57 protein-coding genes and 1 other RNA gene (2 of these 58 only partly in view) are annotated in these 54602 nt (G+C 64.0%); 31 read left to right on the forward strand and 27 right to left on the reverse strand.

The genetic code is table 11. The annotated features are described in order from the left end of the window. Positions 1-192: 192 nt before the first annotated feature. Together tmpB and tmpA are read right to left on the reverse strand one after the other, a co-directional pair. Positions 193-777, reverse strand: a complete 585-nt coding sequence (gene tmpB, locus QQK95_RS10230) for a (R)-1-hydroxy-2-trimethylaminoethylphosphonate oxygenase (RefSeq protein ID WP_284271845.1) — start codon at positions 775-777, stop codon at positions 193-195. Continuing rightward, positions 774-1925, reverse strand: a complete 1152-nt coding sequence (gene tmpA / locus QQK95_RS10235) for a 2-trimethylaminoethylphosphonate dioxygenase (protein ID WP_284271847.1) — start codon at positions 1923-1925, stop codon at positions 774-776. The genes tmpB and tmpA overlap by 4 nt, the downstream gene beginning before the upstream one ends. A gap of 118 nt (positions 1926-2043) precedes the next feature. Here tmpA and QQK95_RS10240 point away from each other — a divergent pair, with 118 nt between their 5' ends. After that, positions 2044-2931: a LysR family transcriptional regulator gene (locus tag QQK95_RS10240; RefSeq protein WP_284271849.1), complete on the forward strand. Its 888-nt coding sequence runs from the start codon at positions 2044-2046 to the stop codon at positions 2929-2931. Positions 2932-3006: 75 nt separating this feature from the next. On the opposite strand, the gene QQK95_RS10245 is transcribed toward QQK95_RS10240, so the two are convergent. Together QQK95_RS10245 and QQK95_RS10250 are read right to left on the reverse strand one after the other, a co-directional pair. Further along, positions 3007-3315 carry a hypothetical protein gene (locus QQK95_RS10245; protein WP_032930759.1) on the reverse strand — a complete coding sequence of 103 codons (309 nt, stop codon included), beginning with the start codon at positions 3313-3315 and terminating at the stop codon, positions 3007-3009. 4 nt (positions 3316-3319) lie between these two features. Further along, the gene (locus tag QQK95_RS10250; RefSeq protein ID WP_284271856.1) at positions 3320-3883 is read right to left on the reverse strand and encodes an XRE family transcriptional regulator; all 564 of its coding nucleotides are present in this window, start codon (positions 3881-3883) and stop codon (positions 3320-3322) included. A 154-nt stretch (positions 3884-4037) separates the two neighbouring features. Here QQK95_RS10250 and QQK95_RS10255 point away from each other — a divergent pair, with 154 nt between their 5' ends. Continuing rightward, positions 4038-5870 carry an ATP-binding protein gene (locus QQK95_RS10255; protein ID WP_284271858.1) on the forward strand — a complete coding sequence of 611 codons (1833 nt, stop codon included), beginning with the start codon at positions 4038-4040 and terminating at the stop codon, positions 5868-5870. A 245-nt stretch (positions 5871-6115) separates the two neighbouring features. Here the strand turns inward: QQK95_RS10255 and QQK95_RS10260 are convergent, their stop codons facing one another. Both QQK95_RS10260 and miaA read right to left on the reverse strand, forming a co-directional pair. Continuing rightward, a complete protein-coding gene (locus QQK95_RS10260) occupies positions 6116-6907 on the reverse strand; it encodes a GGDEF domain-containing protein (RefSeq protein ID WP_284271859.1) in 792 nt (263 codons plus the stop codon). Positions 6908-7012: 105 nt separating this feature from the next. Then, positions 7013-7978 carry a tRNA (adenosine(37)-N6)-dimethylallyltransferase MiaA gene (gene miaA, locus QQK95_RS10265; protein WP_284272554.1) on the reverse strand — a complete coding sequence of 322 codons (966 nt, stop codon included), beginning with the start codon at positions 7976-7978 and terminating at the stop codon, positions 7013-7015. On the opposite strand from miaA, the gene serB reads away from it, so the two are divergent. Together serB and QQK95_RS10275 are read left to right on the forward strand one after the other, a co-directional pair. Further along, positions 7968-8855 carry a phosphoserine phosphatase SerB gene (gene serB / locus QQK95_RS10270; RefSeq protein WP_284271860.1) on the forward strand — a complete coding sequence of 296 codons (888 nt, stop codon included), beginning with the start codon at positions 7968-7970 and terminating at the stop codon, positions 8853-8855. The genes miaA and serB overlap by 11 nt on opposite strands. After that, on the forward strand, positions 8852-9424 hold the full coding sequence (locus QQK95_RS10275; RefSeq protein WP_284271862.1) for a GNAT family N-acetyltransferase: 573 nt from the start codon (positions 8852-8854) through the stop codon (positions 9422-9424). The genes serB and QQK95_RS10275 overlap by 4 nt, the downstream gene beginning before the upstream one ends. A gap of 32 nt (positions 9425-9456) precedes the next feature. Here the strand turns inward: QQK95_RS10275 and QQK95_RS10280 are convergent, their stop codons facing one another. The 6 genes from QQK95_RS10280 to QQK95_RS10305 all read right to left on the reverse strand — a co-directional run bounded on the left by QQK95_RS10280 (position 9457) and on the right by QQK95_RS10305 (position 15096). After that, a complete protein-coding gene (locus QQK95_RS10280; protein WP_284271864.1) occupies positions 9457-10971 on the reverse strand; it encodes a DegQ family serine endoprotease in 1515 nt (504 codons plus the stop codon). 148 nt (positions 10972-11119) lie between these two features. Then, positions 11120-11308, reverse strand: a complete 189-nt coding sequence (locus tag QQK95_RS10285) for a DUF2065 domain-containing protein (protein ID WP_284271866.1) — start codon at positions 11306-11308, stop codon at positions 11120-11122. A 3-nt stretch (positions 11309-11311) separates the two neighbouring features. Next, positions 11312-12277 (reverse strand): protease modulator HflC, encoded by a 966-nt coding sequence (gene hflC / locus QQK95_RS10290; protein WP_284271869.1) that lies wholly within the window; start codon positions 12275-12277, stop codon positions 11312-11314. Continuing rightward, a complete protein-coding gene (gene hflK / locus QQK95_RS10295; protein WP_284271871.1) occupies positions 12277-13392 on the reverse strand; it encodes an FtsH protease activity modulator HflK in 1116 nt (371 codons plus the stop codon). The genes hflC and hflK overlap by 1 nt, the downstream gene beginning before the upstream one ends. 169 nt (positions 13393-13561) lie before the next feature. Further along, entirely contained in the window at positions 13562-14080 is a 519-nt protein-coding gene (locus tag QQK95_RS10300; RefSeq protein ID WP_284271873.1) for a dihydrofolate reductase, read from the reverse strand. Then, entirely contained in the window at positions 14080-15096 is a 1017-nt protein-coding gene (locus tag QQK95_RS10305; RefSeq protein WP_284271875.1) for a DUF4424 domain-containing protein, read from the reverse strand. The genes QQK95_RS10300 and QQK95_RS10305 overlap by 1 nt, the downstream gene beginning before the upstream one ends. 194 nt (positions 15097-15290) lie before the next feature. Here QQK95_RS10305 and cobF point away from each other — a divergent pair, with 194 nt between their 5' ends. The 8 genes from cobF to QQK95_RS10345 all read left to right on the forward strand — a co-directional run bounded on the left by cobF (position 15291) and on the right by QQK95_RS10345 (position 25121). After that, positions 15291-16067 (forward strand): precorrin-6A synthase (deacetylating), encoded by a 777-nt coding sequence (cobF, locus tag QQK95_RS10310; RefSeq protein WP_284271878.1) that lies wholly within the window; start codon positions 15291-15293, stop codon positions 16065-16067. A 332-nt stretch (positions 16068-16399) separates the two neighbouring features. After that, complete coding sequence (locus QQK95_RS10315; protein WP_284271881.1) at positions 16400-17938, forward strand: FGGY-family carbohydrate kinase; 1539 nt, start codon at positions 16400-16402, stop codon at positions 17936-17938. Next, complete coding sequence (locus tag QQK95_RS10320; protein WP_284271883.1) at positions 17935-18711, forward strand: DeoR/GlpR family DNA-binding transcription regulator; 777 nt, start codon at positions 17935-17937, stop codon at positions 18709-18711. Before QQK95_RS10315 ends, QQK95_RS10320 begins: the two co-directional genes overlap by 4 nt. Beyond that, on the forward strand, positions 18708-20459 hold the full coding sequence (locus QQK95_RS10325; RefSeq protein WP_284271885.1) for a glycerol-3-phosphate dehydrogenase/oxidase: 1752 nt from the start codon (positions 18708-18710) through the stop codon (positions 20457-20459). Before QQK95_RS10320 ends, QQK95_RS10325 begins: the two co-directional genes overlap by 4 nt. A 349-nt stretch (positions 20460-20808) precedes the next feature. Then, on the forward strand, positions 20809-21441 hold the full coding sequence (locus tag QQK95_RS10330; RefSeq protein WP_284271886.1) for a DUF2291 family protein: 633 nt from the start codon (positions 20809-20811) through the stop codon (positions 21439-21441). Beyond that, a complete protein-coding gene (locus tag QQK95_RS10335) occupies positions 21438-23018 on the forward strand; it encodes a sugar ABC transporter ATP-binding protein (RefSeq protein ID WP_284271888.1) in 1581 nt (526 codons plus the stop codon). Before QQK95_RS10330 ends, QQK95_RS10335 begins: the two co-directional genes overlap by 4 nt. Further along, the gene (locus tag QQK95_RS10340) at positions 22981-24135 is read left to right on the forward strand and encodes an ABC transporter permease (protein WP_284271891.1); all 1155 of its coding nucleotides are present in this window, start codon (positions 22981-22983) and stop codon (positions 24133-24135) included. Before QQK95_RS10335 ends, QQK95_RS10340 begins: the two co-directional genes overlap by 38 nt. 32 nt (positions 24136-24167) lie before the next feature. Further along, positions 24168-25121, forward strand: coding sequence for a D-ribose ABC transporter substrate-binding protein (locus QQK95_RS10345; RefSeq protein ID WP_284271894.1), 954 nt, complete (start codon positions 24168-24170; stop codon positions 25119-25121). Between the two features lie 55 nt (positions 25122-25176). On the opposite strand, the gene QQK95_RS10350 is transcribed toward QQK95_RS10345, so the two are convergent. The 4 genes from QQK95_RS10350 to modA all read right to left on the reverse strand — a co-directional run bounded on the left by QQK95_RS10350 (position 25177) and on the right by modA (position 28238). Then, entirely contained in the window at positions 25177-25518 is a 342-nt protein-coding gene (locus tag QQK95_RS10350) for a winged helix-turn-helix domain-containing protein (RefSeq protein ID WP_010910183.1), read from the reverse strand. Positions 25519-25609: 91 nt separating this feature from the next. Further along, positions 25610-26722, reverse strand: a complete 1113-nt coding sequence (gene modC / locus QQK95_RS10355) for a molybdenum ABC transporter ATP-binding protein (protein ID WP_284271910.1) — start codon at positions 26720-26722, stop codon at positions 25610-25612. After that, on the reverse strand, positions 26719-27423 hold the full coding sequence (modB, locus tag QQK95_RS10360) for a molybdate ABC transporter permease subunit (protein ID WP_284271911.1): 705 nt from the start codon (positions 27421-27423) through the stop codon (positions 26719-26721). Before modB ends, modC begins: the two co-directional genes overlap by 4 nt. 20 nt (positions 27424-27443) lie before the next feature. Then, entirely contained in the window at positions 27444-28238 is a 795-nt protein-coding gene (gene modA, locus QQK95_RS10365) for a molybdate ABC transporter substrate-binding protein (RefSeq protein WP_284271912.1), read from the reverse strand. Between the two features lie 210 nt (positions 28239-28448). On the opposite strand from modA, the gene QQK95_RS10370 reads away from it, so the two are divergent. Further along, positions 28449-28658 carry a TOBE domain-containing protein gene (locus tag QQK95_RS10370; protein WP_284271914.1) on the forward strand — a complete coding sequence of 70 codons (210 nt, stop codon included), beginning with the start codon at positions 28449-28451 and terminating at the stop codon, positions 28656-28658. Between the two features lie 12 nt (positions 28659-28670). Here QQK95_RS10370 and QQK95_RS10375 read toward each other — a convergent pair whose 3' ends face one another. After that, positions 28671-29465 (reverse strand): thymidylate synthase, encoded by a 795-nt coding sequence (locus QQK95_RS10375; RefSeq protein ID WP_284272555.1) that lies wholly within the window; start codon positions 29463-29465, stop codon positions 28671-28673. Between the two features lie 181 nt (positions 29466-29646). After that, a complete protein-coding gene (locus QQK95_RS10380; protein WP_284271915.1) occupies positions 29647-29958 on the reverse strand; it encodes a DUF2853 family protein in 312 nt (103 codons plus the stop codon). Between the two features lie 169 nt (positions 29959-30127). On the opposite strand from QQK95_RS10380, the gene ssrA reads away from it, so the two are divergent. Next, positions 30128-30488, forward strand: a transfer-messenger RNA (tmRNA) gene (ssrA, locus tag QQK95_RS10385). 113 nt (positions 30489-30601) lie between these two features. Beyond that, on the forward strand, positions 30602-31153 hold the full coding sequence (locus QQK95_RS10390; protein ID WP_284271917.1) for an AAA family ATPase: 552 nt from the start codon (positions 30602-30604) through the stop codon (positions 31151-31153). 45 nt (positions 31154-31198) lie between these two features. Here QQK95_RS10390 and QQK95_RS10395 read toward each other — a convergent pair whose 3' ends face one another. Beyond that, the gene (locus QQK95_RS10395) at positions 31199-32404 is read right to left on the reverse strand and encodes a multidrug effflux MFS transporter (protein WP_284271922.1); all 1206 of its coding nucleotides are present in this window, start codon (positions 32402-32404) and stop codon (positions 31199-31201) included. A 188-nt stretch (positions 32405-32592) separates the two neighbouring features. Between QQK95_RS10395 and QQK95_RS10400 the strand changes: the two genes are divergently transcribed. The 4 genes from QQK95_RS10400 to QQK95_RS10415 all read left to right on the forward strand — a co-directional run bounded on the left by QQK95_RS10400 (position 32593) and on the right by QQK95_RS10415 (position 34414). Next, entirely contained in the window at positions 32593-33282 is a 690-nt protein-coding gene (locus QQK95_RS10400) for a TetR/AcrR family transcriptional regulator (protein ID WP_284271924.1), read from the forward strand. Positions 33283-33428: 146 nt separating this feature from the next. Next, complete coding sequence (locus tag QQK95_RS10405) at positions 33429-33965, forward strand: SspB family protein (protein ID WP_010910193.1); 537 nt, start codon at positions 33429-33431, stop codon at positions 33963-33965. A gap of 16 nt (positions 33966-33981) precedes the next feature. Next, positions 33982-34173: a DUF4169 family protein gene (locus QQK95_RS10410; protein ID WP_284271928.1), complete on the forward strand. Its 192-nt coding sequence runs from the start codon at positions 33982-33984 to the stop codon at positions 34171-34173. A 13-nt stretch (positions 34174-34186) separates the two neighbouring features. Continuing rightward, entirely contained in the window at positions 34187-34414 is a 228-nt protein-coding gene (locus QQK95_RS10415) for a ribbon-helix-helix domain-containing protein (protein WP_284271929.1), read from the forward strand. Positions 34415-34511: 97 nt separating this feature from the next. Here QQK95_RS10415 and QQK95_RS10420 read toward each other — a convergent pair whose 3' ends face one another. Beyond that, positions 34512-36308, reverse strand: a complete 1797-nt coding sequence (locus QQK95_RS10420) for a chloride channel protein (protein ID WP_284271931.1) — start codon at positions 36306-36308, stop codon at positions 34512-34514. Positions 36309-36448: 140 nt separating this feature from the next. Between QQK95_RS10420 and QQK95_RS10425 the strand changes: the two genes are divergently transcribed. The 3 genes from QQK95_RS10425 (at position 36449) to QQK95_RS10435 (ending at position 38246) form a co-directional block, all read left to right on the forward strand. Beyond that, a complete protein-coding gene (locus QQK95_RS10425) occupies positions 36449-36895 on the forward strand; it encodes a MarR family winged helix-turn-helix transcriptional regulator (RefSeq protein WP_409371675.1) in 447 nt (148 codons plus the stop codon). A 126-nt stretch (positions 36896-37021) separates the two neighbouring features. Then, positions 37022-37327, forward strand: coding sequence for a hypothetical protein (locus QQK95_RS10430; RefSeq protein WP_284271934.1), 306 nt, complete (start codon positions 37022-37024; stop codon positions 37325-37327). 31 nt (positions 37328-37358) lie between these two features. After that, positions 37359-38246, forward strand: coding sequence for a sigma-70 family RNA polymerase sigma factor (locus QQK95_RS10435; protein WP_284271936.1), 888 nt, complete (start codon positions 37359-37361; stop codon positions 38244-38246). A gap of 93 nt (positions 38247-38339) precedes the next feature. On the opposite strand, the gene QQK95_RS10440 is transcribed toward QQK95_RS10435, so the two are convergent. Beyond that, entirely contained in the window at positions 38340-42377 is a 4038-nt protein-coding gene (locus QQK95_RS10440) for an AsmA family protein (RefSeq protein ID WP_284271938.1), read from the reverse strand. 132 nt (positions 42378-42509) lie between these two features. On the opposite strand from QQK95_RS10440, the gene QQK95_RS10445 reads away from it, so the two are divergent. Beyond that, positions 42510-43496 carry a Dyp-type peroxidase gene (locus QQK95_RS10445; protein WP_284271941.1) on the forward strand — a complete coding sequence of 329 codons (987 nt, stop codon included), beginning with the start codon at positions 42510-42512 and terminating at the stop codon, positions 43494-43496. A gap of 30 nt (positions 43497-43526) precedes the next feature. On the opposite strand, the gene QQK95_RS10450 is transcribed toward QQK95_RS10445, so the two are convergent. The 3 genes from QQK95_RS10450 to QQK95_RS10460 all read right to left on the reverse strand — a co-directional run bounded on the left by QQK95_RS10450 (position 43527) and on the right by QQK95_RS10460 (position 46132). After that, a complete protein-coding gene (locus tag QQK95_RS10450; RefSeq protein WP_284271944.1) occupies positions 43527-44048 on the reverse strand; it encodes a hypothetical protein in 522 nt (173 codons plus the stop codon). Between the two features lie 161 nt (positions 44049-44209). Further along, the gene (locus tag QQK95_RS10455; RefSeq protein ID WP_284271947.1) at positions 44210-44713 is read right to left on the reverse strand and encodes a hypothetical protein; all 504 of its coding nucleotides are present in this window, start codon (positions 44711-44713) and stop codon (positions 44210-44212) included. Next, entirely contained in the window at positions 44714-46132 is a 1419-nt protein-coding gene (locus QQK95_RS10460) for an FAD-binding oxidoreductase (RefSeq protein ID WP_284271950.1), read from the reverse strand. It abuts the gene before it with no gap. Positions 46133-46291: 159 nt separating this feature from the next. Between QQK95_RS10460 and QQK95_RS10465 the strand changes: the two genes are divergently transcribed. Both QQK95_RS10465 and QQK95_RS10470 read left to right on the forward strand, forming a co-directional pair. Further along, positions 46292-46771, forward strand: coding sequence for a thioesterase family protein (locus QQK95_RS10465; RefSeq protein WP_284271953.1), 480 nt, complete (start codon positions 46292-46294; stop codon positions 46769-46771). 246 nt (positions 46772-47017) lie between these two features. Next, positions 47018-47215: a hypothetical protein gene (locus QQK95_RS10470; RefSeq protein WP_284271956.1), complete on the forward strand. Its 198-nt coding sequence runs from the start codon at positions 47018-47020 to the stop codon at positions 47213-47215. Positions 47216-47264: 49 nt separating this feature from the next. Here QQK95_RS10470 and QQK95_RS10475 read toward each other — a convergent pair whose 3' ends face one another. Next, complete coding sequence (locus QQK95_RS10475) at positions 47265-47744, reverse strand: Lrp/AsnC family transcriptional regulator (protein ID WP_284271958.1); 480 nt, start codon at positions 47742-47744, stop codon at positions 47265-47267. Positions 47745-47833: 89 nt separating this feature from the next. Here QQK95_RS10475 and QQK95_RS10480 point away from each other — a divergent pair, with 89 nt between their 5' ends. The 3 genes from QQK95_RS10480 to QQK95_RS10490 all read left to right on the forward strand — a co-directional run bounded on the left by QQK95_RS10480 (position 47834) and on the right by QQK95_RS10490 (position 50490). Next, positions 47834-48754 carry an EamA family transporter gene (locus QQK95_RS10480; RefSeq protein ID WP_284271959.1) on the forward strand — a complete coding sequence of 307 codons (921 nt, stop codon included), beginning with the start codon at positions 47834-47836 and terminating at the stop codon, positions 48752-48754. A 145-nt stretch (positions 48755-48899) separates the two neighbouring features. After that, positions 48900-50051, forward strand: coding sequence for a histidine kinase dimerization/phosphoacceptor domain -containing protein (locus tag QQK95_RS10485; RefSeq protein WP_284271961.1), 1152 nt, complete (start codon positions 48900-48902; stop codon positions 50049-50051). Further along, positions 50044-50490 (forward strand): response regulator, encoded by a 447-nt coding sequence (locus QQK95_RS10490; RefSeq protein ID WP_284271963.1) that lies wholly within the window; start codon positions 50044-50046, stop codon positions 50488-50490. The genes QQK95_RS10485 and QQK95_RS10490 overlap by 8 nt, the downstream gene beginning before the upstream one ends. 5 nt (positions 50491-50495) lie before the next feature. Here QQK95_RS10490 and QQK95_RS10495 read toward each other — a convergent pair whose 3' ends face one another. Beyond that, complete coding sequence (locus tag QQK95_RS10495; protein ID WP_284272557.1) at positions 50496-51344, reverse strand: dienelactone hydrolase family protein; 849 nt, start codon at positions 51342-51344, stop codon at positions 50496-50498. 281 nt (positions 51345-51625) lie between these two features. Here QQK95_RS10495 and QQK95_RS10500 point away from each other — a divergent pair, with 281 nt between their 5' ends. Together QQK95_RS10500 and QQK95_RS10505 are read left to right on the forward strand one after the other, a co-directional pair. Next, positions 51626-51781 carry a hypothetical protein gene (locus QQK95_RS10500; RefSeq protein WP_284271965.1) on the forward strand — a complete coding sequence of 52 codons (156 nt, stop codon included), beginning with the start codon at positions 51626-51628 and terminating at the stop codon, positions 51779-51781. Positions 51782-51790: 9 nt separating this feature from the next. Next, complete coding sequence (locus tag QQK95_RS10505) at positions 51791-52228, forward strand: hypothetical protein (RefSeq protein ID WP_284271967.1); 438 nt, start codon at positions 51791-51793, stop codon at positions 52226-52228. 32 nt (positions 52229-52260) lie between these two features. Here QQK95_RS10505 and QQK95_RS10510 read toward each other — a convergent pair whose 3' ends face one another. Beyond that, a protein-coding gene (locus QQK95_RS10510) for a glucose/quinate/shikimate family membrane-bound PQQ-dependent dehydrogenase (RefSeq protein ID WP_409371676.1) crosses the window boundary here: on the reverse strand, positions 52261-54602 show its 3' portion. Its footprint extends 16 nt past the window's final position; only the last 2342 of its 2358 coding nucleotides appear in the window; its start codon lies off the right edge, out of view; it ends in the stop codon at positions 52261-52263. Further along, on the forward strand, positions 54566-54602 hold the beginning of the coding sequence (locus tag QQK95_RS10515) for a DUF2059 domain-containing protein (protein WP_284271971.1). 1007 nt of this gene lie beyond the right edge of the window; 37 of the gene's 1044 nt are visible here — the first part of the coding sequence; the start codon lies at positions 54566-54568; its stop codon lies off the right edge, out of view. The two genes, QQK95_RS10510 and QQK95_RS10515, sit on opposite strands and share 53 nt — an antisense overlap.

A 54602-nucleotide genomic window follows, 5' to 3' on the forward strand; every position in this document is an offset into this window, starting at 1 on the left:
CAATGGCTGCATAATGTTCAACAGCCCGCCCGCACACGGAATTCCTGACAGTCCCACGAAAGGGCCGGGCTGCACCGGAGGAACGCCGTCGGAACGACCGCGCTCCCGGCACTTCTCGGACCTATGTGGCGTCACCGCCCCTCGCCCATCAAAGCAGAAACACATGGGCCGCCTCCTCCTCGATGGGCTGCGTCAGGGACGATTGGCGAAATCGCGCACGACGCGCTGCAGCAACGGCACGTAATCGCGAAACGCCCGCGTCTTCATATTGGCGACCTTGCCGCCCTCGTCCCAGATGCGGACCCGCACCGCTTCCTCATGGAACGGGTTCTTGCGGAACTCGGCCACCTCGTCGGCGCGCATCGGTCCGCCCTGCAGCGACAGCGTGTGGACCGAAGCCGGCGACAGTTTGGAGAAATAGGTCGGGTCGGTGGCGCAGAGATAGCGCTTGGCCGCGACATGCAGCCTTACGCATTCGACGATGACCGGCGGGAAGAACGGCGCTAAGACCTCGCCGCCGGCCTCGTCATGATGCTTGTCCTCGACATCGTCGGGCGAATAGGTGCCGAACTCGCTGGTGTAGTGGCCTATGTCGTGCAGCAGCGCCGCGGCCACCAGCACTTCGGGCGCACCATCCTGTTCCGCCAGCCAAGCCCCCTGCAGCATGTGCTCGGACATCGTCACCGGCTCGCCGAGATAGGATTCCGAACCCCGGCGCTCGAAAATGTCGGCGATGAATTCGACGATGTTGTCCGCGTTCAAATCCTGGCCGCTCATTCGGCGGCCTCCTTGAAGCTGTGCTCGATCGCGGCAAGCGTCGACAACAGGCCGTCCTTGTCGGCGTAGCAGCCCTGCAGCCAGCGCTTGCCGGTGCCCGAAAACGCCTTGCGGGCATGCATGACGCGCGTGTTGTCGACGATGAAGGCCTGGCCAGGCTGAAGCTTGAACGTCACTTCGAAGGCGGGATCCTCGATCAGTTCGGCGAACCGGCGATAGGCGGCATAGTAGGCGTCCATATCGGCGAACGGCACGTCGACGACAGGCGCCAGCGAACGGTTGTTGAAGCGGATGCAGATCAGCTCGCCATCCGGCCCGAGCTCGATCATCGGGCGTTTCGCCTGCAGCCGCACGCCGGACGAGCCGGCATATTCGAAGCGCGCCGGACAGGAGCTCAGCAGCCGGAAGCCTTCGGGGTTTTCGGCCTGCAGCGCGGCCGCCGCGGCAAAGCCGTCGACGACGCTGGACTCGCCACCCTCCACCGTATTCTCGATACAGGCCAGTATCTGCAGCGTGGGCACGGGATCGCGATAGGGATTGTCGGTGTGCGCCTGGAGGCCGAGATTGGTGTAGGCGAGATTGTTCGGATTGACCTCCGCGCGCACTTCGAACCAACGGCCGTAATTGGTCTCCCTGATATAGCCGAACAGGTCGGAGACCTTGCACAGCGCCCCGGATTCCGCCGGCAGTCCGTCCATCACCGCAAAGCCGTAGGTCCGCACCGCCGAAAGCCATTCGCGCAGGACGCCGCGACCGTGAAAGGCCGCCTTGTAGCTGGCGCGCGGCACCGAATTCTGCATCGTCGCCTTGGTCCAGCGCTGGATGATATCGCCCGTCCAGCCGGGTTCGCGAAGCTCGTCGCGGTCATAGGCGTTGGCGCTCAGCCATTGCGCTGGAAAGCTGACCGTTTTTCCTTCCGGCACGAAGCTGACTTCCAGCGCGCCGCCCTTGATCGCGGCCGCACCGATCCTCGTCTCGGCTGGAATGTCGAGGATGGTGACCAGCCGCTGGCCATTGCCGGCGCTGCGCGTCTTGTCGTCGAGCGCATTGTCGCGCAGCCACATGGCGTGAAAGCGGGTGCGCCTCCCGCCCTGCCAGCCAAGTTCGATCGTCTTGCCTTCGTCGCCAATCAGCGCGTGGGTGAGCATGGATCCGTTCCTGTCCTTTACGCCCCACGGCCGGGTCCGCAGGGTTTCGATTGCATGTTGGCCACAAGACAGGCATAACTCAAATTATCATTTTTTGGCCAAAGACCACAAATTTCTAATGCCTCGAAAATCTGCTCCCGCTCTGCCTCCCCTCGACTGGCTGCGCAGTTTCGAGGCCGCGGCGCGGCTGTCGAATTTCACGGCGGCCGCGGCCGAGCTCGGCCTGACCCAGGCCGCCGTCAGCCAACATATCCGGCTGCTCGAGGACCGGTTGAAGACGCGCCTGTTCTCGCGGCTGGCGCGCGGCGTCGCGCTGTCGCCAGAGGGTGCCGCCTACCTGCCGCACATCCAGTCGGCCTTCGCCACCATCTCCAGCAGCACGACGGAACTGTTCGAGCCACGCGCTGTCCAGACCGTCTCTATCCGGGTACCGATCTCCTTCGCCTTGCTGATACTGGTCCCGGCGCTGCCCGATCTCGCCGAGGCGCTGCCGCGCATCCAGCTCGATCTGGTGACGATCCATCGACCGACCGACTACGACTTGCCGGGCTCCGCGCTCGACATCCGTTTCGGCAACGGCTCCTTTCCCGGACGCGAGGCCGACAGGCTGACTGCCGAGCGCCTCGTGCCGGTGGCGAATCCAGCGCTCGCCGGTACTGCCGACTGGACAGCCCTGCCCCTGCTTCTGGTCGCCGGCGCGCGCGAAATGTGGGCGGAATGGTTCGCGGCCGCCGGACTGGCCGGCCACCCCCAGCGATCGCACCGCTTCGACAGTTTTGTCGCCGCGATGGAAGCGGCGAGCGCCGGCGCCGGCGTGCTTCTGGGGTCGCGGCCGCTTGTCGACGCGGCGCTCAAGAGCAAGAGCCTGACGCCGCTTTCCGATTTCGAGCTCTCCAGCAGCTCAGGCCATTTTCTGACCAGCGCATCGACCGCGCGCCTGACCAGTGCCGAACAGGATTTCCGCCAGTGGCTGCTGGGGCACCTGTCCAGAACGGCCCCGGCATGACCGGCACTGTCTAGCGCGGTGCGAGCCGATGCGCTTCCAGCAGATCAGCGTCTCGGTCAGCCCGCAATGCCGGCGTCAATCGAGATGGCGCACGCGCCGCCGCTTGCGCGCGGCCTTGATGGCGGCGATGCGCTCCGTGTCTTCTTCCCGCAGATGCCGTCCACGCTCCAGGATCTCGAGCGTGTATTCCTCATAGGTCAGGCCCAGCCGCTCGGCCTTGTCCATGCGCATCAGCATGACTTCGCGGCTCGGCGCCTTCCATGCCTTGGCGTGCGCGGCCTGCCAGGCCAGGAAAATATAGGGGTCGCCCTTGCCCCAGGGTGGCCCCTTGTACTCATCAAGAGGCGGCCCCCCATTGTGGGAGCGCTTTGGCCGTCTCGCCATGATGTCAGCCCCTGACCAGCGCGACGAGATAGTCGGCGCCCGCCTCCATGGCATGGAAGGTGCAGTCCGACGGCGCGCCGAGCGCCAGGCAGTCGCCGGGCTCCAGCCTGTGCACCACATCGCCCTCGGTGAATTCGAGCCGTCCGTAAATCAGCCAGATCTGCTGCTTGATGAAGGCATAGGAGGCCGCCGGCAAGCTGACCCTGGCGCCAGGCGGCAGATGCACCTTGATCAGTTCGAGCGGCATGTCGTTGGCCGGCGACAGGTGCCGCCTGACATAGCCTGTATCGGGATCGCGCCACACCGGCTGGTCGGCCTCGCGCAACACCCCGCCGCTCTGCAATTCCGCCCGCGCGATGAGGGTCGACAGCGTCATGCCGAAGGCCGCCGCGATACGCACCAGAAGGGCGGCCGTCGGGCTGGTCATGCCGCGCTCGATCGTGCTCAGCATCGCCTTGGAAACACCGGACCGCTCGGCGAGTTCGGCCAGCGACCAGTCCCGCATGACCCTCTCGGCGTGGATCCGCCTGCCGATGGTCGAAGAAATATCGTTCGCTATATCACCCATTCGTCCATTATAGCGAAAAACAGGAACGGATGAAGAGCCATTTCGCGACAAATTTCGCCAGGCGCTTAATCCTCTCTACACCATCCAACCTCATCCGACCTTAACCCCATTCCGCTAGGGTCTGATGTCAAGGGAAATGGGGATTGGCCTGTCCATGTTTGTCGAACGCGAAGCTTCCGTCGGAGAACCGACATCGCAGGAGCGCCGCAACGCAGAGCAGAACGACCGGCGCATCCTGGGCAATGTCGTGCAATGCGACGGCGCGCGCGCCACCATCGCCGCCTATGCCGACGACGTCGACGGCGCGGTGACCGGCCTGTGGACGGTCGGCAAGATGATCTCGATCAATCTGGGCACGACGCGAACCGTTGGCCTGGTCTACGGCATCGGCAAGTCGGACCGCGCCTGGAGCAATGAAGGCCAGAACCCCATCGAGGTCAGCATCGAGCTGATCGGCGAAGTGCGCGATGGTGCCGAGCCCGGCGCCAAGCCGGTCTTTGACCGCGGCATCACCACCTATCCGCATATCGGCGCGGTCGCGCACCGCATCCGCAGCCGCGACCTGCAGGCCGTCTACGATCTGGCCGGTCGCCATTCCATCACCATCGGCTCGCTGTCGCAGGACGAGGCGATCGCCGCCAATATCGCCATCGACGACACCCTGGCGCGCCATTTTGCCATCGTCGGCACCACCGGCGTCGGCAAGTCCACCGCCGTCTCCCTGCTGCTGCGCAAATCGATCGCGGCACGACCCGATCTGCGCATCCTGATCCTCGACCCGCACAATGAATTCGCGGCGTCACTGCCGGAATATTGCGTCAAGGTCGATTCCAAGACGCTCGACCTGCCGTTCTGGATGTTCAAGCTCGAGGAGTTCGCCGAGGTGCTGTTTCGCGGCCGTGAAACGGTGCCGGAAGAAATCGACGCCCTGCGCGACCTCATTCCGCTGGCCAAGAACCTCTACCGCAACCCGAATTCGGGCGCCTATCTCAGGCGCGGCAACGATGCGCTGACCGCCGATACGCCGGTGCCTTACCGCATCGCCGATCTCATCAAGCAGATCGACGAGCGCATGGGCATGCTCGAAAGCAAGAACGAGCGTCCGACGCTCAAATCGCTGAAGACGCGCATCGAATCGGCGTCCGCCGATCCGCGCTATCGCTTCATGTTCAGTTCGCGCCTGATCGAGGACACCATCCACGAGACGATCGGCAACATCTTCCGCGTGCCGCATCACGGCCGGCCGGTGACCTGCTTCGAGATGGCCGGCATGCCTTCCGAAGTGGTCAACTCGGTCTGTTCGGTGCTGGCGCGCCTGGCCTTCGACCTCGCTCTGTGGAGCGAGGGCAAGCTGCAGCTGCTGTTGCTGTGCGAGGAAGCGCATCGCTATATGCCGGCCGATCCGCGTCTCGGCTTCGCGCCGACCAGGCATGCGCTGTCGCGCATCGCCAAGGAGGGCCGCAAATATGGCTGCTATCTCGGCGTCGTCACCCAGCGTCCGGGCGAGCTTGACCCGACCATCCTGTCGCAGTGCTCGACCTTCTTCGCCATGCGGCTCGCCAACGAACAGGACCAGGCGATCATCCGCTCGGCCATCGCCGACTCCTCCGCCTCCACTCTTGCCTTCCTGTCGTCCATGGGCCAACGCGAAGCCATCGCCTTCGGCGAAGGCGTGGCGACGACCATGCGGCTGAAATTCGAAAGACTGCCCAGCCACCTGCTTCCCGGCGCGGCCAAGCGCGAAGAGATCGAGTCGCCAAAGGCCGGCGATGATGTCGACCTGGTGGCGATCGTCGAGCGGCTGCGCAACGTGCCGAAACCGACGCAGCAGGCGATGGCCTTCGCTGAAGTGGTCGATTCCGGCCGCCAGGCCGGCGACCCCGACTACCGCAAGCCGGCAACCGGCCGTGTGCAGTCGGACGACGATTTCGACATGCGCTACGGCCTGAAGCCCGCCACCTTCGGCCTGCGCCCCCAGAACGATTGAGCCCCGGGCGTCACGCTCATTTGCTTGGCAGAAGCAGCGCCAAGCTTCCATGGCTCTTCTTCGCTCGTAAGCTTGGGTAAATCCCGTCAGGGAATTCGTCAGGCCGAACCGGCTGATGCTGTTTTCGAGAACCGGAGCGGAGCGGACTTGTGGTCCGTGAGCTCAGTTCTACTGCGACGCAGTAGAACGGGGAAGCGCAGAAAACGGCGGCAGACGGCCGGCCTCACGAATTCAATGATGGGATTTTAGGCGCAGACGCGGTTGCGGCCCTGCCTCTTCGCTTCATAGAGCTGACGATCGGCGCGGCGATAGAACTCCTCGGCCGTTTCCTTGCGGTCCCAGACGGCCAGGCCGACGCTGGTGGTGATCTTGAGCCTGACGTTGCCCGAAAGGATCGACATGTTGGCGATCGCCTTGCGGATGCGTTCGGCGAATTTGGCCAGCAGTTCCGCCTCCATATTGGGCGTGACCACGGCAAACTCCTCGCCGCCCAGCCGTGCCACCACGTCGTGGAAACGTGTCATGTCCTTGAGGCAGCTGGCGACGGCCCTGAGCACCTCGTCGCCGACATCGTGGCCGTGCGTGTCGTTGACCTGCTTGAAATGGTCGAGATCGAGGATCATCAGCCCGACCGGCTTCTCGATGCGGCGGAACTCCTCAAGATACTCCTTCAGCGCATCGTCGAAATAGCGCCGGTTCTGCATGCCGGTCAGACTGTCCGTCAGCGCGGCGTGCTCGAGCGTTTCGGAGCGGGCGCTGAGCGAAACCGTCATGGCGCGCAGCTTGCCTTCTTCCGTCGCCTGTTTGCGGATCAGCGGATAGATGAAGAAGATGCCGAAGAACAGCGCGGTCGCAAGCAGCACGCCGGTCGCGAACAACAGCTTGTTGAGGTAGATGACCTTGTCCAGACCAGACTGGGTATTGAGTTCCGTGGCGAAGGATTGCAAGAGCCCATAGGCGTGCAGCGTCACCAGGCCAGCGGCAAGGATCACGAAAATAAAGACGAAAAATGCGGATTCCGCCTTATGGAAACGCATCTGCTCCCCAATGGAAAAGTGCCCATCGACCTTATGGCACGGACCGCCTTACGGAGCGTTAATCCCGGCAACCTCGACGCGAACCCTTCCGTCATGGTCAACTTTTTAAGTTGCATTAGCAACAAGTGTTTGGATCGTGGTTTCGAGATCGTCACCGGGGCGCAATCTCTGCCATTCGGGCCCCAGCTGGTGGCGAAACCAGGTGGCCTGTCGCTTGGCATATTGCCGGGTTGCGATCTTGGCGCGCTCGATCGCCTCGGGAAAGCTCAACCCTCCCGCCATCGCCGCCTGCAGGTCGCGAACGCCGATCGCCTTCATCGCCGGCAGATCCGGATCGAGGCGAAGGGCCGCAAGTTGCCTGACTTCCTCCAGCGCGCCCTTGTCCAGCATCTGGTCGAAGCGCCTCTCGATGCGATCGACCAGCGCGGCCCGGTCCGGCTCGATGACCAGGAAACGCGCCGTCTGCCTGTCGATCAGCGGCCGGCCACGCTCCGCCTGCCATTCCAGAATCGACCGGCCGGAGGCGTCGAGCACTTCGAGCGCCCGCACGATGCGCTGGCTGTCGGTTGGCTTGAGCTGCATGGCGGCTCGCGAATCCTCGCGCAGCAGCAAGCTGTGCAGCTTGACCGCGCCTTGTTCCTTCAACTCGTAGCGCCAGCGATCGCGGATGCGTGGCGGAATGTCGGGCATTTCCGAAATACCCTCGGCCAGCGCGCGGAAGTAGAGCCCGGTGCCACCGACGAAGACTGGTCGCCGCGACAGCGTGCCGTCGTCGATGAGCTTCATCACATCGCGCAGCCAAGCGCCCGTCGAATAGGCGGTACCGGGATGGACGTGGCCGTAGAGGAAATGCGGCACGCGTACGAGGTCGGCCGCCTCCGGCCGGGCGGTCAGCACGTCGAGCACCGAATAGCCTTGCATGGAATCGGTGTTGACGATGACGCCGCCCGCGCGCTCGGCCAGGTCGAGCGCCAATGCCGACTTGCCGCTGGCGGTCGGCCCGGCTATCAGGATCGCGTTCTTCACGCGGCCTTCGCCCGCATCCGTGCCGGAATTCTCGATGCCGCTTATTGCCACGCTTGTTTCCCGTCCCGCTGACCGCGCTCTGTCGCCGTCGCTTGCGAATATGGCCTCGCGGTCGGTGGGCGCAAGCACAGTCGTCTGGCTGGCCGAAGGCATTGCCTGCGATCTTGCCTTGCCGCAAGCGGCTGATGCCGCCAATACCACGGCTGCCCTGCGCGCCGCATTGGCCGGGGAACCGGTCGATGTGATCGTCCAGCAAGCCGAAACGCGCCGCAAGAAAATCCTCATCGCCGACATGGATTCGACCATGATCGACCAGGAATGCATCGACGAACTGGCCGACGAGATCGGCGTCAAGGAGCACGTCGCGGCGATCACCGCGCGATCGATGAACGGTGAGATCGCCTTCGAGCCGGCCTTGCGCGAACGCGTCGCGCTGTTGAAGGGGCTCGATGCCGCCGTCGTCGACCGCATCGTCGCCAATCGGCTGACATTGGCCTCGGGCGGCCAAGCGCTGGTCCGGACCATGCGCGCCAGCGGCGCCTGGACGGCACTGGTCTCGGGTGGCTTCGAGGTGTTCACCACGCGCATAGCGGCGATGCTCGGTTTTGAGGAGAACCGCGCCAACCGCCTGCTCGAAGAGGATGGACGCTTCACCGGCCTGGTCGGCGAGCCGATCCTCGGCCGCGCCGCCAAGGCCGACGCGCTGCTCGACATTTCCGCACGCCTTGGCCTGACGCCGGCCGACGCCATCGCTGTCGGCGATGGCGCCAATGACCTCGATATGATCCGGCTTGCCGGCACCGGTGTGGCGCTTCACGCCAAGCCGACCGTGGCGGCCCAGGCCAAGGTTCGCATCGACCACGGCGACCTCACCGCACTGCTCTACCTTCAGGGCTATCGCCAGGAAGAGTTTGTCCAATGACACCCATGCGCACCGAGCGCCTCATCCTGCGCAATTGGGAAGAGCGTGACCGCGAGCTCTTCCATCGCATCAATTCCGATGAACGCGTCATGGAATTCTTCCCGTTCCGCCGCGACCGTGCCGCCGCGGACGCCAAGATGGACGAGGTCCGGGCATGGATCGACAAGGACGGATATGGCTTCGCCGCGGCCGAAATCGCCGCCACGGGCGAGTGCATCGGCTTTGTCGGCCTGTCGGGAACAGAGGATATTGATGTCCTGCCGGCCGGCACCATCGAGATCGGCTGGCGGCTGGCACCCGAATTCTGGGGCAAGGGCTATGTCACCGAGGCCTCGGAAGCCTGGCTGGCTTACGGTTTCGAGACATTGGCCGTCGACGAGATCGTTTCCTTTGCCGTCGCGCAAAACCACCGCTCGACCGCCGTCATGAAACGCCTCGGCATGACGGCCGATCCAACGGCTGACTTCGATCATCCCGGGATTCCCGACAGCCATTCCGCGCTCAGGCGGCATGTGCTCTACCGGCTGTCGCGCGAGGACTGGCAGGCAAGAAAAAAGGCGGCTGGTTAGCCGCCTTTTTTTGAGATCGCCGGATTGAAATCTCAATCCATCCGGATCGTCACGAAGCGCAGCTCGCCGGTCTTCGACGCCAGCATCAAGAGCGCGTTCTTGCGGCCCTGCTCTTTCAGCGCGCCGATCCGGTCCATGACGTCCTTGGGCGTGGCGACCGATTCCTGCGCGATCTCGGTGATCACTTCACCCGGCTGGATGCCGCGCTCGGCGGCGGCCGAGTCCTTGGCCACATCGGTGATGACGACGCCGGAGACATCGGCGGCAATGCTGAATTTCTTGCGCGTCTCGTCATTGAGTTCGCCGACGGTCATGCCGAGCACCGAGGCGGTCGAAACCGCCGGAGCCTGTTTGCCCTTGTCCTGTTCGGTGTTGCCGTTCTCGCCGCTGGCAAGCTTCTCGCCATCCTCGAGCCGGCCAAGCGTCACCTTCACCGTCTGCTCGACGCCCTTGCGCACGATCAGCACGTCGACGGCCTTGCCGACCGGGCTTTCGGCGACGACACGCGGCAGGTCGCGCATTTCATGGATGTCCTTGCCGTCGAACTTGATGATGACATCACCGGCCTGGATGGTGCCGTTGTCGACGGGGCCGCCCTTGATGACGCCGGCCACCAGCGCGCCCTTGGCGGTCGCCATGCCGAGGCTTTCGGCGATGTCGTCCGTCACCGGCTGGATGCGCACGCCGAGCCAGCCACGCCGTGTCTCGCCGAACTGGCGCAACTGGTCGACGACGCCCGAGGCAAGCTGCGAAGGAATGGAGAAGCCGATGCCGATCGAGCCGCCGGACGGCGAGATGATCGCCGTGTTGATGCCGATGACTTCGCCGACGCTGTTGAACAGCGGCCCGCCCGAATTGCCACGATTGATCGCGGCATCGGTCTGGATGAAATCGTCATAGGGCCCGGAATTGATATCGCGGTTGCGCGCCGAAACGATGCCGACCGTGACCGTACCACCAAGGCCGAATGGATTGCCGACCGCCATCACCCAGTCGCCGACGCGCATCTTGGTGGAATCGCCGAACTTCACCGCGGTCAGCTTGTGGCCTTTCGGATCGACCTTCAGCACCGCGACGTCGGTCTTGGTGTCGGTGCCGACCAGCGTCGCCTTCAGCGTGACGCCATCGGAGAAATTGACCTCGATGTCGTCGGCGTCGGCGATCACGTGATTGTTGGTGACGACGATGCCTTGCTCGGCGTCGATGACGAAACCGGACCCCAGCGATTGTACCTTCTGCGCGCTGTTGTCCTTGCCGCCGCCGCGGTTCTTGAAGAAGTCGTCGAAGAAGTCCTGGAAGGGCGAGCCTTCGGGAAGCTGCGGCATCGGCACGGCGCCGGGCCCTTCCGTGCCCTTCACCGTCTGCGAAGTCGAGATGTTGACCACCGCGCCGAGCACGCCCTGCGCCAGGTCGGCCACCGAAGCAGGCCCATCGGCCGCGAAGGTCGGGGTCACGAAGGACGGGGCGGCGACAGTGCCGACGAGGAGCGCTGCCGTGCCGGCGATGAGCGTCCGCCGTGCCGCGCGCAAAAGGAGTGTGGATGTCATCGAGGAGCCTCCCGGTATTCTGAAAGAGAAAGCGCAACGGCGAAAACACCGCGTTGCGCTATGTTGGCAAAAAATACGGCACGTTTGCGGCTACGACTATCGGCAGAGGATTAATCCTCCGTTTGCCGTGGACGAAAACCGGCCATTCCTATCCGGCCCGCACCAGCCAGACGATGCCGACACCGATGGCGATTGCGACCAGCCCGGCGATCCGCAATGCGTTCTCCGGCATCGACAGCACCTCGCCCGCAAGCTTCCTCGCAAAACCGGGAAAGCCGCCATAGACCAGGCCCTCTATCACGAGGACCAGGCCTATTGCCGCGAAAAAGTCCTGCACCGGCTATTTCTGGCCGGTGCTGGGTTGTGTCGTCGGTGCGGCGGGTGCCGTTGCCGGTGCGGCAGGTCCCGCCGGCTTCGCCGGTCCTTCCTTGCCGTCGGGATCGCGGAAGTAGCGGAAGAACTCCGAACTCGGCGACAGCACCATGGTCGTCCCTGTGCTGTCCAGCGCCGTGCCGTAGGCATTCATCGACCGGTAGAAGTCGAAGAAGGCCGGGTCGCGCTTGTAGGCATCCGCGAAGGTGGCGCTGCGCTGGGCTTCGCCCTCGCCGCGCAGGATCTCGGACTCCTTCTGCGCTTCGGCAACGATCTCGACCACTTCACGATCGGCACGTGCCGTGATGCGCTGTGCCGCTTCATTGCCGCGTGCCCGAAGCCGGGCGGCCTCGGCCAGACGTTCCGCCTTCATGCGGTCGTAGGTCTGCTGTGAAACCTCGGCCGTGAGGTCGGTGCGGCGGATGCGGACATCCTCGATCTGCAGGCCGAGCGAGGTGGCGTCGGGCCGGAGCTGATCGCGCACCTCGCGCATCATCACGGCACGCTGTTCCGAGAGCGCCGCCTCGAAGTCGCGCAGGCCGTAGACGCGGCGCAAGGCAGCGTCGAGACGCGTCCTCAGCCGCGCCTCGGCCAGTTCGATCTGACCGGACACGGCGGCACGGAAGACGCGCGGATCCGAGATGCGATAGGCGATGAAGGCATCGACCTCATAGAACTTGCCGCCCGACACCTGGACGCGGATGTTGTCCAGGTCGAAGCGCAACACCCTGTTCTCGATCAGTTGCACCGTGTCGGCGTCGAAGAACGAGAACGGCGCCTTGAAATAGATGCCGGGCTCGCTCTTGACGTCGACGATTTCGCCGAACCTCAACACCAGCGCCTGCTGGCGTGCGTTGACCACGAAGACCGAGGAATAGATCAGGAAAAGGACGACCGCCGCGATGACGGCGAAAATGGGGAGACGGTTGGCCATCACTGGGTACCTCCCGTGTTCGCGGCAGGTGCGGCCGGAGCCGGCGGTTTGGACTGCAATGCCGGCAGCGGCAGATAGGGCACGACACCCTGTCCGTTGCCCTGCTCGACGATGACCTTGCTCGAGTCCTTCAGAACCTTCTCCATGGTTTCCAGATAGAGGCGCTTTCGGGTTACATCCGGCGCCTTGGCGTATTCGTCATAGACCGAGATGAAGCGCTGGGCCTCACCTTCGGCTTCCTGCACCACACGGTTCTTGTAGGCGGCCGCGTCTTCGCGGATCTGTGCCGCCTCGCCACGCGCCTGGCCAAGCTTCTGGTTGGAATACTGGTTGGCCTGCTCGACGAACTTGTCCTCGTCCTGCTCGGCGCGCTGCACCTCGTCGAACGCATCGGCCACCTCGCGTGGCGGTGCCGCATCCTCGATCGACACGGCATTGACGTTGAGACCGGCCTTGTAGCCGTCCAGCGTCGACTGGATGATTTCGCGTACCGACGCGGCTATGCCCTGGCGGTCGTCGCGGAAGATGTCCTGTGCCGGCCGGCGGCCGACGGCTTCGCGCATGGCGCTTTCGGCAACCTGCCGCAGCATGCCGTCCGGATCGGAGACGTCGAACAGATAGGCGCGGGGATCGGAGACCTGGTAGGCCACCGAAAACTGCACATTGACGATGTTCTGATCGCCCGACAGCATCAGGCCGTTGCCGCTGGTGTTGCCGCCGCCAATGTCGACGAGCTGCTCGGAAATCTTGGCCGTTTCGACGGTTTCAAGCGGCCACCAATGGAAATGCAGGCCAGGCTGGGAGAGTTCGGGCTTCGGCTTGCCGAAGCGCAGCTCGACCGCGACCTCATCGGGCTGCACCGTATAGACCGCTTGGAAGGCCCACAGAACGACCAGCACCGCGGCGATCAGCCCGAACACCGCCGGACTGGCGCCACCGCCGCCGGGCAGAGCGCGCCGCAGCCGGTCCTGGCCGCGGCGGATGATGTCTTCGAGGTCGGGGGGCGACCCTTGCGGGCCGCTCGGCCCCTTTGGCCCTTGCCCCCAGGGCCCCTGATTGTTACCGCCGCCGCCCCACGGGCCGCCGCCTCCGCCACTCTTGTCGTTCCAGGGCATGAATGTCCTTTCGCTTGGAATTCCCTCAAGCGCCGGAGTTACGGCGCAAAATCCAGTGTTGTTCTTCTATAGGGACGCCACCGCACGCTTTCAACGCGATGCGCCGCCGACATCATCCGTTTTGGGCCGGTAGGGACCCTTTGTCGTCCTTCAATGCACCTTTTATCTATCAAAGTATCTGGCGGCGGCGCTCATAAACCGAATAGCGCGTTGCATGGCTGTCCTTTTCCCCGGCCGGAACCTCCTGCGAACTGACCACGCGCCATGTCTCGGCGTCGATCGGCGGGAAATGCGCGTCGCCATCGACGGCGGCCAGCACATGGGTGACGTGCAGCCGGTCGGCCAGCGGCAGCGCCTGGGCATAGATCTGACCGCCGCCGATGACGCAGGCCTCGTCCACGCCGGTCATGCAGCGTGCGCGCACCGCTGCCAGCTGAATCGCGGCCTCCAGCGTATGCGCCACCTCGACGCCCTCGGCGCGCCAGCTCTTGTCGCGGGTGACGACGATGTTGAGCCGGCCCGGCAGCGGACGGCCGATGCCTTCATAGGTCTTGCGGCCCATGATGATGGGTTTGCCCATCGTGTCGGCCTTGAAGCGCTTGAGATCGGTGGAGAGCCGCCAGGGCAGTCCGCCATCCCGCCCGATCACGCCGTTCTCGGCGATGGCGACGTAGATTGCGACATGCATCAGTTCGCGTCCCCGCCATTGCTGTCCGATGGTTGGAGCAGCAGGATATCGATGTCGTGTTCCGGGTAATAATCGTTCGCGGTCATCTCGAAGGTTGTCGGCCCGACCTTTTTGACATTGTCGCCGCAGAACGAGACCAGGGCTTTTGGATTGCCCTTGTCGATGGTCAGCTTGAACTTGCCGATCGTGCCCGCCGCCCAGTTGCCGCCGGTGGTCAGGATATAGGCGATCCGGCTTTCATAATATTTGGGATAGCCGTCCGGATTGTCCTTCGCCGCCTCGCGCACCGCGTTCTCGAACGTGTCGTCCATGCAGTAGCGGGACTTGTATGTCGCATACTGCCCCTGGAACTGGCCGTCATAGAAGAAGCTGACCGACGACGTGCCGCCGACGCTCGGCTTGTAGCGATGGGAAACGTGAACGTCCTTGTTGGCCGGAAAGGTCGAGCGCCACCAGTAGGTCGAGCGCAATTGCCAGAACGGCGCATAGGTGGATTTCATGCCGCTGCCGTCATCGGCGGTGTCCTGGATGATGATGCCGCGATTGACCCAGTCATCGGCCACCGCTTGCGGCAGCTTCGCCAATGCCGCCTTGGCCGCATCGCCGAACGGGTTGAACGGCACATTCTGCGCCTTGAGATCGGCGCTGATGTCGATGCCGAGCGCGAATACCTTCTGCTCGAGCTGAGGCTTTGCCGCGACACCGTCGATCGTCACCTCGAAACCGAGGAAATTGTCGCTCTGATTTTCGGGGATGGCAGGCATTTCTTCGGGATCGCCCGAAATGTCGGGCATCGGGAAGGCGACGATCGCGTCGACATCCCGATCGGTGTTGTTGTGGAAGACGTAGTCGACCGTCACCTTTTCAGGCGAGATGAAGAGATCCTCGCTTTGCATCGCGACCGCATCGCTGCGCGACAGGATCAGGCCGCCTGTGCCGAGTTCGGCAACCGAATCGTTGGCCAATGCGGGAGCTGCCGAGAGCGCCAGCGCCGCAGTCAGAACATATCGCAACATCGAAGCCCCCTCGGCAAGAATGCCCTGAAGACCCTAGCCGTTTCAGTGTGGCGTTTCAAAGCCCTTCCGCATCCGCGGACGCTCCAAAGCGGTCTGGACACGCTAAGCGGCGGTCTGGACACGCAAAGCAGCGGTCTGGACACGCAAAGCAGCGGTCTGGACTAACAGCTTCCGATCGGGCAGGAGTTCGCCCCATGCGCAAGCTTCTCGTCATCGGCATCGGCGCCGGCAATCCCAACCACATGACCGTTCAGGCCATAGCAGGCCTGAACCGTGCCGACGTGCTGTTCATCCCCGACAAAGGCGCTGGTAAAAACGACCTTGCCGAATTGCGGCGCGAGATCTGCGACCGCTTCGTCACCAACCCGAAATCGCGCCGCGTCGAATTCGACGTGCCGGTCCGCGCCGAGCCGACGTCTTCCTACCGCTCGACCGTCGACGACTGGCACGAAGCCATCGCCGCCATCTACGAAGCCCTGATCCGCGACGAGATTTCGGAGAATGGCTGCGGCGCCTTCCTGATCTGGGGCGATCCTTCGCTCTACGACAGCGCGCTGCGCATTCTCGAGCGGGTCCGCCTGAGGGAGAATGTCGCCTTCGAGCTGGAGGTCATCCCCGGCATCACCGCCATCCAGGCGCTCGCCGCCGGCCACAAGATGGCGCTGAACCGCATCGGCGATTCGATCCTGGTCACCACCGGCCGCAGGCTGACGGAAGAAGGCCTGGCCAGCAACGCCGGCAGCACGGTCGTCATGCTGGACGGCAAATGCGCCTTCAACACGCTCGCCGACCCGGATGTCGTCATCCATTGGGGCGCCTATCTCGGCACGCCGGACGAGATCATCGTCTCCGGCCGCCTCGGCGATGTCGGCACCGAGATCGAAAAGGTCCGGGAGGAAGCCCGCCGGCAAAAGGGCTGGATCATGGACACCTATCTGCTGCGCAAGCCCGGCGAGCCCGAAGATATCTAGCCACCGGCCTGCAGTTGCCACGGCAGGCGGGTAACAGGACCGGCGAGACGGATTGGCGATCCGCAAGAGTTAGAAAAAACAGCGTTTTATGCTAACTTGATAATCAAGCATCGCCTGGCGGAGCCCGTTCGCCTGGCGTATGTCACACATATTGACGTTAAATTCACAGAATTGTATGATCAGTTGGCCGGTTCGAATCCTGCCGCTGTGTCATCGGCGGCCCGCAATCGGCAATGGCGGATCCCGGCGAGGATGATTTCCATGATGTTCAGCGCCACCCTCGTTCGGGACCAATTCGCAACGCGTACCGGCTCACGCTGAACGGGATCATCATGTCCAGCCTCCTGCTTGGGATCGACAACGGTCTGACGGTGACGAAGGCAGTGATCTTCGATGCCGGCGGCACGCAGCTGTCGGTGGCCAGGCGCCGTGTGCCGCAATCGATGCCGCATCCCCGCTGGGTCGAACGCGACATGCTGGGCCTCTGGCAGGCGACCGCCGAGGCGATCAGGGAAGCCATTGCCCTGAGCGGAAGGCCGGCTCTCGACATCAAGGCCGTGGCGGCGACCGCGCATGGCGACGGGCTGTACCTGCTCGACAGGAACCACCGGCCCCTCGGCCCCGGCATCCTGTCGCTCGACAGCCGCGCCGGCGAGATCGTCGATGAATGGGCAAAGGGATCGGTTTTTGCCGAGGCCCTCGCCCTGACCGGACAGGTTCCGCACGCTTCGGCGCCATCGGCGATACTGGCCTGGCTGAAAAAGCACGCTCCCGACCGCTTCAGCCGGATCGGCCATATCGTCGGTTGCAAGGACTGGCTGCGCTTTTGCCTGACCGGCACCGTCGGCACCGACCTGACCGAGGCTAGCACCTCGTTCACCGACGTTCGCACGCAAGCCTACGCGTCGGAGGCGATGCGCATCTTTGGCCTGGAAGAGCTGTTGACGGCTTTGCCCGGGGTTGCGCATTCGGCCGACATTGTCGGCTACGCCACCGCCGAAGCGGCCGCACTGACCGGGCTTGCGGAAGGCACCCCGGTCGCTTGCGGCCTGCATGACGTCACCGCCTCGGCGCTTGGCATCGGCGGCCACGAGGAGGGCGTGGTCAGCATCGTGGCCGGCACCTACTCGATCAATGAAGTGGTCTCCGCCGAGCCGCGTACCGACCAGCGCTGGTTCTGCCGCAACGCCATCGACCGCGGCCGCTGGAACAACATGTCGATCTCGCCGGCCTCGACGGCGAACTACGACTGGTTCCTCGACACGCTCTGCCGCGCCGAACAGGACGAGGCCAAAAAGACCGGCGGCTCGATCCACGAGATGCTGGCGGCCGAAATCGACATCGCGCTGAAGAAGCCGTCGACCCTGCTCTTCCATCCCTATCTGTTCGGCTCGCCCTACGGCAACGCCGCCAGCGCCAGCTTCGTCGGCTTGCGCGGCTGGCACGACCGTGGCGACATGCTGAAGGCGGTGCTGGAAGGCATCGCCTTCAACCACCGCAGCCATGTCGAAGCCCTGCGCGACGGCTTTGCAGTTCGCGAGGTGCGGCTGACCGGCGGCGGCTCGCGCAATCCGGCTATCGCGCAGATGTTCGCCGACGTGCTCGCCGTGCCGGTCACCGTCACCTCGACCGACGAGGCGGCCGCCTACGGCGCCGCCCTCTGCGCCGGTGCGGCAGTCGGCCTGTTCGCCTCGCCGCAGGAGGGCGCGCGCGCCACCTGCACGGTGAGCCGCGAATATCGCCCGGACCCGGCGCGCAGTGCCGTCTTCGACGAGCGCTATTCCACCTATGGCCGCATTGCCGAACAGCTCAGGCCGAAATGGGCGGAAATCGAGAGCCTTGCAGGGCAAGAAATGGGGGGCACAGCATGATCAAGGCCGACGAACGGCGCGAAGAGATCGCCGAATACGTGATTAAGCTCGGCCAGGTGCGCATCGACGATCTGGTCGAGCATTTCGGCGTGTCGCGCATGACCATCCACCGCCACATCGACCAGCTGGCGCATCAAGGCGTGCTGCGCAAGCTGCATGGCGCCGTCACCGTGCAGCCATCCGGCCTCTACGAAAGCGCCTTCCGCTACCGGGTGACGGTTGGGCGGGCGGAAAAGGACGCGCTGGCCCGCGCCGCGATGGATTATGTCGAGCCGGGACAGGCGGTGATCCTGGACGATTCGACCACGGCGAACGCCGTGGCGCCGCTGCTGCTCGAGGTCACGCCACTGACCGTCATCACCAACAGCGTGTCGACGGCGGCATTGCTGACCAATGTCGACGACATCGACTTCATCTGCCTCGGCGGCCAGTACCATCGCACCTACAACGCCTATATCGGCATCGTCTGCGAGAATGCGATCTCGCGGCTGCGCGCCAATCTCTTGATCTGCTCGGCCTCCGCGATCAGCGGCACCACGGCCTTCATCCAGGACCAGCACGTGGTGCGGGTCAAGCAGGCGATGATGGCGGCGGCGATCAGGCGCATCCTCCTGGTCGACCATTCCAAGTTCGACAAGGTGGCCCTGCACGTGCTCGACGACCTCATCAGCTTCGAGGCGGTCCTGGTCACCGACGGCATCAGCGACAAGCATGCGCAAAAGCTGGAGCAGGCCGGGGTGCAGTTGCGCGTGGTCAAGACGGCGAGGCCATGACATCACCGGCCGAAAGCCAGCACGGCTCCGAGCAACGGACCGGTGTCCCCGGCGATGTCGATGTCGTCATCCTCGGTGCCGGCATCAATGGGGCCGGCCTGTTTCGCGATCTCAGCGCGCAGGGCGTCAGTTGCTGCATCGTCGACAAGGCGGATTTCGGCTCCGGCACCAGTGCAGCACCCTCGCGGCTGATCCATGGCGGGCTGAAATATCTGGAGACCGGCGAATTCGGGCTGGTGGCTCAGTCGACGCTGGAGCGCAACCTGCTGCTCAAGAACGCGCCGCACTATGTCAGCCCGCTGCCGACGGTCATCCCGATCTTCTCCTGGGGCAAAGGCATGTGGGCGGCGCTGCGCACGCTGCTGGGCTCGACCAGCGCGCCGCGCAGCCGTGGCGCGATCCTCATCAAGATCGGCCTGATGATCTATGATTTCTACGGCTCACGGCACCGGGTGATGCCGCGCCACCGGCTCGTCGGGCGCCGTCAGGCGCTTCGCGACATGCCGGCGCTGACCGGCTCGATTGTCGCCACCGGCACCTACTACGACGCCAAGATCACACATCCCGAAAGGTTGGTGCTCGAGCTGATCGCCGATGGGCTGGAGGCCAACTCCAACTCCAGCGCGGCCAACTACACCTCGCTGGTCTCTTCCTCGAACGGCGTTCTGGCCTTCTGGCGACAGAACGGCGGCGAGTTCTCGCTGCGGCCGAGACTGGTCGTCAACGCCGCCGGCCCATGGATCGACCATGTCAACGCGGCACTCGGCGCGCCGTCCAGGATGATCGGCGGCACCAAGGGCTCGCACATCCTCCTCAAGCACGATGCGCTGGTGCAAAGCCTGGCCGGTCGCATGCTCTATTTCGAAGCCGATGACGGCCGTATCTGCCTTGTCTACGACTATCTCGGCAAGGCGCTCGTCGGCTCGACGGATCTCGCGGCCGACAACCCTGATACGGTCCGCTGCGAGCCGGCGGAGATCGATTATCTGCTGGAAAGCGTGCGCACGCTGTTGCCCGGCATGCGTTTCGAGCGCGACCAGATCGTCTATGCCTATAGCGGCATCAGGCCCCTACCCGCATCCGACGCCGCCATCCCCGGCCTGATCAGCCGCGATCATTCGGCGCCGGTGGCGGAGCCGGAGCCGTCGCGCCCCTTCCCCATCATCTCGCTGATCGGCGGCAAATGGACGACGTTTCGCGGTTTTGCCGAGGAAGTCGCCGACACCGCGCTTCATCGTCTCGGCCGCACCCGCAAGGTGACGACGCGCTCTATGCCGATCGGCGGCGGCAAGGGCTTTCCGGCCGACACAGCGGCACGATCAAGCTGGCTGGCCAAGGCCGCATCGGCCTCAGGCATCGACGAGGCCCGGCTCGACCTGCTGCTGTCGCGCTATGGCACCAAGGCACTGCCGATAGCCCGGCACCAGAACGCATCGAGCAATGAAGACCGCTTGCCGGACTCGCATGACTACAGCGTGTCGGAAATCGACTACATCGCTCGCAACGAATTCGTCGAACATCTGGCCGACATCGTCATGCGGCGCACGACGCTGGCCATCAGCGGCTCCCTGACGACAAGCGACTTGCAGCAGATCGCCATGATTGCCGGCCGGGCGCTCGGCTGGAACGCGCAGACGATCGGCGAGGAGATCGATCAAGTTGTCACGCAGCTCAACGGCACCAATTTGATGGGACTGCAACCGGAACGCCTGCCGCGAACCACAAGCGATCGCGCCAAACTGGCTTGAGCGCGGCACAGCCTCCTCGCCGAGGTGAAAGCAAGCGTATCACAACGCCTGTGAGATATTATTGATTTTAAAAAACTCAATAATATCAATTGCGTTGCTCGTTCGGCATCAGCCGATTGGTCACATGAATGTTACGTTATCGGCAAAGTATCACAGTTATTGACGGTAACTTCACATCGATGTATGGTCGATTGCGCTGGAGGAGCGCGTTGCGGGAGGGGTCAATGCACGCGGATCAACCGCGCAGCGGCTTATGCGGCGCTTCGCGCCAACAGAACGAAATGCCACCTCTCATCGCCGCCACTACACAGGTCGTCACAGCATGAGTTCGCAGCCAGCAACCACCAAAATGAACCGGCGAGGATCGCCAGGCGTCCGCTGGGTGGCCGTCGCGATCGCGATCCTGGTGCTGCTCGGCGCAATGATCCTCGACACCAAGATCGTCATGATCGGCTCGGCCGAAGACACCCGCAAGGCGGCGTTTTCGCCGGAGGCGTTCGGCAAGGCTGAATTTCCGAACGTGCAATCCGCCGTCGAGCAGCGCGCCGTCGATGCGCCGACGCTCGCCGCCGCCATCGCCAAGGACAAGGCGGCCGCCGAGAAACAATATGGCGTGCCGGCCAATGTCGGCACCGAATTCTCGGTCAAGTTCACTGGCGTCGTCGGCGAGGGAAAGTCAGGCATCTACACCGTCAAGGTGGCCGACGTCCCGGACAATCTGGTCATTCGCGTCCAGACCGGACCGGCGATCAACGGCACCGACCTGCGCGACGCGACCGGCGCGATCACCTTCGGCCAGTTCACCAACCAGATCGAGTACCAGAATGCGGGCTCGGCCCTGAACAACGAGATGAAGAAGCAGGTGCTGTCGGCCATCGACAACACCCAGCTCACCGGCAAGACCATCTCGGTCGTCGGTGTGTTCAAGCTGATCAACCCCAAGGGCTGGCTGGTCGCGCCGGTAAAGCTGAGCGTCCAATGAATGCGGCGCCCGAATTCGAACCCGCGCCGGGCGACACCGTGCTTGCGGCCCGCCACATCGTAAAGACCTATGGCGGCACGCATGCGCTGAAGGGCGTCAATTTCGACATACGCCGCGGCAAGGTCACCACGCTGTTCGGCGAAAACGGCGCCGGCAAGTCGACATTGATGAAGATCCTCTCCGGCGTGACGACACCGACATCGGGAAGCATCGAGCTCGACGGTCAGTCCGTTACCTTCTCCTCTGCCTCCGACGCCCGCGACCGCGGCATCTCGATCATCCATCAGGAGCTCAGCCTCGCGCCCAATCTGAGCGTGCGCGACAACATCTTCATGGGCCGGGAGATACGCGGCGCGACCGGCGTCGATTTCGCCGAGGAAGCCCGCCAGACCCGGCTGCTGATGGCCGACCTCGAGGAAGACATCGATCCGCTGACGCTTGTCCAGGACCTGCGCCTGGGGCAGCAGCAGATCGTCGAGATCGCCCGCGCGCTCTCGGTGGATTCACGCATCCTGATCATGGATGAGCCGACCTCCGCGCTGAGCGCGACCGAGGTGGAGGTGCTGTTCAGGGTCATCCGCGACCTCACGGCCCGCGGCGTCTCGATCGTCTATATCTCGCACCACCTCGAGGAGGCGTTGCAGATCACCGACTACGCCGTGGTGTTGAGGGACGGCGCGATCACCGCGACGGCGAACGCCAGGCACATCAACCTCGAATGGATCGTCCGCAACATGGTCGGCGAGAACTTCGACCTGGGCTCGCCGCCCACCGGTTATGCCTTCGGCGAGGTCGCCTTGTCGGTCGAGGACGTCAGCGTCGCCGATGCCTCGAGCTCGGAACGCTCCGTGGTCGACAGGCTTTCGCTCGATGTGCGCAGCGGCGAGATCGTCTGCATCTACGGGCTGATGGGCGCCGGGCGTACCGAATTGCTGGAATGCATCGCCGGGCGCCTGCAGCCATCGGGCGGACGCATCCTGCTCGACGGCAAAGACATCTCCCGCTTCAGCATCGCCGAGCGCATCGCCAGAGGGCTCGTCCTGGTGCCGGAGGACCGACAGCGCGACGGCCTGGTTCAGACGATGTCTGTCGGCGCCAACCTGTCGCTCGCCAGCATCGGCGCATTCGTCAGGGGAATGCTGTTGTCGCGCTCGCAGGAGCGGTCGCTGGTCGAAGCCTCCATCCGCGACGTGCACGTCAAGACCGCGGGCGGCAGCGCGCCCATCGGCTCGTTGTCCGGCGGCAACCAGCAGAAGGTCGTCATCGGCAAGATGCTGACCACCAATCCCAAGGTCATGCTGCTGGACGAGCCGAGCCGCGGCATCGACATCGGCGCCAAGGCCGAGGTGTTCCGGCTGCTCAGCGAGCGGGCGGCGCGCGGGCTCGCCGTCGTCTTCTCGACCTCGGAAGTCGCCGAATGCCTGAGCATCGCGCACCGGATCATCGTCATGCATCGCGGCAGGATCTCGGCCGAATTCACCGCCGATGCCACGAAGGAAGAGATCATGGCCGCTTCGGGCGAAGCCGTGGTCTCCGACCATGAAGAACACAGGAGCCACCACCGTGACCGACGCTAGCCCCGATCGCAGCCGCTCCCCGAGGGTTTCGGCCGACGGCTTCAGCCTGGCCAAGCTTTTGCTGGAGGGCCGCGCCTTCTTCGCGCTGATCGCCATCATCGTCGTCTTCTCGTTCCTGTCTCCCTATTATCTCTCGGTCGGCAATTTCCTGACCATGGCCTCGCATGTCGCCATCTTCGGCATACTGGCGGTCGGCATGCTGCTGGTCATACTCAATGGCGGCATCGACCTGTCGGTCGGCTCGACGCTGGGCTTCTCCGGCGTGATCGCCGGCTTCCTGATGCAGGGCGTGCAGCTGACCTCGTTCGGCGTCATCCTCTACCCGCCGGTCTGGGTCGTCGCGGTGCTGGTCTGCGTGCTCGGCGCGCTGGTCGGCCTGGTCAACGGCGTCCTCATCGCCTGGCTGAAGGTGCCCGCCTTCGTCGCCACCCTCGGCATGCTCTACGTCGTGCGCGGCGCGGCCCTGCTGATGACCAACGGCCTGACCTACAACGATCTCGGCGGCAAGCCGCAGCTCGGCAACACCGGCTTCGAATGGATGGGCTTCAACCGCCTGCTCGACATCCCGATCGGCGTGCTGGTGATGGCGGTGATCGCCATCATCGGCAGCATCATCCTCAACCGCACCGCCTTCGGCCGCTGGCTCTATGCTTCCGGCGGCAACGAACGCGCCGCCGAACTCTCCGGCGTGCCGGTCAAGCAGGTGCAGGTCTCGGTCTATATGCTCTCGGGCATCTGCGCCGCCGTGGCCGGCCTGATCCTGTCTTCCGAGCTGACTTCGGCGGGTCCGACCGCCGGCACCTCTTATGAGCTTACGGCAATTGCCGCCGTCGTCATCGGCGGTGCCGCGCTCACCGGTGGCCGGGGCAACATCCGCGGTACGCTGGTTGGCGCCTTCGTTATCGGCTTCCTGTCCGATGGCCTCGTGATCATCGGGGTCTCCGCATATTGGCAGACAGTGTTCACCGGCGCGGTCATCGTGTTGGCGGTGCTGCTCAACGCCATCCAGTATCGCCGCCGCGTCAAGCTTCCGAGCCCGGCCGGCGGCTCGCCCACTTCTCCACAAAAGGACAAGGCCACAACGGCCGATCCCGCCCTCGAGAAGACCGCCGGTTGACCGGCGCGATTGCTAACCAAAGGAGGAACTCTATGTATCGCAGTGCCAGAATTCTGATGCTCTCGGCCTTCGCCCTGGCCGCACCGATCGTCGCGGCAAGCGCGGCGTCGGCCGGCGGCCTCATCTCGATCATCGTCATCGATCCCGCCAACCCCTACTGGCTTACCGAAGGCAATGTCGCCAAGGCGGAAGCCGAGAAACTCGGCTACACCGCGACCGTCGGTGCCTCCAAGGCCGACACCAACACCGAGAGCAAGCTGATCGACACGGCGATCACCAACAAGTCCGTGGCCATCATCCTTGACCCGGCTGACGCCAGCGGCTCGATCGGCGCGGTGAAGAAGGCGATCGCCGCCAACATCCCGGTCTTCCTCGTCAATGCCGAGATCAACCAGGAGGGCCTCGCCAAGGCGCAGCTCGTCTCGAACAACGCCCAGGGCGCCGCACTCGGCGGCCAGCAATGGGTGACGGCCATCGGCGAGAAGGGCAACTATGTCGAGCTGCTCGGCGCCCCCTCCGACAACAACGCCGCGACACGGTCGAACGGCTACGAGACCGTGATCAGCCAGTATCCCGACCTCAAGAAGGTCGGCTCGGAAGTCGCCAACTGGGACCGCACGCAGGGCCACGACAAGATGCAAAGCCTGCTGCAGGCCCATCCCGACATCATCGGCGTGACCAGCGGCAATGACGAGATGGCGCTTGGCGCGATCGCAGCGCTGAAGGAAGCCGGAAAGCTGTCGAGCATCAAGGTCGGCGGCTTCGACGGCTCTCCGGACGCCGTCGCCGCCATCAAGGCCGGCGACCTGCAATTCACCGTGCTGCAGCCGGTGGCCGTCTACTCGGCGAAGGCCGTGCAGCAGGCGGACTCCTTCATCAAGACCGGCAAGACCGGTGCTGCCACCGAGAAGCAGCTGTTCGACTGCCTGCTCATCACCAAGGACAATGTCGACAAGTACACGGCTCCGTTCACGCTCTCGGAGTAAGAAAACCGACGAGGGGTGGCCTTTCGGTCGCCCCTCTCCTGTTCCCGCCGATCACTCAGCCCGCATCGATCTCCGCCTGCAGTGCATCCATATGCGTCGCAGCCGCCGCCGTGGCCGCGCGCTCGATGGCGCGGAAACGGCTGACCACGGCAAGGCCGATGGCCGTCAGCTGCGCGCCGCCGCCCTTGCGGCCTCCGGTCTGCGCGGCGACCAGCGGCTTGCCGAAAACCCGGTTCATGTCCTCGACCAGATCCCAGGCGTGCTTGTAGGACATCTCCATGCCGCGCGCGGCGGCCGAGATCGAGCCGAAGGTGGCGATCTGCTCCAAAAGCTCGATCTTGCCCGGACCGATCCGCCCGTCGGGATCGAGATTTATCCGCAAGCTCAGCGATGGCATCTTTGCTCCTCCGCGGTCACCGGGACTCCTGCCGAAGCCACTTCGGCGATACCGTTATTCCAAAACAATATAGCGGCGATCGCCGCTCCTGTCAGCCGTCGACCTCGACCGGCAGGCCAGCGCCGGTGTTGGCCCGGTCGAAACTCACCGTCTTGATCACAGCAAAAACCTTGCCGCCGAGCCGCAGTTTCAACGCCTGCCGCGACTGTTCGGTGATGCGGGCGAGAACCGTTGCGCCATTGCAATCGATGTCGACCTCGACCGCCGGCCCCTCGCCCGGACGGATCGCGACGACCGTGCCGGGCAAGATGTTGAGCGCGCTGAGGCCCGTGGGTTTCTCCGTGGCGATCATCACATCACGGGCACGAATGCGGATACGCACCGGAGCGCCGGTCTTCAATTCAAGACGCGGCACGCGGATTTCGCCGGCGGCCGAGCCGAGCACGGTCATGCCGAAAGCCTCATCGTGGCGCAGCACCTTGGCGTCCAGCACGGCACCGCCCTCGCCGCGCTCCTCCGACGGCAGCAGGTCGAGTCTTTGCATCACCGCCTCGGTCGGGCCGCTCGCAACGACCTTGCCTTGCGCCAGCATCACCACGTCGCTCGCCAGCCGCGCCACCTCGGCGACTGAATGGCTGACATAGACGATTGGGATCTTCGTCTCGTCGCGCAGCCGTTCGATATAGGGCAGGATCTCGGCCTTGCGCGCCTCGTCGAGCGAGGCCAGCGGCTCGTCCATGAGCAGCAATTTCGGACTGGCGAGCAGCGCCCGTCCTATCGCAACGCGCTGCTTTTCGCCGCCGGAGAGTTTTGCCGGACGCCGCCCGAGCAGAGGTCCGATGCCGAGCAACTCAACGACGGCATCCATGTCGGCGTAGCGCTCCCTGGCCGGCGTGAACCAGCGGCCGTAGCGCAGATTGCTGGCCACGCTCATATGTGGAAACAGCCGCGCGTCCTGGAACACCATGCCGATCCGGCGCCTGTGCTTCGGCACGAAAATACCGGCATCGGTGTCGACCAGCACCCTGCCCTCCACCTCGATGTGGCCGTTATCGGGCCGGATCAGCCCGGCGATCATGTTGATGAGCGTGGTCTTGCCCGATCCGGACGGCCCGAACAGCGCCGTCAGCCGCCCGGCGCTCTCGAAGCGTGCCTCGATGGCGAAATCGCCGAGCCGGTGGCCGATATCGACGCGGACGCTCATTCGATGTCCATCCGCCTGCCAACCCGCCGCGCCAGAACTTCCGAGGCGACCAGCGCCGCCATCGAGATGACGATCGAGATCAATGTCAGGCGCAGTGCCCCCTCATCGCCGCCGGGCACCTGCGTGAAAGTGTAGATCGCCGAGGGCAGCGTCTGCGTTTCGTTGGGGATGTTGGAGACGAAGGTGATGGTGGCGCCGAACTCGCCCATCGCCTTGGCGAAGGCCAGGATGGCGCCGGCGATCAGCCCGGGCAGGATCAGCGGCAGCGTGATGGTGGCGAACACCCACAAGGGATTGGCGCCAAGCGTGCCCGCCGCCGCCTCCATCTTGCGGTCCACCGCCTCGATCGACAGCCGGATTGCCCGCACCATCAGGGGAAAGCCCATGACGCCGCAGGCCAGCGCCGCACCGGTCCAGCGGAAAGAGAATACGATGCCGAAATGCTCGGCCAGGAAGGCGCCGGCCGGCCCACGCTTGCCGAAAGTGAGAAGCAGGAGATACCCCGTCACCACCGGCGGCAGGATCAGCGGCAGATGCACCAGCCCGTTGAGCAGCGTCTTGCCCCAGAACTGTCCACGGGCCAGCAACAGCGCGATCGCTATGCCCGGTGGCAGGCTGAAGAGCATCGCCACGGTCGCCACCTTGATGGACAGCCGGACCGCATTCCATTCGTCGGGAGTGAGGTCCAGCAGCCAGGTCATATTGCGCTATCGGGCCCTGTTCAGTTGCTCGGCGTGAGCACGGTAAAACCCTGTTCCTTGAAGAGCGCGCCGGCCTTGGCGGACTGCAGGCATTTCAGGAAAGCCGTCGTATCCTTGTCCTTCGAATCGGCGGTCTGGGCAACCGGATAGATGATCGGCGCATGAGAATCCTCCGGGAAGGTGCCGATCAGCTTGACGCCCTTGTCGGCATGCGCGTCGGTGGCATAGACGATGCCGAGAGCGGCCTCGCCCGTCGAAACCAGCTTGAGCGCCGCGCGAACATTCTCGGCCTGCGCCACCTTGCCCTCGACCGAGGACCAGACCCCGAGCGATTCCAGTGCCGCCTTGCCGTACTTGCCGGCCGGCACCGCCTTGAAGTCGCCCATGGCGAGCTTGCCGTCCCCGACCAGCTTGGCAAGGTCGAAACCCTTCTCGATCTTGGCCTCGACCGTCGAATCCTTCGGCGCTACCAGCACGATCTCGTTGCCGAGCAGCTTCACCTCGGTGTCGGGCTTGGTCAGCTTCTTGTCGGAAAGATATTTCATCCAGTCGAGATCGGCCGAGATGAAGACGTCGGCCGGCGCCCCGCCCTCGATCTGCTTGGCGAGTGCCGAGCTTGCCGCATAGGAAACGGTCGCGGCCTCGCCGACATCGGCCTCGCAGGTCTTGTTCACCGCATCGAGCGCGTCCTTGAGGCTGGCCGCCGCAAACACCACGACCTTGTCTTGCGCATGCGCGGCCGGCGCCGCCGCCATCAATGTCGCCGCAAGACCGCCAATGGCGATCGCCCTCAACCCGAAACCCTTGCGCGTCATCGAAAACTCTCCCTGGTTTGAAATCCGTCCGGCGCGAAGCCTGCCGATCGATATATCCGCATGAATATAACAAGGGAAGGCCCGGCGCCTTGCGAAAACGCCTATGCCCCGCCGACTGTTCTGGTAGGACGGGCGGGAAACCAATGCATGTCGCCCAAAAGTGACCTCGGTTTTGGGAAAACGGCATGCATAAAAGCGATGGAGAGCCCGATGAAGATCAGTGCCCGCAATGTGCTCAAGGGAACGATCGCCGAAATCGTCAAGGGAGCCACCACTTCGCATGTCAGGATCGACATTGGCGGCGGCGCCATCGTCACCGCCTCGATCACCAACGAAGCCGTCGCCGACCTCAAGCTCGAAAAGGGCAAACAGGCCTATGCCGTGGTCAAGGCCTCGGACGTGATCGTCGGCATCGACTGAACCGTCAGTTGCTCAGACCGCGATCGGCGCCTTGATCGAGGCATCGGCAACGTAGTTTTCCAGGCGGAAATCCTCAAAGCGGAAGGCGAACAGGTCCTTCACCTCAGGGTTGATCCACATCGTCGGCAGTGCCCTCGGCGTGCGCTGCAACTGCTCGCGCGCCTGTTCGAAATGGTTCGAATAGAGATGCGCATCGCCCAGCGTGTGGACGAAATCGCCCGGCTTCAGCCCGGTCACCTGCGCCACCATCAGCGTCAGCAGCGCGTAGGACGCGATGTTGAACGGCACGCCGAGGAAGATGTCGGCCGAACGCTGGTAGAGCTGGCAGGACAGCCGGCCTTCGGACACGTAGAACTGGAACAGGCAGTGGCAGGGTGGCAGCGCCATTGCTTCCACCTCGGCCGGATTCCAAGCCGAAACGATCAGCCGCCGCGATTGAGGATTGCGGCGTATCTCCTTGAGAAGGCCCGCGATCTGGTCGATCGAGCCGCCATGGCCATCCGGCCAGGAGCGCCACTGCCTGCCGTAGACGGGGCCAAGGTCGCCATTCTCGTCGGCCCATTCGTCCCAGATCGTGACGCCGTGGTCGGTCAGGTATTTGATGTTGGTGTCGCCGGCCAGGAACCACAGGAGTTCATGGATGATCGACTTCAGGTGCAGCTTCTTGGTCGTGGTGACCGGAAAGCCGCGCGCCAGGTCGAAACGCATCTGGTAGCCGAAGACGGAGCGCGTGCCGGTGCCGGTACGGTCGCTACGGTCGGCGCCGTTTTCCAGCACATGCTGCAAGAGGTCGAGATATTGGCGCATCGGTTCCAGCTCGATTCGAGATTTCACCAATCATAGCGCATGTGCGCGCCGGCGCCACGCCTGTCTGAGATTCTTTCCCTACCCTGACAGGAAGCGGAGCGCTCTTCAGAACTCGCTCTGGCGAACGGAAAGCGCGGAAAACCACGCCGATCGGTCGCCAGAGCAGAAACTGCGAGGCGCCTCAGAGGGCGCCGAGTTTGCCCAGATCCTTGGCCACCAGATAATAGAAGGTCACCCGGCTCTTGGTGTTGTCGGCGTGCATCGCCTTGCAGGTCTTCTCGATCGACGCGTCGGCCTTCGCCCCGTCGCTGACCCCGAGCTTCTTGGCCACCCAGCTCTCCTTGACGCGCTCGAGCTCCTTCGGGTCGGTGCAGGACACCAGCGAGGAATCGCGGTTCCTCAGCGCAATTCCCAGATGCTTGACGATCTTATCGACCGCGTCGGCGCTGGCGCCCGCGTCGTACTTCTTCACATCCGCAAGATAGTCGGCCATCAAAATTCCCCTCGTCGGCGCCACGGATCCGATCGATGAGGGCTGTGGCGCGCTTCGCAATCTGTGCGCTAGGTCGGCAACTCCTCACCGCTCGCAAAGCTTCCGTTGAGACCGCGCCCAAGTCAACCCTTGGCCGTCGCAATTTGACACAGGGACAAAGCCTCATTGCGGCCTTTCATTTCCACGCAACGCCCCCTATATTCGATTTGTCGGCTTGACCGACTATGGCGATAAATGGGCGATGAAATAAGCCGTTCGGACCCGGGGGCGGTACCCGGCGCCTCCACCAAAAGCCGCTGTTGACGACAGAGCGGTTTTTGCTGGGGGCGAAATAGGATCGACGAAGGTGTAAAGATCGTACTTTTGCCCGGCATTGTACCACCGTCATCGGGCTAAACTTATAGTTGCCAACGACAACTATGCGGAAGCACGTCTCGCTGCTTAATGCAGTGCGATAGCTTCAAATCAAGCCCTAGGGGTTCGCACTTCTAGGCGGGGTTCGGAGGTACCTGGCAACAGAAACCTCCACTTCTCCCCCTCGATCGACGTCATGTGCAACGGCCTTTTTTGCCGTCCAGACTTCGCGCGGCCGTTGGCCCCGCCAAGCCACCGCATCGCGTGTCTCTTTCTCCATGAGCAAGAAATGCAAAACGATTCCGATCGATTCTTCGTGCTGACCGGTGGTCCGGGCTCCGGCAAGACCACTTTGATCGCAGCCCTGTGTCAGGCAGGCTTCGCGACTTCAGTCGAAGCCGGGCGCGGCATCATCCGCGACCAGTCCTCGATAGGCGGAAGCGCCCTGCCCTGGAGCGACCGCGCGCTGTTCGCCGAACTCATGCTGTCGTGGGAAATGCGCTCATATCGCAACGCCGTCGAACAGAAGGGACCGGTCTTCTTCGATCGCGGCGTGCCGGACACGCTCGGCTATCTCAGGCTGAGCGGGCTGCCCGTGGCAGAACACGTCAATACCGCCGCCAAGCACTTCCGCTACAATCCGCGCGTTTTCATCGCGCCGCCATGGCCTGACATTTTCGCGCAGGATCAAGAGCGCAAGCAGACGCCAGACGAGGCCGAGCGCACCTACCATGCGATGGCCGAAATCTATACGGAGCTGGGCTACGAGCTGGTTCCGTTGCCCCTGGCACCGGTCGAGACACGAATGCGTTTCGTATTGGCCGAGGCAGGGCTGAAATGAAAAGGCCGGGAAAACCCGGCCTTTTCATGTGTTTGAAAGCAGTGCTTATTCCGCCGGCGCTTCGACCGCTTCGCGCGAACGGCCGAGCGTGACCTTGGCCAGCGTGAAGGAAATCACCGCGCAGAGCGTAATGCCGGCGACCATCGGCAGCGGCGTGCCGTCGAAGAACACGCCGGCGACGCCCATGGCGAGCGCGCCGATGGCGAAGTGCAGCGTGCCCATCAGGGCCGAGGCCGTGCCGGCGATCTCGCCATGCTCTTCCATGGCCAGCACCGAGGTGGTCGGAATGACCAGGCCAAGGAAGCCGTAGCCGACGAACAGCAGGGCTGCCATCACATCGAGCCGGTCGACGCCCGTCGCCATGATCGCGAGCAGCACCACCATCGTCGAGGCGTAGCCGGTCACCGCGACGCGCACCACGCGCCGCAGCCCGAAACGCTCGGCCAGCAGCCCCGTCAGCTGCGACATGCCGATGAAGGCCACCGCATTGATCGAGAAGAACACGCTGTAGACCGAAGGCGACAGCCCGTAATGGTCGATCAGGATGAAGGACGAGCTCGACAGATAGACAAAGAAGCTCGCAATGCCGAAACCGGCGATCGCCACCAGGCCGAGGAAGTTGCGGTCACCCATCAGGAAGCGGTAGCCGGCGAGTGCGGTGCCGAAGGAGGAACCGACGCGTTCTTCAGCCGGCCGCGTCTCCTTGAGCGAGGTCGCGAGCAGGATGGTGGCAAGGGCTGCCGCACCGGTCACCGTCCAGAACACGGCGCGCCAGCCGAAATTCTCGATGATCTGGCTGCCGGTCAGCGGCGCCAGGATCGGCGATACCGAGAAAACCAGCATCAGCAAGGACATCAGCTTGGCCGCCTCATTGCCGGTGTGCAGGTCGCGTACGATGGCGCGCGGCACCGCCATGCCGGCGCTGGCGCCAAGCCCCTGCAGGAAGCGGAAGGCGATCAGCCACTCGATGGTCGGGCTCATCGCCGAACCGATGCCGCCGACCATGAACAGCGCAAGGCCGCCATAGAGCGGCAGCTTGCGGCCGACCATGTCGGAGATCGGCCCGACGACGATCTGGCCGAAACCCATGGACAGGAAGAAGATCAGCAGGCTCATCTGCACGGCGGCGGTGCCGGCGTGCAGATCCGCGCCGATCGACGGCAAGGCGGGAAGGTACATGTCGATCGCGAAGGGGCCGATGGCGGACAACAGGCCGAGCACGACCGCGATGCGGAGGAATTTGGGACTCATGATATTGGCTTCTTTCGAAATCTGGTTGCCGCCGCCAGGCGACGTCTAACCCTAGGACGTTCCATCCCATGAGACACCGACACTCAAGGAGCGAATTCTATTCGTCCCCAGTGCGAAATCTCTTTATCGTATGTCCACAAATTTAGACACTCTTGTCCAAATCGTCAATCGCCTCTATATATGTTTTCATGAGAGCGAGCGTTTCTCCTGACATTTTCCCGCCACGTGGCCACGAGGCCAAGCGCCTGTCGATCGTCGACGCCGCCGCAGGCGTTTTTTGCCGTGAAGGCTTCGCCGGCGCCAATATCGACCTGATTGCAGCCGAGGCCGGCGTCTCTCGCCAGACCGTCTACAACCACCATGGCGACAAGGAAAAGCTCTTCATGGCCGTCGTGCGCGACCTCACCGATCGCTGCAATGTCGGCATTTTCGCCACCATAGCCACCTTCCCTGACCAGCCCGGCGATCTCGAAGCGGATTTGATCGGCTTTGCCGTGCGCCTGAACCAGAATTGCATCTGCAATCGCGACGGAAAATTCCTGCGCAAGCTGATCCAGACCGAAGGCGAGCGCTACCCCGAACTGTTTGCCGAATGGCGCGAACAGGGTCCGGGCACGACATGGCCGGCAATCGCCGCCCGCTTCGCCCGCCTCGCCTATGGCGGTTACCTCACCATCGACGACCCCGACGTCGCGGCGCGCCAGTTCCTCGGCCTGGTCAATGCCGAACTGCAGACCACTTTCATGCTCGGCGGCACGCCGCGCGAGGACGAAGTGGTGCAATCGGCGACGAATGGCGTGCGCACCTTCCTGCGCGCTTTCGGCAAGAGCCCCGCCCTGGGCAGCGTCAAAAAGCACACTGCGCTGGCTAACGCATAGCGTTTGCGGTTGCCGGCAAGCCGGCTTGCCGATCAAATCGTCGGCAATAGTCCTCGCTTCGACGCGACGTTGGGCTATATCAGGTTTACGCCGCGCTCAAGCTTGATTACAGCTATGCGGACGATTCAACGGAACCCGACCACCACATGGCCGACGACCACATCCGCTACGACATTCTGGCCCAGGAGGCGTTGCGCGGCGTCATGCGCAAGGTCCTGGCCGAGGTCGCACGCACCGGCCTCCCCGGCAACCATCATTTCTTCATCACCTTCCTGACCGGCGCGCCCGGCGTACGCGTGTCGTCGCGCCTGCGCGAGCGCTATCCCGAGCAGATGACCATAGTCATCCAGTTCCAGTACTGGGACCTGAAGGTGACAGACACCGGCTTCGAGGTTGGCCTGTCCTTCTCCGACGTGCCTGAGAAACTGGAAATCCCGTTCTCGGCCGTACGTGGCTTCTACGACCCCTCGGTCAATTTCGAGCTCGAGTTCGACGTCAAGACCGATGCGCAGCCTGAAGAGGAACCGGCCCAGCCTGCATCCGAGCCGCTGACCATCGTTTCCGAGAAGAAGCCGAAGGCCGAGAAGAAGGCTGCCGCCGAGCCGGAGAAGAAGCCCGCCGCAACCGAGGCCGGCGCCAAGGGCGCCGAAGTGGTTTCGCTCGACGCCTTCCGCAAGAAATAGGTTCGCGGTCCGCGCCATGGCCGACATCGTCAATCTCCGCCAGGTTCGAAAACAGAAAGCGCGGGACGAGAAGACGCGCGTCGCCGAACAGAACCGGGCCCTGCATGGCCGTTCCAAGGCGGACAAGCAACGCGACCGGCTGAATGCCGACAAGGCCGAGAAATTTGTCGCTGGCCATCGCCTCGATCCGTCCGGCAAGGACGAATAATGAGCGTCCGGCCGTGAGCGTCGTTGAAAAGCGCTCGGTGACCATTCGCGGCCATCGCACCAGCTATTCCCTTGAAAAGCCCTTCTATGACGACCTCGTCGCCATCGCCGCGGCGAGAAAGCTGACGCTGGCCGCACTCGTCGCCGAAGTCGATGAGACGCGGCCCCGCGACACCAACCTGTCTTCGGCGCTGCGATTGCATGTCCTGGAATGGGCGAAGCGCGGAACCAGCCTGGACTAAAGCAATTCCAGGAAAAGTGTGAGCGGTTTTCCGTCAGGAATTGCGTCAAAACAAAGAGTTAGAGCGGTTCGCCGTTTCCATGAAACGGTGAAACGCTCTAGACGCCCTCGACCGCGTCCGCCTTTTTCCCACGCCTGGTGCCGAAACCAAGCAAGGTCGAGCGGTCGCGCTCCTCGGCCTGTTTTCTCGACCGCACGCGCATCAGATCCTTCCAGCCGACATAGCCGACCAGTTGCAGACTTTCGCGGGTCACGACCGGCAGATGCGAGACATTGGCCATCAACAGCTTGTCGGAGAGGCCTTCGAGATACTCGTCGGGATAGGCAAGCGTCACCTTGCTTCCGGCAAGCAGGTCGCCGAGCGTCGTCGTCCTGTGCTTGCCGGCACGGCGCCAGCGCAGGATCGCCGGCGGATCGATGAGGCCGAGCACCCGCCTGTTCTCGTCGATGACAGGGAAGCTCGGATGCAGGGTTTCCGGCGCGGTCAGGAACGCCGCCGCGCCATGCAGCGTCATCGTCGCCGGCACGCTCTCGACCTGCGCCGTCATCACCTCGCGCACCCTGGTCAGCGCGAACGGGTCGACGCGGTATTCGCGCACGAGGTGGTGCCCTCGCCTGGCGATCTTCTCGGTCAGGATCGACCGCTTCATCAGGAGCACGGTGACGGCATGCGCCGCCGCACAAGCCGCGATCAGCGGCGCCAGCACATGCGTGTTGCCGGTCAGTTCGACGGCAAAGAAAGTCGCCGTCAGCGGCGCCCGCATCGTGCCGCCCATGGTGGCCGACATGGCAAGCAGCGCCCAGAAGCCCGGATCCGTCGCGGGCAGGATGCCGGCGAGCACCGCCCCCATGGCACCACCCATGATCAGCAGTGGCGCCAGAACGCCCCCTGACGTTCCCGAGCCGAGCGCCACCGACCAGATGATGGCCTTGACCACCAGCAGCAGCAGCGCCGCCGCCGCGACCGTGCGGCCATCCAGCATGTCGGCGATGTTGTCGTAACCGACACCGAGCGCCCGCGGCTCGATCAGCCCGCCAATGCCAACCACCAGGCCGCCGATCATCGGCCACCACATCCAGTGGATGGGCAGTTTCTGGAAGGCGTCCTCGCAGGCATAAACCATCTGGGTGAGCAGCCCCGACAGCAGGCCGGCGCAGATACCGACCAGAACCCAGCCGCCAAGTCCGGTGAACGAGACCGCCATGCCGCCCTGAAACGGAAAGATCGGCCCGGGCAGATGCAGCGCGGTGCGCTCGACTTCGGCAATGATCGCCGCAACCGCCACGGGGATGAAGGAGCGCGGCGTCCACTCGAACAGCAGCAGTTCCACCGCCAGCATGATGGCCGCGATCGGCGTGCCGAACACGGTGGTCATGCCGGCCGCGGCCCCCGCTACGAGCAATGTCTTACGTTCATTGTCGCTGACCGGCAGCATCTGCGCTATCAGCGAGCCGATGGCGCCGCCGGTCATGATGATCGGCCCTTCGGCGCCGAACGGTCCGCCTGAACCGATGGAGATCGCCGACGACAGCGGCTTCAGGATCGCTACCTTGGCGCCGAGTTTTGAACGCCCGAGCAGGATCGCCTCGATCGCTTCGGGAATGCCATGGCCGCGGATCTTCTCGCTGCCATATCTAGCCATCAGGCCGATAATCAGCGCGCCGATCACCGGCACCACCACCGCCGCAAGCCCAAGCGGCGTGTCCTGCAATTTCAAATCGGCGAACGTGAACTGGCCAAAATAGGCAATGTTGGTGGCAAGCCGGATCAGTTTCAAAAGCACGATGCCAGCGAACAGCCCCACCGTGGCGACCACCACGGCGATCGTCGCGATGGTCAGCACGCGCGCGTCGGTGGTGAAATCCCTGAGGTGGCTGTTTTCGGAGGGCTTCATGGCGGGCTTTCTGGCGGCGGCCGGATCTCGAACATGCGGCCCGGCGAAGACGCCGGCCGACTTTGTCGGCTCGCTATGTATCGTAACACGATATAAATTCAAGCTGGTTTTGCATCAAACCGTTTGAGCCTTTGGCCGGAATGGAACAAATGTCTGGAATGACGCAGCCCAAGAAATCCCGCCCCGCCATCGAACTGGCCGACTATCAGCGGCTGTCCGAGTTCCGCTACCTGATCCGCCGCTTCCTCGAATTCAGCCAGTTGCAGGCGGAAGACGCCGGCCTGACGCCGCGCCAGCACCAGGCGCTGCTGGCGATCAAGGGCTATCCGGGCGGCGGAGCGGTGACGGTGGGCGATCTGGCGGAGCGCCTGCGTATCCGTCATCACAGCGCCGTCGAACTGGTCAACCGCCTGAGCGAGGCGGGACTGGTCGTGCGGGACCAGGACAAGGACGACCATCGCCGCGTGCTGCTGCGGCTGACCGAACGCGCCGATGATTGCCTGGCCGAGCTGTCGGCGGCGCATCTCGACGAGCTTTCGCGGATCGAGCCGATGCTGAGGCGCTTGCTCGATCAGGGCCGCGAGTGAAGCTCAGGCGCCTTGCGCCGGATGGCATTCATCATTTTTTCGACGCCCGAATCCTTTGACCTCGCCGCAACGTCTAGGGGATGAAAGCCTCAAAGGGGCGCAAGGCAATCGAGAGGACGACCAGCGATGAAACGCCATCTGATACGCTACAAGATGAAGCCCGAACGAGCCGATGAGAACGAGCGGCTGATCCAGGCGGTTTTCCAGGAATTGCGCGCCAAATCGCCGGACGGCGTCCGCTACATGACCTTGCGGTCCGCCGACGGGACATTCATCCATCTGGTCGAAACGCAGACCGATGCGCATTCTGATAGCATCACCGGCCTGGCCACATTCAAGGCTTTTCAAAGCGGCTTCACGGATCGCTGCAGCGAACCTCCGCAACGCGACGAGATGACCGTGGTAGGCAGCTACCGGATGCTGGACACATGACGAGGCAGACGAGGCCGCAGAACGGAGGCTCATGAACATTCCCATAGCTGGCGGGCAACATGGGCACTTCGAGCGCCTGCTTGGGGAATTGCGCCCCAAGCTGCACCGCTACTGCGCCCGCATGACGGGCTCGGTCTTCGATGGCGAGGACGTGTTGCAGGAGGCGCTGGCCAAGGCGATCGAGGCTTTGCCCGGTGCCGGCCCGATCGCCAATCCGGAAGGCTGGCTGTTTCGCATCGCCCACAATACGGCGCTCGATTTCCTGCGCCGCCGCGCCCGCGAAAAGGCCTATTCCGACGAGGATTTGGACATGATCGTCGACCCGGCGAATCCCACCATCGATCGCCTGGCCGCTTCCGCGGGGCTGCATACTTTCATGCGCCTTCCCGTCACGCAGCGAAGCAGCGTCATCATGATGGACGTTCTGGGCTACTCCTTGCAGGAGATCAGCGCCACGCTCGATACCAGCATCCCCGCGGTCAAGGCCGCACTGCATCGCGGCCGCGACCGGCTGCGCCAGATTGCGCACGAGCCGGACGACCGGCCTCTCCCGAGACTGGGCGCCGCGGAACGCCAGTTGCTCAACGCCTACATCGATCGCTTCAATGCCCGTGATTTCGACGCGGTGCGCGACATGCTGGCCGAGGAAGTCCGGCTCGAACTGGTGGCCAGGACACGGCTCAACGGCCGGAAGGAAGTCGGCACCTATTTCGGCAACTATTCCAGGGTGCGCGATTGGCATCTCGTACCTGGCTTCGTTGAAAACAGGCCGGCAATCCTCGTCCGCGATCCCAACGACCCGACGGCCCGGCCCGCCTATTTCATCCTGCTGGCCTGGCAGGTCGGCAGGCTCGCCGCCATCCGCGATTTCCGCCACGCCCGCTACGTCGCCGAAAGCGCCGAGATGCTCGTTCTTTGAAACGATTTCGGGAAGCCTTCGCCCCTGCTGCCTGCTGCCTGCTGCCTGCTGCCTGCTGCCTGCTGCCTGCTGCCTGCTGCCTACCGCCCAGGGCTACTGCAAAGACTTCAGCAGATTGTCGATCGTGAACGGGTTGGACTTCGGCTTGGCCGGCGGCGGGTTGTCGTTGGCTTCCGGCAATGGCGCAGGCTCGGCCTTGGGCGCCTGTTCAGCCGCCTTGCGCTCGGCCTCAAGCCTGGCCTTTTTCTGCGTGGCGATGCGCATCGCCTCTTCCGCCTTCTGGCGTTCCTGCTCGGCCTTTGCCTTGGCCGCTTCGTCGGCGGCCTGCTGCTCGGCCGCGGCCTTCGCATCGGCATCCGCTTTGGCTTTCGCGTCGGCATCGGCCTTGGCTTTCGCTTCCGCGTCGGCCTTCGCCTTGGCATCCGCTTCAGCCTGCGCCTGAGCTTCAGCCTCCGCTTTCGCCTTGGCGTCTGCCTCGGCTTTCAGCCGCGCCGCCTCTTCCTGCTGGCGCAGTTCCTCGGCGGCCTTGTCGCGCGCGTCCTGCAGCGCCGCGTAGTGGCGCACCTCGCGCCGCAGCCGCTGCTTCTCCAGCAACGCCGCCTGCATCGCCTCGACGCGCTGCTGCTCCTTCTCCAGCGCGCGCTGGGTCAGGAACTGCGCCAAAGGCTCGCTGTCGAACTGCCGCTTGATGGCGCCGAACGGCCCTTCGGCGGTTAAATTGACGACCGGCTCGGAGCCGACCAGCGCCTCGTCGCCGGGCCGGTAGGTGATGGCGCCCTTGGCGGAGACCGTGCTGGTGTTGAGATCGGCCGTGACATCGGCGGACAAGGTCGCCGCCGGATTTTCGAGGCTGATCGGCGGCGCCCTCAACGTACCGCCGGCGATCGTGAAGGCGATGTCGGCATTCCCGGCGGGGAAATTGCCATCGGCGGCGATATCGGGCGCGAAGCCGGCGGTCTTGGCCGCGTCGATGTCGCGTCCGATCGCGTCCGCCTTGGCCAGCAAAGCACTGAACGCGTCGGGATTGACGCCGGCGACCTGCAACCCCTTGAGCGTCGCCGTGCCGGAACCCGAGAGGGCGGCGATCATCGCATCGACAGACTTGCCACTGGTCGACAGCGTCGTCGAGAAATCGCCGACGCCGCCAATGCCGGTATCCGGCAGCACATTTGCCAGATCGGCGCCCGCGAGCTTCATCTGGCCGGTGAAAAGCCCGGTGCCCTCATTGTTCTTCAATTCGAACAGGCCGGTCAGCGCCCCGCCAAGGAATTTCGCCTTGAGGTCCGAAACGCGGATGCCTTCCTGGTCGAGCTTCAGCGAAAAGGCGGCGTCATAGGCGGTGGCGAATGGTCCGGCGGCGAGGGCTGCCGTCGTCAGGTCGAGATTGGCGGTGAACGGCAGGCTGGACTTCTGGCTGAAAGGGGCTGCCGGCCAAGCGCCGCCCTTGTCGACCCCACTTTTGTCGACCCCACTCTTGTCGGCCCCACTCTTGTCGGCCCCACTCTTGTCGGCCCCACTCTTGTCGGCCCCACTCTTGTCGGCCCCACTCTTGTCGGCAAGGAAAGCGGAATCGCCGAACAGTGCCACGGCCATCGGATCGAGATCGAGCTCGTCGAGTGCCAGCGCGCCGGCCAGATGCGGCACGCCGTCCTTGGCGTCGATGTTGACGTCGCCCGACACCGCGGCCTCGTTGATCGCGCCACTGACATTGTCCAGCACCAGCAGGCCGTTGCCATAGTCGCCCTGTGCCGAGAGCGATGTCGACATGCCCGCCCCCATGCCCGGCAGGCCGATGCCCGACGTCATCAGCCACGGTTCGATGTCGGCCGCATCGAGGTTGATCTTGCCCTTGGCGGCAGGCCCCTGCGGCGTGTCGGCGACGGTTCCCTCGAAGCTGGCCTTGAAGTCATTGCCGGCAAGGCTGAAAGTCGTCGCCAGCCCGCCGCCCAACGTGCCTTTGGCCTGGATGTCGGTCGTTGCCTCGCCCAGCATGCCCAGCGGCAGCGCCGGCAGGCCGTAAAGCGCCAGCAGCGCGGTCGCGTCGGGGTTCTTGGCGTTGAAGGTCAGTGCCACCGGCGCCTCGAGAAGCTTGTCCGGCGCGCCCTTCCCCGACAGCGAGGCCGAAAACGCCGAGCCGCCAGCCTTGCCTTGCCCGCTCACCGCCAGGCCCGTCGTGCCATCGCCATTGTCGGCGGCACTCGCCACGAGGTCGACGCGTGCATCCTGGAACAGGTCGGGATAGGCAGCAGCGCGGCTCGCCAGCCCCTTCAGCACAGCATTGTCCGGATAATGCTGCGCGGCGACGTCGATCAGCGGCTTCAAATCGACGGCGACAACCGATGCATCGAGCTTGCCGGTCGGGCTCGCCGGGAAATCCTTGATCCGCCCCGTGGCGCTGATCGAGGCGCCGGCCAACCCGCCGACCGACAGCCGGTCGACTTCGAGCAGGCCGTCGCGCAGCCTGAGCGCGGTGTCGACCGTGTCGGCGGTCAACCCGCCGGCGCTGACCGGCCCGGCCTTGATCTGGAAATCGAGATCGCGGTCGGCAAAGCGGTTGGCGCCCTTGTCGCTGACGAAGATCGAGGCGAAGGCCGCCAGCCCGTCGACATCGAGTTCACCGCCTTCGAGCCGCATCAGCACCGAAGGCCGGGCTTCGTCAGGCTGGCTGGAATCGATGCGGCCGGAGAACTTCGCCTTGCCCAGGATCAATTCGAGATCGCTGAAGGATTGATGGTTTTCCGTCAGGTCGACCTTGGCCTTGAAGCCGGCGGCGGGCAGACGGCGGATCGCCTCGTCGACATCTTTCGACAGCCAGGCGGCAAAACCGGATGGCTGCGCCACGGCCAGCAGCAGCGAGCCGGTGAAGCCGAAATGGCCCTGTACATTGAGCGCAAGCATGCCATCGGCTTCCAGCGTGGTGCGGCCCGGCAAGGTCGCGGCAAGCGATTTGATCGACCAGCCGCTCTCAACGGGCTCGGCGGACAGATGGACATCACGCACCGTGGTGTCGCCGGCCACCACCGCCGGCAGCTTGACCTCGACGGTGCCGGGAATGGTCGGCTTCGGCAGATCGAGCAGCGCCTGCTCCAGCCCGGCGATGCGCTGGTCGAGCGTCAGGCCTGCACCGGCCTGGGCGCCCACAGCCTCGTCGAACTGCACCTGCGCGCCATTGGCCTCGATGGCGAAGTTCGGCTTCTGGCCGAGATCGACCGAGGCCTTGCCGTCGGCCGTGTAGGGATTGTCCAGCGGCCCCGTCTCGAAACGGAACTCGTCGACGCCAAGCTTCTGGTGGTCGAGCGAGAACTTGCCGTTCAGCCGAAAGCCCGGATCGGGCTTGCCGGTGCTGACCTTCACCGTCTCGCCATCGGTGCCGCGCAATTGGGCTGAATTCTTGTCGGCGCCGGAAATCTTGAACTGGCCGGAATAGACGGCGGCACCTTTGACGATGCCGGCATTGCCGTCGGTTTCGATCACCAGCGGATAGGCGTCGGGATCGGCCTTCAGCCGCAGCCGCATCTGGCCGTTGCCCTCGGCCTTGCCGGTCGATGCAGCGATCGTGGTGCGCAATCCGTCCAATCGCAACGTGCCGTCCATGCGCCACGGGCCGGCCAGCGACTTGGCCGAAATGGTCGAATTGATCTCGGAAAAGATGTGGCTGCGTCCGCCGGCGGCATGGCGCAGTTCGATCTGGCCTTCCGTAACCGTCAGCTTCTCGATCGAGATCTGGTTGAGGTCGAAGGGCGAGGACGGCCGCATCGCCCAGTCGACGGTGCCGTCATTGGCAATGTCGATGGTCGCCTTCGGATGCACCAGCCGCATGTCGAAGATCAGCACCTCGCCGCGCAGGAAAGGCGCCAGTTCCGCATCCATCGAAAACGTCTCGACCGTCATGGCCGGCTGGCCATTGGGGCCACCGGAAACGGCAACGTTGGAGAAGGTCACCGAGGGAAATGGCAGCAGCCTTGCCGTGGCGTCGCCCTGCACGGTCACCTTGCGGCCGAGGATGGCGCTTGCCTCGCGCTCGAACTGGGAGCGGTAGCCGGTCCAGTCGACAAAGTACGGGACCACCAGCGCCGCGCACAGCACCAGCACGAACAGGCCACCGAAGATCACGAACAGGCGTGCGAGCATCAGCTCCGAACAGGTTGATTGAAATTCTGCCGCACTCTACCCGCATCCGCGTGTCGATAAAGAGGCAATTCATCCAGTATTGCGTCATCCCGGACGATCTGAAACAAATCCGGCAAAAGCGGAGATTCTTGAATGTCGGGCAAGAACTGGGATCGCGTGCCGATCGACGCGCAGAGCGTCGATGCGCCGCTTTCGCAATCGGCGATTTTCCTCGTCGTCACCGTCGCCGGCGATCAGCCGGCCCTGGCCAGGATTTGTTCCGTGCTCGGCGAACTTGACGATCTGGTCAAGACTGTCGGCTTCCGCGACCTCGGCGGCCGCCTGTCGTGCATTGCCGGCATCGGCAGCGATCTCTGGGACCGTCTCAGCCCCGGCCGGCGGCCACTGGAGCTGAAACCGTTCGCGCCCATCAAGGGTGCGGTCCATTCGGCGCCATCGACGCCGGGCGACCTTCTCTTCCACATCCGGGCCGAACGATCAGACATGTGCTTCGAGTTCGAGCGTATCCTGCTCGACCGCCTTGGTCCCGATGTGACCGTCGTCGACGAAGTGACCGGCTTTCGCTATTTCGATGCCCGGGACCTGCTCGGCTTCATCGACGGCACCGCCAATCCGACCGGCATCGACCTACCCGCCTCGGCGCTGATCGGCGACGAGGATGGCGACTTTGCCGGCGGCTCCTATGTCGTCGTGCAGAAATACCTGCACGACATGCAGGCCTGGGCGCGCATTCCGACGCCCGAGCAGGAGGCGATCATCGGTCGCACCAAGGTCGACAACATCGAGATCGACGATGACGACGCGCCGCGCAAATCGCACAAGTCGCTGGCCACCATCGAGGATGCCGACGGCAACGAATACGACATATTGCGCGACAACATGCCGTTCGGCAGGCCCGGGCAGAATGAGTTCGGCACCTACTTCATCGGCTATTCCAGGTATCTGTGGGTCACCGAGAAAATGCTGCAGCGCATGTATGTCGGCGACCCGCCGGGCGCCTACGACCGCCTGCTCGATGTCTCGGCACCGCAGACCGGCACGACATTTTTCGCGCCGACCCGCCCGATGCTGCAGGCCCTTGTCGAGGGCGCGCAGCATCAGCTTCCCGCAGCACGGTAAAGCGGCTGCCGACAGCCCTTGTCGCAGGGATCAGCGTGCGTCGCGCTTGGCTTGCGCCACCTTGCCCGCCTTGCGCTGCCGACCGAGTTCCGCCGGCCTGACCAGCTTCGGCGCCCGCCCGTTGGCCACGGCCCGCATGCCCTTGTGAGCTGTCCGCGAATTGTGCGCGGGGCCGTCCGCCGGCGCATTTTGCTTCATCGCCAGCGCCTTGCGCGCATTTCCGACGAGTGAAACGCGAGCCGCCAGTTGGCGCCGCCTTTCGGCCTCGCCATTCAGCCGCCGCATCGCCATCGCCAGCACCGCCAGCTTGACCTGCGAACCGCCATCGGCCTTTGAAATGGCAGCCCCTTTCGGCGCGCCCTTGCCGCGTATTTCACGGCGCCGGCGATGTGCTTCGGCCTGCGCCTTGTCGCGCCGCTCGCGCAGCAGCTTGACCAGGCCGGAAAGGTCGGCGTCGGAAAGCTCCTGCACCGCCGGATGGTGCGATTTCTCCACCAGTTCCTTTTCGTCGGCACTCAACGCGCGCGCTTCTTCCTTGCGTGAAATGGCCATGACAGTTCTCCTCCGCTGGCAACACTGACTTATCAGACCTGCCGCGCAAGGAGCCTCGACCCGAATGGCGGCGCGGTCAAGACGAACCTTTTTGTCCCGGCGCGTTCGAGTTGTCTTGGGTATCGCACGAGGCGAGCTTGCGAGACCTTCGCCTGGAGAGTTCAGGCGCCCTCTCCGGCAGCCTCCATCAGCGCAGTCAAAACCGCTCCCTTGCGAAGGCTTGTCGAGAAACTCTTGGCGATAAACTCCAGAGTGGAGTCGTGGAACGTCAAAATGAAGTGCCGATAGTCTGAATACAGCTCGGGTGTATGGGACGAATGAACCCGATTTGCCTTTTCCAGCGAGGCTATCCACGACGAGTTGCAGACCTCGAATGCCTCGTAGGCCCGCAAGCCCGACGGATAGAGACGATGGCCGCTGATGGCCTCGTCATTCGGCGGGCCGAACTGAAATGTCAGATAAGGGTCTGCCGTCAGGATGGCGACTGACTGGTTGCCTGTCAGCGGCGAAACCGAGCGCGGATTCGTGCCATCGAAGGATGGATCTGGAGCATTGGCGAGGTAGGCTATGAGAAGCCTGCCTTCATCCGCAAACACATGAGGCAGCGGCGCGCCGGCGGACATGAGCGGCACCTTGATCGGCAGCAAGGTCTCGGCAATCGACATCTAGTGGTCGCCGTCCGGCAATATCTTGCCCGGATTCATGATGTTTAGCGGATCCAGCGCCTTCTTGATGGTGCGCATGATGTCGACGCCGTGACCAAGCTCGCTGCGCATGAAACCGATCTTCCCCTGGCCGATGCCATGCTCGCCGGTGCAGGTGCCGTCCATGGCGATCGCCCGCAGGTTGAGCCGCGCGACGAATTTTTCAGACAGCGCGATCTCCTTGGGGTCGTTGACATCCATCAGCACCAGCACGTGAAAATTGCCGTCGCCGGCATGGCCGACGATCGGCGCGATCAGGCCCATCTCGGCGATGTCGGCCTCGGTCTCGGTGACGCATTCGGCAAAGCGCGAGATCGGCACGCAGACATCGGTCGACAGGCCCTTGGCGCCCGGCCGCAGCGTCAACGAGGCCCAGTAGGCATCGTGCCTGGCCTTCCACAGCTTGGTGCGTTCCTCGGCGACACTGGTCCACATGAACGGTCCGCCGCCATTCTCCTCGGCGATCATGCCGAAGGTCTCGGCCTGTTCGGCGACGCCGGCATCGCTGCCGTGGAATTCGACGAACAGGCACGGGCTCTCGGGATAATCGAGCTTGGAATAATTCTTCATCGCTCGCATCTGCAGCGCATTGACCAGTTCAATGCGCGCCACCGGAATGCCCATCTGGATCGTCGCGATGACGGCATTGCAGGCCGCTTCGACGTTCGGGAACGGGCAGACGCCGCCGGAGATCGCCTGAGGAATGCCCTGCAGCTTCAGCGTCAGCGAGGTGATGATGCCGAGCGTGCCTTCCGAGCCGACCAGCAGCCGCGTCAGATCGTAGCCGGCCGAGCTCTTTTTCGCCCGCTTGCCGGTCGTCACCGTCTCGCCATCGGCCATGACGGCGGTCAGCGACAGCACGTTCTCGCGCATCGTGCCGTAGCGCACCGCATTGGTGCCGGACGCCCGCGTCGCCGCCATGCCGCCGAGCGAGGCATTGGCGCCGGGATCGATGGGGAAGAACAGGCCGGTGTCGCGCAGATGCCGGTTCAAATCCTCGCGCGTCACGCCGGGCTCGACCGTGCAGTCGAGATCCTGCGGATTGACGGCCAAAATGCGGTTCATGCGCGAGGTGTCGACCGAGATGCCGCCGCCGGGTGCGTTGGTATGGCCCTCCAGCGAGGAACCGACGCCAAAGGCGATCACCGGCACGCGATGAGCGGCGCAGGCGCGCACGATCTCCTGCACCTCGGCCGTCGTTTCCGGGAAAGCAACGCCGTCGGGCGCCTGCGTCGGGATATAGGTGGTGGTGTGCGCGTGCTGGGAGCGGATCGCCTGCCCGGTCTGAAAGCGCTCGCCCAGCTGCTGCTTGAGGATGCCGAGCACCGCCGCGATGCCTTCCTCGTTGCGTTCGACCGGATTGAGGTCGCTCAGAGCCATGAATTCCTCCGCGAATGGACCAGCGCCCACGTCTGTTATGCAGCTATGGATGCCTAAAGCAATTCCAGGAAAAGTGTGAAGCGGTTTTCCGTTCGGAATTGCGTCAGAATAGAGTCTTCGCAGCCACAATTTGTCCAGCGCCAGAACAAGGAAGTTTCAATGTCCATCCCCGCCCCCTTCGTCTCCAAGCCCATGGACATCGAGAAGGACTGGATCGACTACAATGGCCATCTCAACATGGCCTATTACAACGTGCTGTTCGACCGCTGCTCGGACGAGGCCTTCGAGGCGATGGGCATGGGGCTGGACTACGTGAAACAGCGCCGTCTCACCATCTACACCGCCGAAGTCCATGTCTGCTACGTCCAGGAACTGCATCTGGACCACAAGGTCCAGGTGTCCTTCCAGCTCATCGACCATGACGAGAAGCGGCTCAGGGCCTACCAGGAGATCCGCCATGTCGACGGCTGGCTGGCCGCCACCTCCGAGACGCTGTCGCTGCATGTCGACATGTCGGGGCCGAAGGTCGCGCCCTTCCCCGCCGATGTGATGGCCAAGATCGAAGCCATGCGCGCCGTCCATTCGGTGCTGCCGATGCCGGAACGCGCCGGTCGCTCGATCGGCATCAAACGCAAATAGGGCAAAGCCGACACGCTCCGAACAAGTGACGGGGACCTCAAAGCCACACCGGCAATCCAAAAATCGCCGCCCCCTCAAATCGGCCGGCACCAGTGCTTGAAGCCGCCGGGCACCCGCATTAACCTTACCGAGGTTTTAACGGGAACAAGCCAATTGAGCCGTTGAACGACTCAGCGGAGCGGTCGAAAACGGTCCGCATCGAGTTGCGATACGAGCGGCGGGGCGAAGCCGGTTCGAGGGACGTGCATGAAAACCGACATCAAGGTCGAGGTGGACAGGCTGGCCGCTGATCCGCGCATCACCGACTATGATTTCTGGCGTTCGCTAAAGAACGTCGACAACGAGATATTCCACATTGCCAACAACAACGAGCCGATCCCGTTCGACATGATCCGCTGGCGAACCATCTTGAAGCGCGCCCGCCTGAAGCGCGGCCACGCATAGCCCTGGCGAGACCGCTCGCGAACACCGGCAACCAATCAAACCGCGCCGTTCACGGCAAACGCTTCACCGCCGCCAACGGCGAGCGCGCCACCACCGGTGACGACTGGATGATGGCCGTGTTGGTCATCGCATAGGGAATGATGCGGTCGATCACCCGTTCGAGTTCAGCCACCGAGCCGACATGCGCGAGCGCGATGAAGCAATCCTCGCCGGTCACCCGGTCGCATTGCGCGATCTCCGGCAGTTCGCGGATGATTTCGGCCACCACGGACAATTGCCCCGGCACCGGCCGGATGCGCAGCCATGCCGACAGCTTCAAACCAAGGGCTGCAGGGTTGATCCTGACGCTATAGGCTTCGATCACGCCGTTTTCCTGCAGCCGCTTGATGCGCTCGGCGACGCTCGGCGCCGACAGGCCGACCGAACGTGCCAGCTCCGCCGTACTGGCGCGTGCATCCTTCTCCAGCAGGCGCAGGATCTTCATGTCGGCCGCGTCGAGATCGATATTTTCAGTTCGAAGGCGTTTCACGGACAAATCCTTGCTTTCGATATAGATGCGATCAGTTTGATCAATCATCATCCATATAGATCGCGGACAATGCCTGCGATACTGATCCGATGAATGATCAAGCGCAAGCTCCCACGGCAAGGCCCACGCTTGCCCCCGCCTCCACCGGCTCTGGCCTTGGCGGCCTGGCGACCAGACTGCCGCCGCATGTCTGGTTCGGCGTCAGCGCCGTCTTCCACTATCTCGGCCCGGCCTTCGCCGTGCTGCTTTTCCCGCATGTCGGCGTGCTTGGCATGGCGTGGCTGCGCATCGCCACCGCCGCGCTGATCTTCGCGCCGCTGACGCGCCCCTGGCGCAGCTTCGCTCGCGCCAATCCCCAGACACGCCTGCTGTTGCTGGCCTTTGGCGCCTGCCTCGCGGTGATGAACTGCTCCTTCTACCTGGCGCTCGACCGCTTGCCGATCTCGCTGGTGGCGGCAATCGAATTCGTCGGCACCATCGGCGTCGCGCTGATCGGCCTCAGGAGCGCCCGCAACCTGGCCGCCCTTGCTGTTGCCGTCACCGGCACCTTGCTGCTCATCGACGTCAAATGGTCCAGCGATCCCGTCGGCCTGTGCTGGGCCTTCCTCAACGGCGCGCTGTTCGTCGGCTACATCGTGCTAGGCCATCGCGTCGCCCGTTCCGGCGCCGGCGACGGCATTGCCGGCCTCGGTGCCGCCATGGCGGTCGCCTTCATCGTCGTGCTGCCGATCGGCTTGACCGACGCGCTGCCGGCGTTTTTCTCACCGCCGCTGCTGATCGCTGCCATCGGCGTCGGCATCTGCTCTTCGGTCATTCCCTATATCTGCGACCAGCTTGCCATGTCGCGCCTGCCGCGCTCGAGTTTCGCGCTGATGCTGTCGCTGCTGCCGGTCACGGCAACGTTGATCGGCGTCATCGTGCTGCGCCAGATTCCAAGTCTCGGCGATTGCTTGGGGATCGCGCTGGTGGTCGCCGGCGTCGCCTTCCACAAGCCTCCATCCAGCGACTAGACACCGAGAAAACCGTTTATCGTCAATTGCTTGCACAAGTGCCGAGTCGGTTCCAGATCTCGCCTGACTGCGACAAGACGTCCATTATTGAACCAATTGCGCCTTCGAGCCGTTGATCCCCACGAAAACGGCTTGGAGTGAAGCAATGGACTGGAAACGGACCAGGGAGCCTGCCGACGCTTGGCACATGACGGACGACCTTCATGTCGAGCATGGCAAAGGCGACCCGTTCGCGGCGGCCATCCGCGCCACCCGCATGTCGATGGTCATCACCGATCCCCGGCGGCCCGACAACCCGATCGTCTTTGCCAATGACGCGTTCCTGCGGCTGACCGGTTATGAACGCCACGAGGTGCTGGGCAAGAACTGCCGCTTCCTGCAAGGGCCGAAAACCGACAAGGCTGCTGTCGCCCAGATCCGCACGGCGATCGAGGACAATGCCGATGTCAGCGTCGACATCCTGAACTATCGCAAGGACGGTTCGACCTTCTGGAACGCGCTCTACATCAGCCCTGTCTCCAACGACAAAGGCGAGGTGCAGTTCTTTTTCGCCTCGCAACTCGACGTCTCGGACCGCAAGCGCTCGGAGCATCGCATCACCGCCGACAAGGACCGCTTCGAGAAAGCAGTGAAGGAACGCACCGCGGAACTGGAAGCAGCGCTGGAGGCGCAGACCACTTTGCTGCACGAGGTCGATCATCGGGTGAAAAACAATCTGCAGATGATCTCATCGCTGATCATCATGCAGCGCCGGACCATAAAGGATGAGGCGACCAGGCATTCCTTGGCCACCATGCTGGAGCGTATCGAGGCGCTGAGCACCGTGCATCGCCGGCTCTACCAGTCGAAGGATGTCAGCCGGTTCGACGTCTCGGATTTCGCCAAGGACCTGGTGACGGATCTGCTGACGGCGTCGGGGCGCTCCGGAATCAAGCCGAAACTCGAGCTCGATCCCATCGTGATTTCAGCCGAGAAGGCGACGCCTGTCGCGCTGATGGTCAATGAGCTCGTCACCAATGCCTTGAAGCACGCTTTCAAGGAGGGACCGGACGGGACCACGGCGGGTCGCATCGGCATCAAGATGAGCCAGCCCGACGGCCACTTCAAAATCGAGGTGTCCGACGACGGCGTCGGCATGGCCGAAGCCAATGGCGATGCCTCGTTCGGCATGCGGCTGATCAAATCGCTCGCCCGCCAGTTGCACGCCGACATCGAGTGGCGTGACGCCGGCCCCGGCACCAAGGTCGTGATCTCGATGCCAAACGAACCGCAGCAAAAAGGACTCTCTCATGACTGAACCGCTCAAGGTCCTGATCGTCGAGGATGAAGCGCTGTTGGCGATGGAACTGGAAAGTCTCGTCGAGGAGGCCGGCCATAGCGTCGTCGGCTGGGCGACATCTTCGGCGGAAGCAAGAAGCATGATCGAGTCCACGGATGCCGACATCGCTTTTGTCGACATCCACCTCACCGACGGCCCGACCGGCGTCGACGTGGCCCACTATATCGGCGAGAAGAAACGTTCGATGGTGGTGTTCATGACCGCCAATCCGAAGCGCATCCCCGACCATTTCGCCGGTGCGATCGGCGTCATCGCCAAGCCCTATACGATGAACGGGCTGACGTCGGCGTTGCGCTACCTCCAGGAAGGCGTACGCCGCCCGCCGCCCGTCTCCGCACGGCCGGCCGGCTTCACCCTGTCGCCGGCCTTCGAGGCGGTCTGGGCACCCGCGGCCTGACTTGCCTACGCCAGTTTCTGCTTCAGGAAAGCGATCGTCCTGCCCCAGGCGAGATCGGCCGCCTTCTTGTCGTAGCGCGCCGCCGACGTATCGTTGTTGAAGGCATGGTTGGCGCCTTCGTAGACATAGACCGTGTATTCCACATGCGCGGCGTCGAGCTCCTTCTTGAAGGCATCGATGCCGGCATTGGTGCGGTCGTCGAGGCCGGCATAGTGCAGCAGCAGCGCGGCCTTGATCTTCGCGGCGTCGGCGGCCTTCGGCTGCATGCCGTAATAGGCGACACTGGCGGCGAGGTCTGGCGCGTTGACGGCCAGCATGTTGGCCGTGCCGCCGCCCCAGCAGAAGCCGATGGCGCCGACCTTGCCGTTGCCGTCCTTGTCGGACTTGAGGAAGGCGACCGTCGCCACGGCGTTGGCGACGGTCCGCGCCGGATCGAGCTTGGTGAACATGTCGCGCGCCTTGTCCTCGTCATCCGGCGTGCCGCCGAGCGGCGACAGGAAATCCGGCGCAAGCGCCACGAACCCCTCCAGCGCCACGCGCCGGGCGACGTCGCGTATATGCGGGTTGAGCCCCCGGTTTTCGTGGATGACGATGACCGTGGCGAGCTTGCCGGCCTGGTTTGCCGGCTTCACCAGATAGCCCTTCATCTCACTGCTGCTGCCGGGATAGGTGATGTCCTCGCCTTTCACCCTGACATCGTTTTCGGCGACGATCGCCGCCTGGGCTGAATTCGCCGCCAGCATCGGCGCGATCGCGGCCGCCGCCGCACCCGATCCGGCAAGCCTGGTCAATTGTTCCATGAAGCGGCGGCGGTCGAGCGTCAGATGCGTGTATTCGTCATAAGCGTCGATCATCGCCTGGGTGATGGCAGGCTTGTCGGCGATGGTGGATTTCGTCACGGGGGCGCTCCTCGACTTTGGTATCCTTGCGTCCGCAAGATAGGGGCGAGGCCCGCATCGTCCAGTCACGGCTCGGTCACACTCCCGTTCCCTGGCAAGCGGCGGCAACCATCATCACAATTTTGTCATCGGCGACAAATCTTGATGGCGCCGCCACAATAGTAGCGGAGACTGGTCATCCGGCCGGTCCATGACGCGGCCGCGGTCCTGAAGGGCCTGACGTGAAAGGAAAACTGATGACCATGACCTCGCCGACCCTGACAGCCGCCTTCATGCTTGCCGCAGCCGCCGTTCTGGCGATGCGCGCAACCGTTGTGGCGGCGAACCGGAAATCCATGGTCAGGGTCCGCAGCCGCCAGCGCCATCCGGCAAACACGAAAACCCAGGGTTGAGGTGAGATCATGAACGTCCAGGATATCGTCAATACCGTCTCGCAAAAGGCGGGCCTCGACCAGGCGACGACGGAAAAAGTCGTCGGCACCATTTTCTCGGTGCTGGAGCACGAGGCGGAAGGCACCAGCGCTTCTTCGTTTTTCGCCAGGATTCCCGGCGCCGACGACCTTGCGCACCAATATGACGTGATGGCCGCTAACCCGGCCGGCGGTGGCGGCGGCTTCCTGTCCTCGCTGCAAGGCGCGCTTGGCGGGGTTCTCGGCGAAAAGGCGGGCGCACTGGTCAACGGCCTGGCCGCGCTGAAGGCATCCGGCCTCGATCTGGCGCAGATCCAGAAGGCCGGCGCTACGCTTGTCCAGCAGGCCGAAGCCGCCGCCGGCCCCGATTTGACCAACCAGGTGCTGGGGTCGGTGCCCGGCCTGAAGAGCCATCTCGGACTTGGCTAGCGCCAAGACCGCTTTCGGTTAGCGCGACACAGCTATTTCGGCAGCGCGTAAGCCATCACATAATCGCCGGGCTTGGTGCCGACCGAGCCGTGGCCGCCGGCGACGATGACCACGAACTGGCGCCCGTCGGCGACCGTGTAGGTCATCGGCGTCGATTGCCCGCCGGCAGGCAATCGGGCCCGCCAGAGCTGCTTGCCTGACGTCAGGTCGTAGGCGCGCAGATAGTCGTCGACCGCGGCACCCAGGAAGGCGACGCCACCGGCGGTGATCATCGGCCCGCCAATGCCGGGCACGCCGACCTTCAGCGGCAACGGCAGCGGCGTCATGTCGTAGACGGTGCCGTTGCGGTGCTTGTAGTTGATCGTGCCTGTCCTGAGGTCGACACCGGCGACGTAACCCCAGGGCGGCGCCTGGCAGGGAATGCCGAGCGGCGACAGGAACGGTCCCATCACCACCGCGTAGGGCGCGCCCTCATTGCGGTTCAGCCCTTGTTCGCTGCCCTTGGTGTTGTCACCCGGCGGCGGCACGTCCGCGCGGGGAACGAGCCTGGACGTGAAGGCGAGATAGGTCGGCATGCCGAACATCACCTGCCGCACCGGATCGACCGCCACCCCGCCCCAGTTGAAGACGCCGAAATTGCCGGGATAGACCAGCGACCCCTGCAGCGAAGGCGGCGTGTAGCGGCCTTCATAGCGCAATTTGTGGAAGGCGATGCGACAGGCCAGCTGGTCGAACATGGTGATGCCCCACATATCGGCATCGGTCAGCGGCTTCGGGTTGAAGGAGAGATCGGAGGAAGGCTGCGTCGGCGACGTGTGGTCTCCCTCGATGGCGCCGCCGGGCGCCGGCACTTCCTTGACCGCGATCACCGGCTCGCCGGTGCGCCGGTCGAGCACGTAGAGGTCGCCCTGCTTGGTCGGCCCGACCAGCGCAGGCACGACGGAACCGTCTGCCTTGGTGATGTCGACCAGGCTCGGCTGCGCCGGCACGTCCATGTCCCAGAGATCGTGGTGCACGGTTTGCCGCACCCATTTCAACTGCCCGGTGTTGAGGTCGAGCGCGGTGATCGAGGAGGAGAATTTCTCGACATTGGCGCTGCGCCCGGCGCCGAGCTGGTCCGGCGTCTGGTTGCCGAGCGGCACATAGAGCAGGCCGAGCTTCTCGTCGGCGCTCGGCGTCGACCACATGTTGGGCGAGTTGGCGGTGTAGGTCTGGCCGGCCGGCAGCGGCGTCGTCTGGTCCGGATTGCCGGAATCCCAGTTCCAGATCAGTTTGCCTGTGCTCGCATCATAGGCGCGGATGACGCCCGACGGCTCCTGCGTCGAATAGTTGTCGTTGACCGCGCCGCCGACGATGATCTTGCCGCCCGATATCAGCGGCGCCGAGGTCGAGTAGTAATAGCCCGACTTCGGGTATGGCATGCCGGTCAACAGGTTGAGCGTACCGCCCTCGGCGAAGGCGGGACAGACCTGCCCGTTGGCGGCGTCGAGCGCGATCAGCCGCGCATCCGAGGTCGGCAGGTAGACGCGGGCAGCACAAGGCTGGCCGGCGGCGCCGGTGGCATCGGCATAGTAGGACACGCCGCGGCAGGTCTGGTGCTGGCGGTCCTTGTCCAGCTTGATCTTGGGATCGTAGCGCCACTTCTCCTTGCCGGTCGCGGCGTCCACCGCGATGGCGAAATTATGCGGCGTGCAGATGAAGAGCGTGTCGCCGATCTTGAGCGGCGTCACCTGATAGGTGGTCTCGCCGATATCGTCAGGCCCTTTCACGTCGCCGGTGCGGTAAATCCAGGCCGGCTGCAGATTGGCGACATTGTCCGGCGTGATCTGGTCGAGCGGCGAATAGCGCTGGCCGAACTGCGTGCGGCCGTAGAAGTGCCATTCGCCCGCCGGCACATCATTGCCCAGATTGGCGTTGGGGATCACCTTGTCGGTGTCGAGCGCGCCGGCAATGTCCTTCGGGTCCGTCGTCATCGAATAGCCGGCCACCGCCAGCGATGCCAGCACGGCCAGGATCAGCGGCGCGCGCCCGTCGGGCCCGGCAAGGCCTCGCCGCGCCCATGGCGTCAGCAGCCACAGTGCCACCAGCACGATGATGCCGCCGCGCGGGCCGAGTTCCCACCAATCGAAGCCGATTTCCCAGACCGCCCAGGCCAGCGTGCCGAGCACGATCGCCGCATAGAGCCATAGCGCCGTGGACCGGCGCCGGTAGAGCAGCCAGGCGGCGATCAGGAAGGCGAGGCCGACAACGATGTAGTACCAACTGCCCCCCAGCGATGCCAGCCAGATGCCACCGCCACCAAGCGCCAGACCGAGGAGAAAGAGAACGAGGGAGGTGATGGTGACAGCCAAGATGATACTCCTTCGACTGTTGC

The sequence above is a fragment of the Mesorhizobium huakuii genome (genome assembly GCF_030160235.1).
Lineage (GTDB): Bacteria > Pseudomonadota > Alphaproteobacteria > Rhizobiales > Rhizobiaceae > Mesorhizobium > Mesorhizobium huakuii.

Bases quoted from the DNA above. Each gene is read 5' to 3' on its own strand.
- QQK95_RS10490 (WP_284271963.1), top strand. From the start codon at position 50,044: ATGACTGAACCGCTCAAGGTCCTGATCGTCGAGGATGAAGCGCTGTTG.
- QQK95_RS10250 (WP_284271856.1), bottom strand. From the start codon at position 3,883: ATGGGTGATATAGCGAACGATATTTCTTCGACCATCGGCAGGCGGATC.
- QQK95_RS10260 (WP_284271859.1), bottom strand. From the start codon at position 6,907: ATGCGTTTCCATAAGGCGGAATCCGCATTTTTCGTCTTTATTTTCGTG.
- QQK95_RS10485 (WP_284271961.1), top strand. From the start codon at position 48,900: ATGGACTGGAAACGGACCAGGGAGCCTGCCGACGCTTGGCACATGACG.
- QQK95_RS10305 (WP_284271875.1), bottom strand. From the start codon at position 15,096: ATGTTGCGATATGTTCTGACTGCGGCGCTGGCGCTCTCGGCAGCTCCC.
- QQK95_RS10275 (WP_284271862.1), top strand. From the start codon at position 8,852: ATGACACCCATGCGCACCGAGCGCCTCATCCTGCGCAATTGGGAAGAG.
- QQK95_RS10440 (WP_284271938.1), bottom strand. From the start codon at position 42,377: ATGCTCGCACGCCTGTTCGTGATCTTCGGTGGCCTGTTCGTGCTGGTG.
- QQK95_RS10240 (WP_284271849.1), top strand. From the start codon at position 2,044: ATGCCTCGAAAATCTGCTCCCGCTCTGCCTCCCCTCGACTGGCTGCGC.
- tmpB (WP_284271845.1), bottom strand. From the start codon at position 777: ATGAGCGGCCAGGATTTGAACGCGGACAACATCGTCGAATTCATCGCC.
- QQK95_RS10350 (WP_010910183.1), bottom strand. From the start codon at position 25,518: ATGCCATCGCTGAGCTTGCGGATAAATCTCGATCCCGACGGGCGGATC.
- QQK95_RS10395 (WP_284271922.1), bottom strand. From the start codon at position 32,404: ATGAGTCCCAAATTCCTCCGCATCGCGGTCGTGCTCGGCCTGTTGTCC.
- QQK95_RS10380 (WP_284271915.1), bottom strand. From the start codon at position 29,958: ATGGCCGACTATCTTGCGGATGTGAAGAAGTACGACGCGGGCGCCAGC.
- QQK95_RS10315 (WP_284271881.1), top strand. From the start codon at position 16,400: ATGTCCAGCCTCCTGCTTGGGATCGACAACGGTCTGACGGTGACGAAG.
- QQK95_RS10495 (WP_284272557.1), bottom strand. From the start codon at position 51,344: ATGATCGACGCTTATGACGAATACACGCATCTGACGCTCGACCGCCGC.
- QQK95_RS10400 (WP_284271924.1), top strand. From the start codon at position 32,593: ATGAGAGCGAGCGTTTCTCCTGACATTTTCCCGCCACGTGGCCACGAG.
- QQK95_RS10445 (WP_284271941.1), top strand. From the start codon at position 42,510: ATGTCGGGCAAGAACTGGGATCGCGTGCCGATCGACGCGCAGAGCGTC.
- QQK95_RS10435 (WP_284271936.1), top strand. From the start codon at position 37,359: ATGAACATTCCCATAGCTGGCGGGCAACATGGGCACTTCGAGCGCCTG.
- QQK95_RS10450 (WP_284271944.1), bottom strand. From the start codon at position 44,048: ATGGCCATTTCACGCAAGGAAGAAGCGCGCGCGTTGAGTGCCGACGAA.
- QQK95_RS10340 (WP_284271891.1), top strand. From the start codon at position 22,981: ATGAAGAACACAGGAGCCACCACCGTGACCGACGCTAGCCCCGATCGC.
- QQK95_RS10470 (WP_284271956.1), top strand. From the start codon at position 47,018: ATGAAAACCGACATCAAGGTCGAGGTGGACAGGCTGGCCGCTGATCCG.
- QQK95_RS10405 (WP_010910193.1), top strand. From the start codon at position 33,429: ATGGCCGACGACCACATCCGCTACGACATTCTGGCCCAGGAGGCGTTG.
- tmpA (WP_284271847.1), bottom strand. From the start codon at position 1,925: ATGCTCACCCACGCGCTGATTGGCGACGAAGGCAAGACGATCGAACTT.
- QQK95_RS10325 (WP_284271885.1), top strand. From the start codon at position 18,708: ATGACATCACCGGCCGAAAGCCAGCACGGCTCCGAGCAACGGACCGGT.
- QQK95_RS10300 (WP_284271873.1), bottom strand. From the start codon at position 14,080: ATGCATGTCGCAATCTACGTCGCCATCGCCGAGAACGGCGTGATCGGG.
- modB (WP_284271911.1), bottom strand. From the start codon at position 27,423: ATGACCTGGCTGCTGGACCTCACTCCCGACGAATGGAATGCGGTCCGG.
- QQK95_RS10330 (WP_284271886.1), top strand. From the start codon at position 20,809: ATGAACCGGCGAGGATCGCCAGGCGTCCGCTGGGTGGCCGTCGCGATC.
- QQK95_RS10410 (WP_284271928.1), top strand. From the start codon at position 33,982: ATGGCCGACATCGTCAATCTCCGCCAGGTTCGAAAACAGAAAGCGCGG.
- QQK95_RS10425 (WP_409371675.1), top strand. From the start codon at position 36,449: ATGGAACAAATGTCTGGAATGACGCAGCCCAAGAAATCCCGCCCCGCC.
- QQK95_RS10460 (WP_284271950.1), bottom strand. From the start codon at position 46,132: ATGGCTCTGAGCGACCTCAATCCGGTCGAACGCAACGAGGAAGGCATC.
- serB (WP_284271860.1), top strand. From the start codon at position 7,968: ATGCCGCTTATTGCCACGCTTGTTTCCCGTCCCGCTGACCGCGCTCTG.
- QQK95_RS10480 (WP_284271959.1), top strand. From the start codon at position 47,834: ATGAATGATCAAGCGCAAGCTCCCACGGCAAGGCCCACGCTTGCCCCC.
- QQK95_RS10505 (WP_284271967.1), top strand. From the start codon at position 51,791: ATGAACGTCCAGGATATCGTCAATACCGTCTCGCAAAAGGCGGGCCTC.
- modC (WP_284271910.1), bottom strand. From the start codon at position 26,722: ATGAGCGTCCGCGTCGATATCGGCCACCGGCTCGGCGATTTCGCCATC.
- QQK95_RS10335 (WP_284271888.1), top strand. From the start codon at position 21,438: ATGAATGCGGCGCCCGAATTCGAACCCGCGCCGGGCGACACCGTGCTT.
- QQK95_RS10345 (WP_284271894.1), top strand. From the start codon at position 24,168: ATGTATCGCAGTGCCAGAATTCTGATGCTCTCGGCCTTCGCCCTGGCC.
- modA (WP_284271912.1), bottom strand. From the start codon at position 28,238: ATGACGCGCAAGGGTTTCGGGTTGAGGGCGATCGCCATTGGCGGTCTT.
- QQK95_RS10280 (WP_284271864.1), bottom strand. From the start codon at position 10,971: ATGACATCCACACTCCTTTTGCGCGCGGCACGGCGGACGCTCATCGCC.
- QQK95_RS10375 (WP_284272555.1), bottom strand. From the start codon at position 29,465: ATGCGCCAATATCTCGACCTCTTGCAGCATGTGCTGGAAAACGGCGCC.
- cobF (WP_284271878.1), top strand. From the start codon at position 15,291: ATGCGCAAGCTTCTCGTCATCGGCATCGGCGCCGGCAATCCCAACCAC.
- QQK95_RS10390 (WP_284271917.1), top strand. From the start codon at position 30,602: ATGCAAAACGATTCCGATCGATTCTTCGTGCTGACCGGTGGTCCGGGC.
- QQK95_RS10500 (WP_284271965.1), top strand. From the start codon at position 51,626: ATGACCATGACCTCGCCGACCCTGACAGCCGCCTTCATGCTTGCCGCA.
- QQK95_RS10455 (WP_284271947.1), bottom strand. From the start codon at position 44,713: ATGTCGATTGCCGAGACCTTGCTGCCGATCAAGGTGCCGCTCATGTCC.
- QQK95_RS10420 (WP_284271931.1), bottom strand. From the start codon at position 36,308: ATGAAGCCCTCCGAAAACAGCCACCTCAGGGATTTCACCACCGACGCG.
- QQK95_RS10245 (WP_032930759.1), bottom strand. From the start codon at position 3,315: ATGGCGAGACGGCCAAAGCGCTCCCACAATGGGGGGCCGCCTCTTGAT.
- QQK95_RS10320 (WP_284271883.1), top strand. From the start codon at position 17,935: ATGATCAAGGCCGACGAACGGCGCGAAGAGATCGCCGAATACGTGATT.
- QQK95_RS10430 (WP_284271934.1), top strand. From the start codon at position 37,022: ATGAAACGCCATCTGATACGCTACAAGATGAAGCCCGAACGAGCCGAT.
- hflC (WP_284271869.1), bottom strand. From the start codon at position 12,277: ATGGCCAACCGTCTCCCCATTTTCGCCGTCATCGCGGCGGTCGTCCTT.
- QQK95_RS10465 (WP_284271953.1), top strand. From the start codon at position 46,292: ATGTCCATCCCCGCCCCCTTCGTCTCCAAGCCCATGGACATCGAGAAG.
- hflK (WP_284271871.1), bottom strand. From the start codon at position 13,392: ATGCCCTGGAACGACAAGAGTGGCGGAGGCGGCGGCCCGTGGGGCGGC.
- QQK95_RS10370 (WP_284271914.1), top strand. From the start codon at position 28,449: ATGAAGATCAGTGCCCGCAATGTGCTCAAGGGAACGATCGCCGAAATC.
- QQK95_RS10255 (WP_284271858.1), top strand. From the start codon at position 4,038: ATGTTTGTCGAACGCGAAGCTTCCGTCGGAGAACCGACATCGCAGGAG.